The sequence below is a fragment of the Pseudomonas sp. CM25 genome (assembly GCF_013179705.1).
Lineage (GTDB): Bacteria > Pseudomonadota > Gammaproteobacteria > Pseudomonadales > Pseudomonadaceae > Aquipseudomonas.
Genome location: NZ_JABMCW010000013.1, coordinates 1 through 41,577, shown reverse-complemented (window position 1 = coordinate 41,577; position 41,577 = coordinate 1). Strand labels below are relative to the sequence as shown.

Here is a 41,577-nt window from a genome sequence, read left to right as displayed (position 1 = left end):
GGGCCGCGCTGCGGCCCCTCATACCTGAAGCCCAAGGAGGCTCCATGACCCTGACAGGCAACCTGCTCATCGGCCAGACGCCGGTAACCGGCAGCCGCGAAGCCATCCACGCGGTCAACCCGGCCACAGGCCAGGCACTGCAACCCGCCTACCTCGGCGGCACCGGCGAACACGTGGCCCAGGCCTGTGCCCTGGCTTGGGAGGCGTTCGATGCCTACCGCGAAACTTCGCTGGAACAACGGGCCCGGTTCCTCGAAACCATCGCCGCGCAGGTCGAAGCGCTGGGCGATGTACTGATCGACCGCGCTGTAGCCGAAACCGGCCTGCCCAAGGCGCGTATCCAGGGCGAGCGTGGGCGTACCTGCACCCAGTTGCGCACCTTCGCCCGCGTGGTCCGGGCCGGCGAATGGCTGGACGTGCGGGTCGACAACGCCCTGCCCGAACGCCAGCCGGTGCCACGCGCCGACCTGCGCCAGCGCCAGGTGGCCCTGGGGCCGGTGGCTGTGTTCGGCGCCAGCAATTTCCCGCTGGCGTTCTCGGTGGCCGGTGGCGATACCGCCTCGGCCCTGGCCGCTGGCTGCCCGGTGGTGGTCAAGGCCCACGGCGCTCACCCCGGCACCAGCGAGCTGGTCGGCCAGGCGGTGGCACAAGCGGTCAAGTTGTGTGGCCTGCCGGCCGGGGTGTTCTCGTTGCTGTACGGTGCTGGCCGCGAAGTCGGCATCGCACTGGTCAGCGACCCGCGCATCAAGGCGGTTGGCTTCACCGGCTCGCGCAGCGGTGGGGTGGCCTTGTGCCAGGCGGCACAGGCGCGCCCGGAACCCATCCCGGTGTACGCCGAGATGAGTTCGATCAACCCGGTATTCCTGTTCGATGCCGCGCTGCAGGCGCGCGCCGAGGCACTGGCGCAAGGTTTCGTCGCCTCGCTGACCCAGGGCGCAGGCCAGTTCTGCACCAACCCCGGCCTGGTGATCGCCCGCCAGGGGCCGGCACTGCAGCGTTTCATCAGCGCCGCCAGCGAGCACGTGCACCAAGCCGCAGCGCAGACCATGCTCACAGCAGGCATCTTCAGCGCCTACCAGAACGGCGTCGACGCCCTGGCGCACAACCCCAACGCGCAGGCGGCCGCCAGCGGCCAGGTTGGCCAGGGCCCCAACCAGTGCCAGGCGCAGCTGTTCGTCACCCAGGCCGAAGCGTTCCTGGCGGACCCTGCGTTGCAAGCCGAAGTGTTCGGTGCGGCATCGTTGGTCGTGGCCTGCGCCAGCGATGAGCAGGTACGCCAGGTGGCCGAACACCTGGAAGGCCAGCTGACTGCCACCCTGCAACTGGATGAGGCCGACATCGCCAGCGCCCGCGCGCTGCTGCCAACCCTTGAGCGCAAGGCCGGGCGCATCCTGGTCAATGGCTGGCCTACCGGCGTCGAAGTGTGTGACGCCATGGTGCATGGCGGGCCGTTCCCGGCCACCTCCGATGCCCGTACCACCTCGGTGGGCACGGCGGCGATCCTGCGTTTCCTGCGCCCGGTGTGCTACCAGGACTTCCCTGATGCCCTGCTGCCGCAAGCGCTCAAGCACGGCAACCCGCTGCAGCTACGGCGTCTGCTTGACGGCAAACGGGAAGCCTGAGCATGGTCGAAACGGCTGAAACCGATATCGCCGTGGTCGGCGCCGGTATTGTCGGCGTTGCCTGCGCCCTGCAACTGGCCCGCCAGGGCCGCCGGGTGCTGCTGATAGACCGCCAGGCGCCGGGCCAGGGCGCGTCCTACGGCAATGCCGGGCACCTGGCCACTGAACAAGTATTCCCGATTGCCGACCTGTCGATCCTCAAGCGCCTGCCGCGCATGCTGCTGGACCCGATGGGCCCGCTGCGCCTGGACTGGAAATACCTGCCCAAAGCCATGCCCTGGTTCACCCGCCTGCTGCTCAACCTGCGCCCGGCGCCGTTCCAGCGCAGCGTGGCCGGCATCCGGGCGCTGAACGAGGGCAGCCTGGGCGCCTGGCAGCGACTGCTGGGGTCGATCGGGCGCAGCGAGCTGTTTCACGAGGACGGTTCGCTGCTGGTGTTCGAGCGGCCTGAATCGCGCCGGGCACTGGAGGCCTTGCGCGCACGCCTGCAGCAGCAGGCGGTGCCGGTGGACCTCTGGTCGGCGCAAAGCGTGCGCGAAGCGGCGCCGCAGTTGAGCACGTCGTTGCTGGGCGGGCTGTTCTTCCCGCGTACCGGGCACTTCATCGACCCTTACCGGGTGGTGTGCGAGTTGTTCGAAGCGGCCAAGGCCAGTGGTGTGCGCTTTGTCCAGGCACAGGTCGATGGCGGACAGCTGCACAGCGCCGGCGTCAGCCTGAACAGTGACTGCGGCACGTTCGATGCTCGCCAGGTGTTGGTCAGCTGTGGTGCGCATTCGGCACGGCTGACCCATGCGCTGACGGGCAAGCGGATACCGCTGGACACTGAGCGCGGCTACCACCTGATGTTGCCAGGCGAGCATCAGCGTCTGCCGTTTGCGGTCACTTCGCTGGAGCGCAAGTTCATCATGACGCCCATGGCTGACGGGCTGCGACTAGCCGGTACGGTGGAATTCGCCGGGCTGGAAGCGCCGCCGAGCATGCAGCGGGCGTGGCAGTTGCATCGGTTGAGCAAGGGATTGTTCCGGGAGGATTTGAGTGCTGACGGTGCAACGCCATGGATGGGATTCCGGCCTTCGTTGCCGGACTCGCTGCCGGTGATTGACCGGGTGTGTGATGGGCGGGTGCTGCTGGCGTTTGGGCATCAGCACTTGGGGTTGACGCAGGCGGCGGTGACGGCGGAATGGGTGGGGCGGTTGGCTGAGCGGGCCAGCGGAACAGAGATGGCAGCCTACCGGTTGGACCGGTTTTAGCCTGTGCCGGCCTATTCGCGGGTGAACCCGCTCCCACAGGGTCATTACAGTTTTGAACTGGTGCTGTACCTGTGGGAGCGGGTTTACCCGCGAATGGGCTGCAAAGCAGCCCCTCTGCGCCTCAGCGATACCGCTCAAGCCAGTGCGCATACGGCGCCGGCAAGGTCCAGGAGGCTTTCTCCACCCCCAGCTCCTTGGCCGCAAAGTAGGCCCAGTGCGGGTCAGCAAGGTGTGCACGCCCTACCGAAACCAGGTCCAGCTGGTTGGCCTGCAACGCGGCCTCCGCCAGCTGCGGCGTACCAAAGCCCCACGCCGAAGTCACCGGCAGCTTCGCCTCGCGGCGCACGCGCTCGGCAATCGGCCCCATGAACGCCGGGCCCCACGGGATATTGGTGTCAGGAATGGTGAAGCCGACACTCACGCTCAGCAGGTCGAGGCCGCCGGCTTTGAAACGGCGCGCCAGCTCGATCGATTCTTCCAGGGTCTGCTCGTCGCGGCCGTCGTATTCCAGCACACCGAAACGCGCGGTCAATGGCAGGTTCTCCGGCCACACCTCACGCACCGCCGACAGGGTTTCCAGCAGGAAGCGGCTGCGGTTGTCGAAGTTGCCGCCATAAGCGTCGGTACGTTTGTTGGAGTGTTCGGAGAAGAAGCTCTGGCCCAGGTAGCCGTGGGCAAAGTGCAGCTCGATCCACTCGAAGCCGGCATCGCGCGCACGGCGTGCGGCATCGACGAAGTCCTGCTTGACCCGGGCGATGTCGTCCAGGGTCATTGCACGCGGCACTTTCGGCAGGTGCGCGCCAAAGGCGATGGCGGACGGGGCGATGGTGTCCCAGCCGCGGGCATCATCGGCAGCAATGTGGTCGTCACCTTCCCACGGCCGGTTGGCGCTGGCCTTGCGCCCGGCGTGGGCGATCTGGATGCCCGGCACGGAACCGGCGGCCTTGATCGCCTGCACCACCGGCACGAACGCCTGGGCATGGGCATCGCTCCAGATACCCGCGCAGCCGGGGGTAATACGGCCTTCCGGCGCCACGGCGGTAGCTTCGACCACCAGCAGGCCGGCGCCGCCACGGGCCAGGCCAGCCAGGTGCACGTGGTGCCAGTCATTGATCATGCCGTCCTCGGCCATGTACTGGCACATGGGCGGAATGGCGATGCGGTTGCGCAGGGTGACGTCCTTGAGGGTGTAGGGTTCGAACAAAGCGGACATGGGCAGAACTCCCGGGCTATTTGATTACGATAGTTCGATCATAATCGAACTATGGCAATTAATGATAGCCCCGTTATGATGACGACCATGCGAGCCTACCCACACCCCAATTCTGAAGACCTGACCCTGGAACGCCTGCTCTATGCCTTGAGCGACCCGGTGCGCCTGGGTATCGTGCGCCACCTGGCGGGCGTTGCCGAAGCCAGCTGCGGCGAGCTGGACGGCGGGCGGCCGAAATCGAGCATGTCCCACCACTTCCGCGTATTGCGCGATGCGGGGCTGGTGCATACCCGCAATGTGGGGACTACGCACATGAATTCGCTGCGTAGCGAGATGCTGGGTGAGCGGTTTCCCGGGTTGCTGGAGTGCATCCTGCGCCAACAGTAACTTGGCAGCCTAACTCGGCCCATGTAGGAGCGGCCTTGTGTCGCGAAAGGGCCGCAAGGCGGCCCCGGCCATATGTGCGGCGAAGCTGAATTCCGGGGGCCGCTACGCGCCCCTTTCGCGACACAAGGCCGCTCCTACAAGGGCCGCATTAGCTTGCAGGTTTTGCATGGATCAGGGCAAACCGGCACACCTGCCCTCCCCTGAGCATGCATTCCTCATGGCTGACCTCGGCACCTCCCAAGGTGCCGATCAACGCCAGGTCCAGCTCGCACACCACCGGATGCACCTTGGCCAGGTGATGGAACACGCAGTTGTGCGCGACGATCTGCGGCTCCCCCGTCGAACGGAAGAACACCTGCGCCTCATACCCCGCGTTGTTCATATGCTCGACGATGCGCGCCTCATCCACCACCTGGTGCTCCAGGTCCGCCGCCAGCTTGCGCCCCAACTGACGCATCAGCGCCAGCAACGCCTCCTGCCCCATCAGGCCAGCCACTTCGGCAATCAGCAGGTTGGCCAATAGCGGGTACTGGCGGGGAAACTGCTCGCGGGCATGCTCGGTCAGTTCGTGCAACTGCTCCGGGCGCCGCCCGGTTGGTCGAGTGGCGCCGCGCTTGACCAGTCCGTCACGCTCCAGCGCGGCCAGGTGTTGTCGCACTGCTGTGCGGGTGATGGCCAGGGCCTGCGCCAGGTCGTCGATGCTCATGCCGGCCGGCTGATGCAGCAACGTGTAGAGCAGGTCCTTTTGGGTACGGCCCAGGCCTTCGAGCATCAGAACTTGTCCGGGAACTGTTTGACCAACGCCGCAGCCAGGGCGTCGGACAGGGTCAGGATGTGTTCGCGCATCATCGCCCAGGTGCGTGCCTCACCGGCATAGTCGCCGGCCGCCAACTGGTCAATCTGCACCACATGGTGGCCGCCGTGGGCACTGAGCAGCGTCAGCAAGGTCGCCTCGGGCAAGTTCGGGTTCGCCTTGGCCAGGAATGCAGCGATGGCCTTGGCATTGGTCGTCAGCTCATCAACCGCCGCTTGCTGGCCCTTTTTGTCCTTGCCCACGGTGGCATCGCTGTAATGCTTGATTGCGCCCCAGTGGCCCGCCAGCAGTTTCAGTAACTGGTCGGCAGCGGGTTGGCCATAAAGCGGGGCAATGCTATTGGCGATTCTTGTCGCATCGCTAACCACTTCGTTGGCGGCCACTGCAGCCTGCCTGGCGTTGCCGGCCTGGTTGGCCACGGCGTAGTTGCGAACCCAGAAGATGTGCTCGACCCACAGGTCGCGCAGGGCCATGCGCGTGGTCACTGCAGCGGATTCGGCGGGTTTGGCGGCAGCGGTGCTGGCGTAACTCTGGCTCCATGCCGGCTGGGCGCACAGGGCGAGCAGCACAAGTGCAGCAATCTTGGTGTTCATGACGGCACCCTCCTTGAGGGGATCGACTGACAAGATTAATTTAAGCATCAATATATGTTTTTATTGCGCGCCTGCCAGGTTTCCGATCAGTGGTTTTTTGTACAAACAAAAAGCCCCGGAATCGCTGCCGGGGCTTTCGGTCACAACAAGGCGGTCGCTTACAGCGCCATGTCGTTCTCTGGCTTGCTTTCAACCGGCTTGCTCGCCGCGCCGCCAAAATCGACGCTGGCGTCGATCACTGGTGGCTTCTCCAGTTGCAGCATTTCAGCGGTGTAGTTCCACTCTTTCTGGGTGGCTGCCGCCGACTCGTTCAGCTTGGTGCCGTAGCTTGGCACGATCTCTTTGATCTTGGCCTGCCACTCTGGGGTAGCGACCTTCTCCTTGAACACGGTTTCCAGCACGTTCAGCATGATCGGCGCAGCCGTCGAGGCACCAGGCGAGGCGCCCAGCAGACCGGCGATGGTGCGGTCCTGGGAAGCCACCACTTCAGTGCCCAGCTTCAGCACGCCGCCCTTCTCGGCATCACGCTTGATGATCTGCACGCGCTGACCAGCCTGCCACAGTTTCCAGTCTTCCTTCTTCGCGTTCGGGAAGTAGGTGCGCAGCGCTTCGAAGCGGTCATCGTCAGACAGCATCAGCTGGCCAGCGAGGTACTCGACCAGCGGGTACTGATCGATACCGACCTTGGTCATCGGCCATACGTTGTGGGTGGTGGTGCTGCTCAGCAGGTCCAGGTACGAACCGTTCTTCAGGAACTTGGTCGAGAAGGTGGCGAACGGGCCAAACAGGATCACGCGCTTGCCGTCCAGCACGCGGGTGTCCAGGTGCGGTACCGACATGGGCGGCGCACCGGTCGAGGCAATGCCGTAGGCCTTGGCCATGTGCTGCATGGCCACGGTCGGGTTCTCGGTCACCAGGAACGAGCCGCCCACCGGGAAGCCTGCGTATTCCTTGGCTTCAGGAATGCCCGACTTCTGCAGCAGCTTCAGCGCGCCACCACCGGCACCGATGAACAGGAACTTGGCATCGGTGGCCGACTCGGTACCGTCCTTCAGGTTCTTGTACTCGACGTGCCAGGAGCCGTCCTTGTTGCGCGAGATGTCCTGCACTTCGCTGGACAGCTTCAGGTCGAAGCCTTGCTGGGTTTGCAGATGGCCAACGAACTGGCGGGTGATCTCGCCGAAGTTGACGTCGGTGCCGATCGGCGTCCAGGTCACGGCCAGCTTCTGGTTCGGGTCGCGGCCTTCCATCATCAACGGGGCCCACTTGGCGATCTGCGCGTGGTCCTCGGAGTACTGCATCGGGCGGAACAGCGGGCTGGTCTGCAGCGCGTCGTAACGCTTCTTCAGGAACTTGATGTTGTCATCGCCCCAGACGAAGCTCATGTGCGGGGTGGTGTTGATGAACGAGTGCGGGTTCTTCAGCACGCCCTGGCGTACTTGCCACGACCAGAACTGGCGGGAAATCTGGAAGGCTTCGTTGATTTCGATGGCCTTGGCGATGTTGACGTTGCCGTCTTTGTCTTCCGGGGTGTAGTTCAGCTCGGCCAGCGCAGAGTGACCGGTACCGGCGTTATTCCAGCCGTTGGAGCTTTCTTCGGCCACGCCATCCAGGCGCTCGACCATTTCCATCGACCAGCTTGGCTCCAGCTCGTGCAGCCACACGGCCAGGGTGGAGCTCATGATGCCGCCGCCGACCAGCAGCACGTCTACTTTCTTGGTTTCTGCGGCGTGCGCTTGCATGAAGCTTGCTGCAACAGCCAGACCCAGCAAGGTCTTGCCAGCTTTCTTGAACATTGATCAATTCCAGTCAGGAGAACGGAGTGAGGGCCTGTGGCTGGCCCAGGTATTCCTTGTTCTTCAGCGCAGGCTTGTTGTTGATCATTGTTCAGCAGCCAGAGAACAGAAAACGACTCGGCCTTTTGTCGAATTGACCGACGAGGGCTGAATCGTTTTTCCGATTGTATCCCAATTGCCAGCACAAACAAATTGCGTGCCGTCGCGTCAACGCGGCAGGTTGTCCCAGGCATCCCGACGGCGGCAACGACAATGATTGCAGTATTTTTCAGCGGCCTCTACTATCGCGATCATTTCTCATTCGCACCATTACGCGCTCGCGCCGGATGCCGCCGTGGTTTCGATACCCCAGTTGAATACCTCGCTCCATACCCTTTACCACAGCCATTCGCGCTGGTTGCTCGGCTTCCTGTACCGCCGGCTAGGCAGTCGCTGCGATGCTGCCGACCTGGTGCAGGACACGTTCGTGCGCATCCTCAACCGCCCAAGGCAGTTTGACGGCGTACGCGGCGAACGCTCGTACCTGGCGACCATCGCCCGCGGCCTGTGCGTGGACCACTGGCGCCGGCAGAAACTGGAGCAGGCCTGGTTGCAGCAGCTGGCCTTGCAACCCGAGACCGTACAGCCCTCACCCGAACAGCGCGCGATCATCGTCGAGACCCTGCACGAGGTGGACGCAATGCTGCTGCGCTTGCCCGGCAAGGTACGCCAGGCGTTCCTGCTGGCGCAGATCGACGGGCTTGCCTACCGCGATATCGCCGCGCATATCGGGGTAAGCGAACGCATGATCAAGAAGTACCTGGCCCAGGCATTTTTGCACTGCGCCATTCTTGAAGCCGAACTCGACGGGATGCTGGTGGAGTGATGCGATGAATTCGCCGGCGCAAAAGCTGAGCCACGCCAGCCTGCAACAAGCGGCGCACTGGTACGTGCAGTTGCAGGACGAAAACGTTCCCCCGCAGTTGCGTAAACAGTGGCAACGCTGGTTTGACCAGCATGGTGACCATCAGGCGGCCTGGCACTATGTGCAACGGGTCGGCCAGCGCTTTGCGCCCTTGCAGGCCGAAAGCACGGCTGCAGGCCGGGTATTGCGCGAGCATGATGCCCGCCGCTTCAGCCGACGCACGGGGCTCAAGTCCTTGCTGGTGCTTGGCGCCAGCAGCCTGCTTGGCTGGAGGGTCTGGCAAGGCGCGCCGGTGTCGGGCTGGGGGGCCGACATGGCCACCGGCATCGGCGAAATCCGCGAAACCCGCCTGGCCGATGGCAGCCAGTTGTGGCTGGGGGCGCAGAGCGCCGTGGACATGCAGTACTCGCCGCTCAGCAGGGTGCTGAGACTGCGATTTGGCGAACTGCTGGTGGAAACCGCCCACGACCCGCGTCGCCCGTTCTTCGTCGACACTGCGCAAGGGCGCATGCAGGCGCTGGGGACGCGCTTCGCGGTTTGCCAGCAGGGCGAAAATACCCGGCTTGATGTGTACGCGGGCGCCGTGGAGGTGTGCACCGCTGGCAGCGGCGAAAAGTGCATCGTGCAGGCGGGCCGGCAGGTGGACTTCAGTGCCCTGGGCATCAGCAGCACTCGGCCGGCACAAAGTGCTGGCGAGTCGTGGGTTCATCACCGCCTCAATGCCGAGGACATGCCGCTGGCGCATCTGCTGCAGACCTTGGGCCGGTATCGCCACGGGCACCTGGGCTGGCATCCACAGGTGGCGAAGCTCTCAGTCATGGGTGCCTTCCCGCTTGATGATACCGACCGGGCGCTGGCGTTGTTGCAGGCGGCGTTGCCGGTGCGGGTGCAGCGGCTGACGCCGTGGTGGGTGACTGTAGAGCCGGTTTGATACCTGGAAGCCAGCGCTGGCCTGATTGTTGTGCAAGGCAAAAAAAATCTGTCGAGCCGGTTCCCTTTTCCCAATCTCATCCGGTTAACCCGGCATAGCCCTCCCAACTCACCCTACCGATTCCCGAGACCCGCATGCCGACGCCCTTCCACCCCGCGCTTCGCCTGGCGCTTGCCGCGCCCCTTTCGTTCTGCGCCGCCGCGCCGCTGATGTTGCCAGCAACCCTGGCCCAGGCCGGACAGGCCGCCAGCGCCGAAAGCACCTTCAACATCGCCCCCGGCTCGCTCGCCAGCGCCCTCAACCAGTTCAGCAGCCAGGCCGGCATCTACCTGGCCGGCAGCAATGAACTGGCCGCCGGCAAGACCAGCCAGGGGCTGCAAGGCCGCTACAGCGTCGCCGTGGGCCTGGCCCGCCTGCTGCAGGGCAGCGGCTTGCAAGCCGTGCCTCAGGGCAGCGCAGGTTATGTGCTGCAACCACTGGCCGATGGCACGGCGCTGCAACTGGACGCCACCTCGATCAACGCCGCCACCCTGCTCGCCAGCAACGGCCAGAGCGATACCGGCTACCGCGCCGTGGCCAGCAGCACGGCCAGCAAGACCAGCAGCGCGCTGGCCGACACCCCGCGCTCGGTCTCGGTGGTTACCCGCCAGCGCATGGATGACCAGCAATCGCAAACGCTGACCGAAGTGCTGGGTTATGTACCTGGCATTTTCTCGCCGCCGTTTGCCGGCGGTGACGGCCAGGCGGGCGACCTGTTCTTCATCCGTGGCTTCAACGCCACCGACTACGGCTATGGCCTGCTGCGCGACGGCCTGCGCGTGCAAGGCAACCGCTACGACACCAGCAGCGAACCCTACGGCCTGGAGCGGGTGGAAGTGTTTCGCGGCCCGACCTCGATCCTGTATGGCGAAAACGCCCCCGGTGGCGTAGTCAATCTGGTCAGCAAACGGCCCACCGCCGAGGCCCGTCATGAAGTGCAACTGAGCTATGGCTCGCACAACCGCCGCCAGTTGGGCGTCGACGTTTCAGGCCCGCTGACCGATGAAGGCAATGTGCTCGGCCGCCTGGTGATGATGGGCCGCAAGTCCGATACCCAGGTCGATCACCAGCCTGATGATCGTATGTACATCGCCCCCTCGCTGACGCTGAACTTCGACGAGTTCAACAGCCTGACCGTGCTGGCGACCTATCAGCGTGACCGCACCTTGATGGAGCTGGGTTTCCCCGCCGCCGGCACCCTGCTGCACAACCCGAACGGCAAGATCGACAAGGACCAGCTGTCCGGCAACCCGGACTGGGACAACTTCGAACGGGAAACCTGGAGCCTGGGCTACGAGTTCAGCCACCGCTTCAACGACACCTGGCAGTTCCGCCAGAACTCGCGCTACATGCAGTCGCGCATCGACCGCCAGGAAATGTGGCCGGGTAGCCTGAACAATGGAGGCTTCGGCACCACCCTGAGCAATCAGGCCTACGACCGCTACAACAAGTCCATCGCCTACTCGCTGGACAACCAGTTCGAAGGCCATTTCACCAGCGGCGCGTTCGACCACACCTTCCTTGTCGGGGCAAGCCTGGACCGTACCTCGTTCAACCAGGACTGGGACGCTGGCAACGGCGGCACCATCAACGTGTTCGACCCGGTCTGGAACGGCAAGCCGACTACGCCCTTGCATGTTCAGAATGCTCTGCTCGACCAGACCATGTACGGGCTCTACAGCCAGCTGCAAACCAAGGTCGATAACTGGGTATTGTTGCTGGGCGGGCGCCTGGACCGGGTCAACAGCCAGTACCGCAACAAGGCCGGCACCCTCAATGCACAAGCCGACATGGACAGCTGGGACAGCAAGTTCACCTGGCAGACCGGAGTGATGTACCAGTTCGAAAACGGCCTGTCGCCGTACTTCAGCTACTCCACAGCCTTCGCCCCTACTCAGCAGACCGAAAGCCGCAGCGGCCCGCTGGACCCCACCACCAGCGAACAGTACGAAGTGGGCGTCAAGTATGAGCCCAAAGGCTGGAACACCGCCTTTACCGCGTCGGTCTACGACTTGCGCAAGAAGGACGACGTGTTGTTCGACTCCGCCGTGGGTGACTACCGCCAGATCGGTGCCAGCCGAGCCAAGGGTGTCGAGCTTGAGTTGAACAGCGACCTGAGCGAAAACCTGAACCTCACCGCTGCCTATACCTACACCGATTCGCGCATTACCAAGGACGTCGCCGGGTCGCTGTACGAAGACCACCAAATGACCGGCGTGCCGCGTAATCAGGCATCGGTGTGGAGCACTTACCGCTTCCGTGACGGGCTGCTCAAAGGGTTGCAGATCGGGGGCGGCGTGCGCCACTTCGACAGTACTTTCGCCTACACCCCGGCAAGCCTATACGGCAAGCTGGACAGCGGCGACGTGACGTTGGTGGATGCCAAGGTCGGCTATGAAATCGACGACAACTGGTCGGTCGAGGTCAATGCCCGCAACCTGTTCGACAAAGAGTACGTGGCAGGCTGTAACAACGCCGGGCGCTGCTACTGGGGCGAAGAGCGCACTTTGCTGGGAACAGTTTCGCTGCGCTGGTAAGAGACCCACAAACAAAAGCCCCCGGCCATCTGCATGACCGGGGGCCTTGGATTACGTCGCAAGCGTCGCGATCAGGGTACCGCCAAGATTACTGCTGCTGAGGCAGTTTATCGATCGGGCCGCAGCCACCGATGATCTTGGAGATGGAAACCGAAGGGTGGAACAGGTAGTCGTAAGTGCAGTTCTTCGGTTGGTTGTAGACCTGGCCAGTGCAACCCGACAGCAGGGCAACACCCGAAACGAGAGCAACGGCGACGGTGGCCTTGAACAGCTTTTTCATACTAAGTCCTTTAAATGAATCATCTTCGGCCATCGTCTGATGGCGGCCGGATGATACAGAAGCCAGGCATTGGATCCAAGTCGCGCGTAGCAGAGATTCATTGCAATCGTGCAACAACAGGTTGTAAAGCGCGTCTTTGCCGACGATAGTTCAGGGCACTGACTTCGTATTGCCCACAGGAACTCACCATGCTCGGCGTCACCGACTACGGCGCATTCGTCATCGCCTTCATCATTCTTCTGGCCATCCCCGGCCCGGGCAACTTCGCCCTGATCACCGCCACCGGCAAGGGCGGTATCAAGGCTGGCCTGGCAGCGACCTGTGGGGTAATCGTGGGTGACCAGGTGCTGTTGTGGCTGGCGGTAGCGGGCGTCGCCACCCTACTGGCCACCTACCCCACAGCCTTCCATATGGTGCAGTGGACGGGTGCCGCGTACCTGGCCTACCTGGGCCTGCGCATGCTGCTGAGCAAACCCGGTGGTGCAGCCCACCCTTGCCGCATGGACAATGGCCAGTACCTGCGCCAGACCATGATGATCACCTTGCTCAACCCCAAGGCGATCATGTTCTACATGGCGTTTTTCCCGCTGTTCGTCGACCCGGTGAAGCACCAGGGGCTGGTAACATTCGGCTTCATGGCTGCGACGGTAGCGGTGGTAACTTTCGTGTATGGGCTGATTGCCGTGGTGCTGACGCACAAGCTTGCCGAACGCATGCGCGCCAACCCGCGCATCACCAATATGTTCGAGCGGCTGGCGGGGGCTTGCCTGGTGGGGTTTGGGATCAAGCTGGCGGCGATGCGCTGAGCAAGGCCGCAGGGGTTATAGCAATAGATAGCGGAGTCTAGCGATTTTCGCTATCTATTAGTAGATTTCGGTAGCGTTTGCCCTTCGACGCCGCAAACCAGCGCCCGTCCTACAGCCTGCACTCAGAATTATCCCCTTCCTTGTAGGGCGTTTCCCAAACATACTGCCAACCTGTTCAAACTGTTGCGACGGATTCGGACGCGCTCTAGTCTCGGCTTGTCGTTGTGGAATCAGCGACCGGCTTTGACAGGCCGATTACTCAAGTTTCCATTGCAGCGCTTAATGGCAGCTGTGCGTGGGGCATATTCGTGTGCGCCGGGTCCTTGGGTACCGGTCTGTCAACCCATGTATAGCTGCCTCCATTCGTTTGACAGCGTTGCCAGGCGGCTCCACTACCCAAGGAGCTCACATGCGCAAGATAGTCCCCGATCCACCCTACTCCCTCGATTCCACCCAGGTCCTGCAAGACACTCTGGTCCAGTCCTCAGAGTACGTACTCTGCGCCCTGTCCGTCGCACGCCAATCCGTGCAACTCAAACCGACCGCCCGCAGCTCTATCGTGATGCAGGCTGTGATCCATGAAATGGAGGCGGTACAGAGCCTGGTCGAGTCGTAAGCGTCCGGCGAACTCACCTTCCGAACTCCAGCTTTAAGGGCGATGGTGTCCGCGTATTTTCAAGCGGACGCGATCGCCCTTATCGCCAGGATTTCCATGCGCCAACGAAGTTCTTATCCGAAACCGTTCAAAGCCCAAGTCGTTCAGGAATGCCTGCAACCTGGCGCATCCATTTCCAGTGTCGCCATCAGCCACGGCATCAATGCCAACGTCATCCGCAAATGGATGCCGCTCTATCGAGATCTGCCCGCAGCGACTTCACTACCGGCATTTGTCCCACTAAAAGCCGCACCTAAACGGCCAGTCGAAGCGTCAGTGATCATCGATTTCGCCATGAACCCGAAAACACTCAGTGCGCCTGTGGTTGCCAGCTCCAACGCATCGGCGAAGACGTCAGCGAGAAGCTGGATTACACGCCGGGCGTGTTTACCGTCGAGCAACATGTGCGGGGCAAATGGGCCTGCCGTCAGTGGCGGCGATCATGAGTTTGATCCAGTCGGCACGCATGAATGGGCATGATCCGTATGCGTATCTCAAGGACGTGCTGATGCGGCTGCCAACGCAGCGGGCGAGTGAAATCGGCCAACTGCTGCCGCATCAGTGGTGCCTTCCTGAGTTACACAAGACCTCATGTCCGTAGACCTACACTACGCCGCCTGTCAAAAGCACTCACTTTAGGATCCTGGCTTGTCAGCTCGCTACGATATTGCTAGTTTCGATCTATGACTAGCTATTGCCTTACCTCGACTATCACCACCACGACCGCTGAAAGCGGAGCGTTCGAGGTGTCGTGAGCCAATAGCAGACGAACTTCAAAGGCCCGCCAGCGATGGACAGGGCCTTTTTTTATGCCCTTGTGTCGCTGGAACAAACGCAAGGAGATGCACTCATGTATGCCCTGTTGATACTCGATATCCAAGTCGGGCTTGTTCACGGCCCGGAAAAGCCATGGCGCTGTGAAGAGTTGTTGGAAACAGTGAACACCCTGATGGACAAGGCACGCAGCGCTGGCGCTCCGATTTTTCTCGCGCGCCACGTCGGGCCCGCTGGATCTCCAATCGCACCAGACAGTCCCTTGACGATGGTTGCGCAGGAACTGAAGCTTCTGGGTGGCGAGGTGGTATTCGAAAAGCGGCGGCCCAACGCATTCGAATTAACCGATCTTGCGGACAATTTGCGGTCTCGCGGGGCTACCGGTGTGGTAATCACCGGCATGAAAACTCAATACTGCGTCGATAGCACCTGCCGTGCTGCTCGTGATTTTGGCTTCAATGCGGTACTTGTCACCGAAGGTCATACCTGTTCAGACACGCCAGTGATGAAAGCTAAGGACATCGTTGCTCATCACAATGCAACTCTGGATGGGCCGTTTTGCCAGCTAGTTCCGGCTGAAGAGTGGAGTTTCTAGCAGAGTTCAAAACTACGGGAATGCGCATGACTTGCCGTAAGCACTGGCACCGTGTGACATTCCCGCACTCCAACTTGGGTCGTGAAGGGTCTGATGTATATCAATGGCCCAAACACGCTCGTATCTGAAAATAGACCGCAAGATGTATTGCCGGAACGCTTACAAGCCAGCTCCCACCCAGACCGCATCGAACTCAAGCCATGCGCCGTATTTGTGGGAGCCTGGCTTGCCGGCGATGGGCCGCAAAGCGGCCCCAATTGCTTAACTGACTGGCATTGACCCAAAGCCCGTTTGTGCGCCGATTATCGGACACACTTCGTACGAACGGGCTCGACCCGCTACCTGATGCTGGCAAAAGCCAAGGGTGTGAATCAATTTGCGCAAGACGCAGGCGTCAATCGGGAATCTCTCTATAAAACCCTGAAGGGCGGCGATAAAACCCGTTTCACTACTATTCAGAAACTCATGCTTGCCTTGGGTGTAGAGCTCACCGTCAGACCGCTCAAGAAGCTCCCCGCTTCCTCTTAGGCTCGGACCGCGCAAAATTGGGGCTGATGACCGCCAGCTATTTGGCGACACGCACAACGAAAAAGCCCCTGAAAGCTTTCGCTCCCAGGGGCTTGATCTTGTATGGCGGAGAGATAGGGATTTGAACCCTAGGTACTGTTGCCAGTACAACGGATTTCGAATCCGTCCCGTTCGACCACTCCGGCATCTCTCCAATGCCGCGCATCATACCAGCGTTCTTTTGAAACGCAAACCTTTTTTTAAAAAAAGTCGCGTGGTATCAGGCGCTTGCGTGAACGCGTCGCTTACAGCGGCACGCCCAGGCGCTTGGCAACTTCTTCGTAGGCTTCGATCACGTCGCCCAGGCCCTGGCGGAAGCGGTCCTTGTCCATCTTCTTGCGGGTTTCCTTGTCCCACAGGCGGCAGCCGTCGGGGCTGAACTCGTCGCCCAGCACGATCTGGCCGTGGAACACACCGAACTCCAGCTTGAAGTCGACCAGCAGCAGGCCGGCGTCATCGAACAGCTTGGTCAGCACTTCGTTGACCTTCAGCGACAGCTTTTTCATTTCCACCAGCTGCTCGGCGGTGCCCCAGCCGAACGCGACAACGTGGGATTCGTTGATGAAGGGGTCGCCCTTCTCGTCGTTCTTCAGGAACAGCTCGAAGGTGGACGGCTCCAGCTTGATGCCCTCCTCCACGCCCAGACGCTTGACCAGGCTGCCGGCGGCGTAGTTGCGCACCACGCACTCGACCGGGATCATGTCCAGCTTCTTCACCAGGCACTCGTTGTCGCCCAGCAGCTTGTCGAACTGGGTCGGCACGCCGGCTTCTTCGAGCTTTTGCATGATGAAGGCGTTGAACTTGTTGTTCACCGTGCCTTTGCGGTCGAGCTGTTCGATGCGCTTGCCGTCGAACGCCGAAGTGTCGTTACGGAACAGCAGGATCAAGCGGTCGGCGTCATCGGTCTTGTAAACCGATTTGGCCTTGCCGCGGTAGAGTTCGTCGCGTTTTTCCATGATTGGGCTCCGCTTGCTTGAGGTGTTGGGCTAGGCGATTTCGCGCCAGTCGAGCCCGTGTTCCTGATTCGCCACCTGGAGCCAGTCCGGGTCGCACCCAAGGGTGTCGACGAAGCACTGGCGGGCCAAGTGTGGCAGGTTGTTCTTGCTGCTGAGGTGGGCCAGCACCAGGTGTTGCAGGTTGCTCCAGCCCAACTCGTGCACCAGGCGCGCGGCCTGGTGATTGTTCAAATGCCCTTGCATGCCACCTACCCGCCGCTTCAGGAAGGCCGGGTAGTGACCGCGTGCCAGCAGGTCGCGACAGTGGTTGGCCTCGATCAGCAACGCATCCAGGCCCTGGTAACGCTCCAGCAACAGCGTGTCGTACGAGCCCAGGTCGGTGAGCATGCCGAAGCGCCGCTGGCCGTCGCCGATTACGTACTGCAACGGTTCAAAGGCGTCGTGCTCGACCCGCGCGGCGGTGACTTCCAGGCTGCCGATGCGCAGGGTTTCGCCACAAGCGAGAAAACCGGCCACCTCCACCGGCTTGCGCATGCCGCGCAAGGTCCCTTGGCTGAGGTAGACCGGTACATTGTAGCGCCGTGACAGCAAACCCACGCCATGCACGTGGTCGGCATGCTCGTGAGTGACCACGACTGCGCTGAGCTGCGCCGGCGACACCCCGAGCAGCGCCAGGCGCCGCTCGGTCTCGCGCAGGGAAAAGCCGCAATCCACCAGGATGAACGTGTCACCACTGGCGATCAGGGTGCCGTTCCCTTGGCTGCCGCTTCCGAGTACCGCGAAGCGCACTTAGCCCAGGTGGTCCTGGATGGCGCTCAGCACGCGGCGGGCGACATCGGCCGGAGCCACGGTGTTGATGTTTTTCTCGACCGTGACCTGCACGCTCTCACCCACCTTGCTCAGGCGCACCTGGTAGCGCTCGGCGCGGGCTTCACGCTCTTCCTTGGTCGCCTCGCTGCCGAACAGGCGGCTGAAGAAGCCCGGCTGGTTCTGCTTGTCGTCAGGCTTTTCGGACAGGTTGATGTAGTACAGGCCCAGGCTGCGGTTGATGTCCTCGACACGCCACTCGCCCCCCTGCTCCAGGGCACGGCCCACGCCGGACCAGGCGCGGTCCAGGTCGGCACCAAGGTAAAGCACCGGGTTGCCACTGCCGTCTTCGCTGAGGCTGACGCGGCTTGGCGCGTCGAAATCGCGCGCGGCCAGCAGCGACACCGAACCGCCCTTCTCGGCGCTGCGGTTCATGCTGGCAAGCATTTCGTCGACCAGCAGCGCATCGGCGCCGGTGTTGGCGGAAGTGGACGGGAACGCAGGCTCGGCAGTGCTGCCGGCCGGGCGCTCGACGCTGACCACATACACCTCGGAGGTGTTGCGCTGCACGCCAGGCTCCATGCGCACACGTACGCGCACTTCGCTGTCAGCGCTGCTGGCGGTGCTGGCCAGGCGCTGGCCGAGCGATGCCGACAGCTCATCGAAGCGCTGCCAGGTGGTGTTGAATTCACCGGTCTGCGGGCGCTCTTCAGCAATGCGGAAGCCGTTGTCCTCGAAGAACTGGCGGGCCACCGGCCAGACTTCGGCCGGCGAATGCTGGGCCAGCACCCAACGGCTGCTGCCGCTGCGCTGCAGGCTGTAGTCGGTCACCGGGGCGCCGCCGGTCAGCGGCTGCGGGCGCGGCACTTCGAACTCGCCGGTTGCGCTGTCGTCGGCGACGTTGCGCGGAATAGGCAGCAGCGGGTCAAGCCGCTTGACGCTGCTGGCGTCCGGCGGCAACTGCATCGGCGCGGTGGGGTGCGCCTGCAGGTAATCGCTGCCGCGGTCGCGGAAATAGCCATCCTCGCCCCACAGCCAGCCACACCCACTGGTGCTGGAGATAATCAGGGCAAGGGCGGAAAGACCAGCCAGTCGCTTCATGCGGTGTACTTCCTCTTAAACCAGTACGCCGGACTGGCGCAAGGCAGTACGGACTTTTTCGTGGCAGCCTTCGCTCAGCCAGGTCAGTGGCAGGCGAATGCCTTTTTGCATCAGGCCCATCTCGACGAGCGCCCATTTCACCGGAATCGGGTTGGCTTCGCAGAACAGGTCTTTGTGCAGCGGCATGAGTTTTTCGTTGATTGCGCGGGCCTTCTCGGCATTGCCCGCAAGGGCGGCCTCGCACAGATCGGCCATTTCGCGTGGGGCGACGTTGGCGGTAACGGAGATGTTGCCCTTGCCGCCCATCAGAATCAGCTCGACGGCGGTCGGGTCGTCGCCGGACATGACGATGAAGTCCTTGCTGACGCCGTCAAGGATGGCCTTGGCACGGACCAGGTCGCCGGTGGCTTCCTTGATACCGATGATGTTGGGCACGGTCGACAGGCGGATCACGGTCTCGGCCTGCATGTCGCAGGAGGTGCGGCCGGGTACGTTGTAGAGGATCTGCGGGATGTCGACAGCTTCGGCGATGTGCTTGAAGTGCAGGTACAGGCCTTCTTGCGTCGGCTTGTTGTAGTACGGCACTACCAGCAGGCAGGCGTCGGCGCCGGCATTCTTGGCGTTCTGGGTCAGGTGCACGGCTTCGGCAGTGGAGTTGGCACCCGTGCCGGCGATGACCGGGATCGGTTTTTTGCTGCGCTTGACGCGCTCGACCACGTGCTTGATGACCAGGATGTGTTCTTCGACATCCAGCGTGGCGGACTCACCGGTGGTGCCGACCGCAACGATTGCGTGGGTGCCGTTTTCCAGGTGGAAGTCTACAAGTTTGTCGAGGCTGCCCCAGTCAACACGCCCTTGTGCATCCATGGGTGTGACCAGTGCCACCATACTGCCCGCAATCATGTAACTGCTCCTGCCGGAAAAAGAGAGCGGTAATGGTACTGGGGGCATCGGCCTTGCACAAGCGAAGCAGGCGGGCGGAGCATTCCCCTCGGCGGCTTATTTCGCTACCCTTGCCCCTTTGATCGGTGCAGCGCGGCCCGCCGGGCCGTCGACCTTGCTCCCCGCCAGCGTCCACGACCTCGCATGCGAGCCCCGGGCCCTGCCGACAGGAGGCTTTCGCCCGTCCTGTGCCGACCGCTCATCGCTTTAGGAATGCTGCATGTCCACCCCCACCGTCCGCGAACAATTTCTTGTCATCAGTGCCCTGGGCCCCAACCCCATGGAGCTGGCCAACGTCCTCAGCCGCGCTGCCTTCGAAAACCGCTGCGCGGTGGTCACCTCGCGCCTGAGCCGCCACGGCGAGACCAGCGCCCTGGTGCTGCAGGTTGGCGGCAGCTGGGACGCCCTGGCCCGCCTTGAGGCGTCGCTGCCGAGCCTGGGCAAAAAACATGGCCTGACCCTTGACGTGGTGCGCAGCGCCGACCAGGAGGTGCGCCCCCAGGCCCTGCCTTACGTGGCCTACGTCAGCGCTGCCTATCGCCCGGACATCATCAACGAGCTGTGCCAGTTCTTCCTCGACCACCGCGTCGAGCTCGAAGCCATGACCTGCGACACCTACCTGGCGCCGCAAACCGGCAGCAGCATGCTCAATGCCCAGTTCACCGTGATCCTGCCGGCCGGCACCCAGATCAGCTGGCTGCGTGACCAGTTCCTGGACTTTGCCGATGCCTTGAACCTCGATGCGCTGATCGAGCCATGGCGCCCACAGAACCCGATGTAAGGAAACCGACCATGGCTGTAGCACTCGACCAACCCGTTGCCGACTTCCAGGCCCAGGCCACCAGCGGGCAGGCCGTCAGCCTGGCCGAACTCAAGGGCCAGCAAGTCGTGCTGTACTTCTACCCGAAGGACAGCACCCCGGGCTGCACCACCGAAGGCCAGGGTTTCCGCGACCAGCATGATGCCTTTGCCGCAGCCAACACCGTGGTGTTCGGCGTTTCGCGCGACGGCATCAAGTCGCACGAGAACTTCAAGGCCAAGCAAGGCTTCCCGTTCGAGCTGATCAGCGACAAGGACGAGGCGCTGTGCCAGCTGTTCGACGTGATCAAGCTGAAGAAGCTGTATGGCAAGGAATACATGGGCGTTGACCGCAGCACCTTCCTGATCGACAAGGACGGTGTGCTGCGCCAGGAGTGGCGTGGGGTGAAAGTACCCGGGCATGTGGATGCCGTTCTGGCTGCTGCCCAAGCCCTGAACAAGGCTTGAGATTGATGGGGCTGCCTTGCAGCCCATCGCCGGCAAGCCAGCTCCCACAGGCAATGCACAGGGCTTGAATGCGATGAGGTCGGTGTAGGAGCTGGCTTGCCGGCGAAGGGCCGCAAAGCGGCCCCAACAATCACAGCATTGGCGAAACGCTAGGCTCCTGCCGCGGCCAGGCATCCAGCACCGCCTTGATGAGCGTCGCCAGCGGGATGGCAAAGAAAATCCCCCAGAACCCCCATAGCCCGCCAAACAGCAGCACCGCGCAGATGATCGCCACCGGGTGCAGGCTCACCGCCTCGGAGAACAGCAGCGGTACCAGCACGTTGCCATCCAGCGCCTGGATGATCGCGTACACCGTCATCAGGTAGATGAACTGGTCACCCCAGCCCCACTGGAACAACGCGATCAAGGTCACCGGCACGGTCACCACCACCGCCCCCACGTAAGGCACCACCACCGACAACCCCACCAGCAACGCCAGCAGCGCGGCGTAGTTGAGCCCCAGGCTGATGAAGGCGATGTAGGTGGCAATGCCGCAAATCAGGATTTCGATGCCCTTGCCACGGATGTAGTTGGCAATCTGCCGGTTCATCTCGCTGCCCACCCGGTTCAGTAGGGCGCGCTGGCGCGGCAGGTAGCCGCTGACCCAACGCCCGATCAGCTCGCGGTCCTTGAGGAAGAAGAACACCAGGATCGGCACCAGCACCAGGTAGATCATGGCGTTGACCAGCAGCGGCAAGCTGGACAGCGAGAAGGTCAGCGCCCACTGGCCGAACTTGCCGATTTCACCGCGCACCGACTCGATGGCATGCAGCACCTGCTCGTCCGACACCAGGTGCGGGTAGCGCTCGGGCAACAGCAACAGCAGCGACTGCCACTTGCCGAGCATGCCCGGTAGCTCGTTGAACAGGGTGATCAGCTGGTGCCACAGCAGCGGCACCAGCACCAGCATGAATACCGCCAGTGCGCCCATGAACAGGGCGAACACCAGCATCACCGCCAACCGCGTGGGTACGCGCAGGCGCTCCAGGGCGTTGACCAGCCCCTGCATCAGAAACGCCAGCACCATGCCCGCCAGCACCGGCGCAAGCATGCCGCCCAGGGTAAGCACGGCGGTAAAGGCCAGGAACAGCAGGACCGCCAGCACCACTGCCTCCTCATCGGAGAAGTAGCGCTGCATCCAGTCGCGAAGCACTTTGAACATTGACGATCCTTGGTAAGACTCAGGCCTTGCGCAGCCAGTAGGTGTAGGTGCCGGCCTCGGCCGTTTCCCGCAGCAGCGTATGACCGGCCAGCCGGGCGAAAGTGCGGAAGTCACGCTGGGACCCGGCGTCGGTGGCGATCACCTTCAGCACTGCGCCGCTGGGCAGGCGGTTGAGCTCCATCTTGGCCTTCAGCAACGGCAAGGGGCAATTCAGCCCGCTGGCGTCCAGTTCGGCGTCGCAGGTCGGGGTGTCACTCATCGCAGGGCTCTCCAATGGCATTGCCGGGCTGCCGTTTGTTCGGGCCGGCTAGAATAGCGCCACTGGTCGCCAACGTGTGAGCCCGCTACAGTAGGTATCTTTGACCGACGCGAGCTTCATGCATGAATCTACTGCGCCCTACCCTGCTGACGCTGGCCTGCCTGTTGGCCCTTCCCGGCCATGCTGACGACCTGCCATCGCTGGGGGACGCCAGTTCCGCGATCGTCTCGCCGCAGCAGGAGCACCAGCTGGGCCGCGCCTGGCTGAGCCTGCTGCGCGGCCAGGTCAACCAGCTGAACGATCCGCAACTCAAGGACTACGTCGAAACCAGCGTGTACAAGCTGGCCGAGACCAGCCAGCTGCAGGACCGGCGCCTGGAGTTCATCCTCATCGACAGCCGCGAGCTCAACGCCTTCGCCGCCCCGGGTGGCATTGTCGGGGTCAACGGCGGTTTGTTCCTCAACGCGCAGACCGAAGGCGAGTACGCCTCGGTGCTGGCCCACGAACTGGCGCACTTGTCGCAACGCCACTTCGCCCGCGGCGTCGAGGCCCAGCAACGCATGCAATTGCCGATGATGGCGGCGCTGCTGGCAGGCATCGTGCTGGCGGCGGGCGGCGCTGGCGATGCAGGTATCGGCATGATTGCCGGTACCCAGGCGGCGGCCATTCAGGAACAACGGCGCTTCTCGCGGCAGAATGAACAGGAAGCCGACCGCATAGGCATCCAGAACCTGGAAAAGGCCGGCTATGACCCGCGCAACATGCCGACCATGTTCGAACGCCTGGCACGCCAGTATCGCTATGACGCCAAGCCGCCGGAATTTCTGCTGACCCACCCCGTTACCGAATCGCGTATCGCCGACACCCGCAACCGCGCCGACCAGGCGCCCAAAGGCGGCGTCGAGGACACCGCACGCTACCAGCTCATTCGCGCCCGGGTGGCGCTGACCTACGAGGGCACACCGGGGCTGGCCGCCAAGCGCTTCCGCGCCCAGCTGGACGAGGACCCCAAGCTCGACGCCGCGCGTTATGGCCTGGCCCTGGCGCAGATCAAGGGCGGCCAGTTGAACGAAGCACGCGAGCTGCTGAAGCCGCTGCTCGCCAAGGCACCCAACGACATCACCTACAACCTGGCGCAGATCGACCTGGATATCACCAACAACCGCCTGGCCGACGCGCAGCAGCGGGCCGAGCGGATGCAGGGGCTGTACCCAGGCAATTACCCGCTGAAACAGGTGCGTGCCGATTTGCTGGTGAAGCAGAACAAGCCGGCCGAAGCGGAGAAGGTGCTGAACGACCTGGTCAAGAGCCGGCCGGATGACCCGGACGTGTGGTACGACATGGCCGAAGTACGGGGCTTGTCGGGCAACACCATCGGTTTGCACCGGGCGCGGGCCGAGTATTTCACTCTGGTCGGGGACTTTGACCAGGCGATCCAGCAGCTCGATTATGCCAAGCGCCGGGCGGGCGGGAACTTCCCGCTGGCCTCGCAGATTGACCAGCGTCAGCGCGAGATCATGGAGCAGCAGCGCATGGTTCGGGAAATGATGGGGCGCTGAGGATTTTGGGGGCGCTTTGCGCCCCTTTCGCGACACAAGGCCGCTCCTGCACGGGATCGCATTCGCCTGTAGGAGCGGCCTTGTGTCGCGAAAGGGCCGCAAAGCGGCCCCAGCAATCTCAGGCGTTACCGGACAGTTTCAGCCGCGCCGCCTGGGTAAAGTCCAGCATCCGGTTCAGCGGCTTGATGGCCTTGGGCACCAGCGCCGGGTCGACGAAGATTTCATCGCCACCATTGCGCAGGCAATGCAGCACCCGCTCCAGGGTGTTCATCGCCATCCACGGGCAGTGCGCGCAGCTGCGACATGCCGCGCCGTTACCGGCGGTAGGCGCTTCGACGAACTCCTTGTCCGGGCACAGCTGCTGCATCTTGTAGAAGATGCCACGGTCGGTGGCGACGATGAAGGTCTTGTTCGGCAGGGTTTGCGCCGCCTTGATCAGCTGGCTGGTAGAGCCCACCGCGTCGGCCAGGTCGATCACCGACTCTGGCGACTCCGGGTGCACCAGAATGGCCGCGTCCGGGTACAGCGCCTTCATGTCGGCCAGTTGGCGCGACTTGAACTCTTCGTGAACGATGCAGGCACCGTCCCACAGCAGCATGTCGGCGCCGGTCTGCTTCTGGATATAGCGGCCCAGGTGCTGGTCCGGCCCCCAGATGATGGTCTCGCCGTTGTCCATCAGGCTTTCGACGATTTCCAGCGCGCAGCTTGAAGTCACTACCCAGTCAGCACGGGCTTTGACCGCAGCGGACGTGTTGGCGTAGACCACCACGGTACGTTCCGGGTGCTGGTCGCAGAAGGCCGAAAACTCTTCCACCGGGCAGCCGAGGTCGAGCGAGCAGGTGGCCTCCAGGGTCGGCATCAGCACGCGTTTTTCCGGGGTGAGGATCTTGGCTGTCTCGCCCATGAAGCGCACACCGGCAACAATCACCGTGTCGGCAGCGTGGTTCTTTCCGAAGCGGGCCATTTCCAGCGAGTCGGACACGCAGCCGCCGGTTTCTTCGGCAAGCGCCTGGATGACCGGGTCGCAGTAGTAATGGGCAACCAGCACGGCGTTCTGGGCCTTGAGCTCGGCAGCGATGGCCGCACGGTATTCGGCCTCCTGCTCGGCTGTCAGCGGGTTGGGCTGCTTGGCGTCGAGGTGGGCCTGAACCAACAGGCGTTCTGAAATCTGGGTCATGATCGCTGGACCTGCAGGCGCGCGTGCGCGTCAAATCGAGTGTATCACCCGGCCCTGGCAGATCGGCTAAGGGTGCCGGACGGCATACAAGCCGCCACGGCCCTCTGCGGGCGCGGATTATTATCGGAGGCCGAAGGCTACAGATAATCCAGCGATTACTAAAGGGGTTTTTGTGTTGCCTGTGCGGGCCTCTTCGCGGCCCCACCCGCTCCCACAGGAGTTGTGCAGACCCTGTGGGAGCGGGCGCGCCCGCGAAGGGGCCGGGACAGGAGAATCGATCAACCCTGCGGCGACAGCGCCGCCAGGTGCGCGGCCATGAGCATGGCAAACTCTTCCACGGTCATCTTGCGGCCATTGAAATCGACCATGCCGTCGGCATAGTGCAGGCTGCTGACCACATCGTTGCCCTGCACGGTGGCCATGCCGCTCTGCAGCGCCATCATGCCGACCATCTCCCCAGCCTGGCTGGATTGCGCAGCGATCGCCTGGGCATCGGTCTGGCCATCCAGCAGCGCCTGCAAGGTCGCCAGGTCGCCCATCATCGGCTTGGACAGCGACAGCTTGCCTTTCACCTCGGTGATCAACTGCTTGCTCAACTGGTCGGGCGGCAAGTCGAAGCTGGTCGGGGCAGCGAAGTTCATCGACAGGTCGAAGCGGCTTTCGCCATTGGCGGTCCTGAACGACAGGTTCTCTACGGCCACCTTGGGCTTGGCAGCCAGCAACGTGTGCAAGTCACCCTGGAACCTGGCCTTCTCGGCCTCGTCCATCCGGATTTGCGGCACCGACTGGCCGGCGGCAGCGGCGGCCTCGAATTCCGGCAGGTGCGCCTGGTACCACTTCGACAACGCTTGCAGCGCCGGGGCGTTGACCGAGGCGATGCTCACCGCCATCTGGGCCTTGCCCACCGCACGACCATCCCAGGTGATATCGCCCACCTTGTATTCGACATGTCCACCTACGGTATCCGGGCCGTCCAGGGCCTGCAGGGCGTTCTGCTCAAAGCCCTTGATCAGCAGCACCTGCTGCCTGGGCCCTAAGGTGACCTTGGCTTCAGCCAGCAGCAGATCGACGTTGCCCACGTAGATGGCGTCGTGCTGCGTGGCGGCCAGGTTACCCCCGACCTTCAGGCCATTGAGCTCGAAGGTGGCAGGCGGCTGGTCATCGCGCACCAGCTTCATCACGAAGCGGTCCGCATGGCCATGAAACTTCGAGGCTTTGCCCTCCCGGTCACCACTGACTTCCATCTGCATGCCCGAGAAGTCGATACTGTTGCCATCCGCTTCGTCGAGCTTGACCGGTGCCAGCTGGACCTGGCTTACCACATCGCCACCGTAGCCCAGGCTGGTCTGGGCACTGACCGGCGCCTTGTCACCCGCAGCGGCGAACCACGGCGCGGTCGTGTCGTCCTTCTCCAGCGTGCTGTTGCTGACCGCCAGTACCGGCATCAGCTTCAGCGACTTGACCCGCGACCAGGGGAACGGGCCGTGCTCGATCTGGTCAGTAACGCCCACGTCGAAGTTGACAACCTCGCCTTCACCCACGTTGATGTCGCGGGCCTTGAGCCGGTAGCGGGCAGTACTGCTGAAGAAATGCTGCTCCAGCGACACCCGCTCGATGCTCATGCTGCCGCCGGTACTTACCAGCGCCTTCTTGAGTTCGGCGTTGCTGCGAGCCACGGCGTTGTCCAGCTCTGCCGGCAGCTGCTTGCCGGTATACCAGGCGCCAGCGGTGGTTGCGACGGCAATGGCAACAGCCAGGCCGGAGAGGATGCGAACTGATTTCTTCATGAATAGAACCGATTGCTGTCCGTAGGGGCTTCGAGGGCGGCCAAGGCCACGCAGAGAGCGAAGAGTATCACCCCCGCCGGGGCCGGGCGCGGGCCCGGGGCGAAAAACCGACAATTCGGATGCGTCTGACAGATGAGTAAAAGCTCAGCTGACTTCGTTAATTTTTACGAACACACCAATTGATCAAAACCGCAAAAAAACGCGCAAAAACCGAACAAATACCGGTTTAAAACGATAAATATTTCAATTCAGTAACATCTTGTCATGTTTAACTTGACACCAACCTACCCATCGTTTTTTATTTTCACCACTTAGCGCGCTCCCCCCCGCGCCTCCCGCCGCTCCAACATAAAAGGTGAACAACATGGAGCCCACCCGCTCGCCCTTGCCGCATGCGCAATCCCCCGTGCCCGCCGTTCACGCCCCGCAGCAGGAGCCATGCCAGCATGCAGCCTGACCACAGCGCTTCCGGCAACGGCCAATTGCGTAAAACGCTGCGCCTCTGGCACGTCATCATCATCGGTCTGGCCTACCTGACCCCGATGACCGTGTTCGACACCTTCGGCATCGTCAGCGGGATTACCGCCGGCCACGTGCCCAGCGCCTACATCCTGGCGCTGGCCGGGATCCTGTTCACTGCGGTGAGCTACGGCACGCTGGTAAAACGCTTCCCGCAATCGGGCTCGGCGTACACCTACACCCAACGCGCAATCAACCCCCACGTGGGCTTCCTGGTCGGCTGGTCGTCGCTGCTGGACTACCTGCTGCTGCCAATGGTCAATGCGCTGCTGGCCAAGCTGTACCTCTCGGCGATGTTCCCGGAAGTGCCGGAGTGGATATGGGTCGTGGGTTTCGTCACCCTGATCAGCCTGATCAACATGCGCAGCGTAAACCTGGTAGCCCACTTCAACCTGCTGTTCGTCGGCGTACAGGTAGCGATCATCGCCGTATTCATCTACCTGTGCGTGCGCGGCCTGGGCCACGGTGAAGGGCTGGGCACCACCTGGAGCCTGCTGCCATTTGCAGACAACCAGACCCACCTGAGCGCCCTGGCTGCCGGAGCGACCATCCTGTGCTTCTCGTTCCTGGGCTTCGACGCGGTCACCTGCCTGTCCGAAGAAACCCGCGACCCGGCCAAGACCATCCCGCGGGCGATCTTCCTCACCGCCCTGATCGGCGGCGTGGTGTTCATCACCGTGTCGTACTTCATCCAGGCCTACTTCCCGACCATGGCACGCTTCCACGACCAGGAAGCAGCACTGCCGGAAATTGCCTTGTACGTTGGCGGCAAGCTGTTCCAGTCGATTTTCATTGCCTGCACCGTGATCAACACCATTGCCTCGGGCCTGGCCTCGCAAACCAGCGTGTCGCGCCTGCTGTACGTGATGGGCCGTGACAACGTGATCCCGGCCAGCCTGTTCGCCCGCCTGCACTCGCGCTACAAGACGCCGGTGCTCAACATTGCCGTGGTGGGCCTGATTTCGCTGTCGGCGATCTTCTTCGATCTGGTCACCGCCACGTCGATCATCAACTTCGGCGCGCTGGTGGCATTCAGCTTCGTCAACCTGTCGGTGATCAACCACTGCTACCTGCGCGAAGGCAAGCGCCGCGGCCTGGCCAACCAGTTGAAGTACCTGGTACTGCCCACCATCGGCTTCTGCATCATTGTGTCGCTATGGCTGGACCTGAACGCGAACTCGCTGATGTTTGGCGGCATCTGGGCACTGGTCGGGCTGGCTTACCTGGCCTGGCTGACCAAGGCCTTCCGCGCGGCGCCACCCAACTACGTCGCCGAATGACCCACGCCGCCAACAACGCCCGCGCCTGATCGCGGGCGTTGCCGTTGATCGAAAAGGAAAGCCCTCATGTCGCTGCGCCGCCTCTCCATCCAGTGGAAGATCACCCTGCTCGCCGGCCTGTGCCTGCTGGCCATTGTCGCCCTGCTGGTGGCCACGTCCCTGACCCAGGCGCGACGCAGCGCTGCTCTGGTCAACCAGGCCAACACCGCCATGCTCGACAGCAGCGCGCGCCAGCGCCTGCAGGCTCATGCCGAAACCCAGGCGCTGCGTATCCAGCGCTACTTCATGGACGCCTACCAGTACGGCAATGGCTTTGCCCGCCTGGTGCAGGTACTCAAGGCGCGTGGCGGCAGCGATCTGCGCGCCGAGCTGACGCGCCAGGCCCGCGCCAGCCTGGCCGGCAACCCGGATGTAATCGGCCTGTACCTGGTGTTCCAGCCCGATGCGCTGGACCAGCAGGACCGTCAGCACCTCGGCCAGGAGGCCCTGGGCAGCAATGAAAGCGGGCGCTTTTCGCTGTACTGGTCACAGCCCAAGCCCGGCACCCTGGAGCTTGAAGCCATGCCGGAAGCGATGCTCGGCGACGCCAGCATTGGTACCAATGGCGCGGCGAGAAACCGCTGGCTGACTTGCCCGCAAGATACCGCCAGAACCTGCATGCTCGAACCCTACCTCGACGAGGTCAACGGCCGCCAGGTACTGATGACCAGCATCGCCCTGCCCCTGCTGGAGCACGGCAAGGTGGTCGGCGTGGTCGGCCTGGACATCGGCCTGGCCAACCTGCAGCAGCTGAGCCTTGATGGCCGCCGCGAGCTGTTCGACGGCCAGGGGCAGGTGAGTATTGCCAGCGCAGCCGGTCTGCTGGCTGGCAACAGCCGTGACGACAGCACGCTCGGCAAGCGCATGGACCCGGCAGTAGCCGACGGGATGCTGCGTGTAGCGCACCCGTTCACGCCGATCCCTGACGCCACCCCGTGGCAGGTGTTGCTCGAGCTGCCCGAAAGCGTGCTGCAGGCACCGGCTGTGGCCCTTAACCAGCGCCTGGATGCGCACAACCACAGTGCCAACCTCACCGGCCTGCTGACCGGCCTGGGCGCTGCCGTGGTCGGTTTGCTGCTGGTATGGCTGACGGCACGTGGCGTTACCCGGCCGATCCTGGCCGTGGCCGCGCGCCTGGAGGACATCGCCAGCGGCGAAGGCGACCTCACCCGCCGCCTGGACTACGCCCGCCAGGACGAACTGGGCCAGCTCACGGGCTGGTTCAACCGCTTTCTCGACAAACTGCAGCCGGTCATCGCGCAGGTCAAAGGCTCGCTGCAGGAAGCCCGCAACACCGCTGACCAGTCGGCCGCCATCGCCAGCCAGACCAGCAATGGCATGCAGCAGCAGCATCGTGAAATCGAGCAGGTAGCCACGGCGGCCAACGAAATGAGCGCCACCGCCCTGGACGTCGCCCACAACGCCTCGCAGGCAGCCCAGGCTGCACGCGCCGCCGACCAGGCCAGCCAGGAAGGCCTGCAACTGATCGACAGCACTCGCCAGGGCATCGACCGCCTGGCCGCCGGCATGAACACCGCCATGGACGAAGCGCGTGCGCTGGAAGGCCGCAGCGGGCAGATCGGCACAGTACTGGAGGTGATCCGCACCATCGCCGAGCAAACCAACCTGCTGGCGCTGAATGCCGCCATCGAAGCGGCCCGCGCAGGCGAAGCCGGGCGTGGCTTTGCCGTGGTCGCCGATGAGGTGCGTGGACTGGCCCAGCGCACCCAGGTCTCGGTGGAAGAGATCCGCCAGGTCATCGAAGGCTTGCAGCAAGGTACCCAGGATGTGGTGGGGGCCATGCATGAAGGCCAGCGCCAGGCCCAGGACAGTGTCGCGCGCATGGAGCAGGCGTTGCCGGCGCTGCAACGCATTGGCGAGGCGGTGGCGGTGATCAGCGACATGAACCTGCAGATTGCCTCGGCAGCTGAAGAGCAGAGCGCGGTGGCCGAGGAAGTGAACCGCAACGTGGCCGGCATTCGCGATGTCACCGAAGCGCTGGCTGGCCAGGCCGACGAATCGGCACAAATCAGCCAGGACCTGAACCGCCTGGCCAACCAGCAGCAGGCGCTGATGGAGCAATTCCGCGTCTAGTCTGTGGGGGCCTCTTCGCGGGTAAACCCGCTCCCACAGGGTCTTGCACGGACCTGTAGGAGCGGGTTTACCCGCGAAGGGGCCCTGACCGGCAATACCGCACCATGGATTCAACCGAGCACAATTTATGCAAACCCAAAACAGATCCACCTTCTTCGACATCACCAGCGAACAGGGCCTGCTACGCACCTCGATCGCCGTCACGCTGTTCATCGCCACCATCGGCATCGGCTTCGGCATCGCCTCCGGCTCTTTCTCGATTGTGTTCGACGGTGTCTACTCACTGGTCGACGCGAGCATGAGCGGGTTGTCACTGGTGGTCGTCAAACTGATCACCTCGCACACCACCAGCGTGCAGATGTCGCGCAAGCTGCGCGAGCGCTTCACCATGGGCTTCTGGCACCTGGAGCCGATGGTGCTGGCACTCAACGGCATACTGCTCAGTGGGGTGGCCATCTACGCGCTGATCAACGCCGTCGGCAGCCTGTTGCAAGGCGGCCGTCATCTTGAATTCGGCATTGCCATGGTCTACGCGGTGCTGACCGTGATCGCCTGCGTGACCATCGCCGTTGTGGAGGCCCGCGCCAACCGCAAGCTGCAGTCGGACTTCGTGCGCATGGACGTCAAGGGCTGGGTGATGTCGGCCAGCATCACCGCAGCGCTGTTGATCGCCTTCTGCTTTGGCTACGCGGTGCAGGGGACGTCGCTGGAATGGGTGTCACCGTACATCGACCCGGCAGTGCTGGCGCTGGTGTGCCTGGTGATCGTGCCGTTGCCGATGTCGGTGGTGCGCCAGGCGCTGTCGGAAATATTCCTGGTCACCCCAGGCGACTTGAGACTGCACGTGGATGAGGTCGCCAAGGACTTCGTGGCCCGCCACGGACTGCAGTCCTACCGTGCCTACGTGGCCAAGGTCGGGCGGTCGCGGGAAATCGAGCTGTATTTCATCGTGCCAAAGGCCATGGGCGCGAAAACCATCGATGAGTGGGATGCCTGGCGGAACGAGATTGGTGATGCGGTGGGCGGTGAAGGGCCGGACCGTTGGCTGACAGTGGTGTTTACTGGCGACCCGGAGTGGGCTGAATAAGCGGGGGCGCTTTGCGCCCCATTCGCCGGCAAGCCAGCTCCCACAGGTACAGCGTGGGGCTTGGCCTGGATGCATCCTGTGGGAGCTGGCTTGCCGGCGATGAGGGCATTACAGAAAAAGGAAAAGGAAAAAGCCCGCGACCATTTCTGGTAGCGGGCTTTGACGTACTGCGTATGGTGGGTCGTGTAGGATTCGAACCTACGACCAATTGGTTAAAAGCCAACTGCTCTACCAACTGAGCTAACGACCCATTTGATGGCGCGTATAATACTGATTTCTAACGAAAAATCAATACACCATCAGAATTTTTTTCAAAAATAGCGCGTCGGGTCCTCTACCCCGGCGGCCTTGAAGCCGTCAGCGCGCAGGCGGCAGCTGTCGCACTTGCCACAGGCGCGGCCATCATCATCGGCCTGGTAGCAGGAGACAGTCAGGCTGTAGTCCACGCCACGCGCCATGCCGGCCTGCACAATCTGCGCCTTGCTCAGGTTCTGCAGCGGCGCCTGGATACGGAAGCCCTGCCCCTCTACACCCGCCTTGGTTGCCAGGTTGGCCATGCGCTCGAACGCTTCGACAAACTCGGGCCGGCAATCGGGGTAACCGGAGTAATCCACGGCATTTACCCCGATAAAGATGTCGCGCGCTTCCAGCACTTCTGCCCAGCCCAGGGCCAGCGACAGGAACACGGTGTTACGCGCCGGCACGTAGGTGACCGGGATGCCTTCGCCCAGGGTTTCCGGCACGTCGATGCTGCTGTCGGTCAACGCTGAGCCGCCAATGCCGTCCAGGTTCAGGCCAATGACCTTGTGCTCGACCACACCCTGGTCGCGAGCAACGCGGGCAGCAGCATTCAGCTCGGCGCGGTGGCGCTGGCCGTAGTCGAAACTCATGGTGTAGCAGCTGTAGCCTTCGGCCTTGGCCATGGCGACCACCGTGGCCGAATCCAGGCCACCGGACAACAGGATTACTGCGCGCTTCTCAGTCATGTTCTTGCTCCTCAATCAACGTCCGGGTTCGTCGTTCCACAGCAGCTTGTGCAACTGCAGCTGGAAGCGTACGGGCAGGTTGTCGGCAACGATCCAGTCTGCCAGGTGACTGGCGTTGACCTGGTGGTGGCTAGGCGAGAACAGCACCTCGCCGGCACGCTCGGCCAGGTTGTACTGGATCAGCTTGGATACCGCCCAGTCGTAGTCCTCACGGGAACAGATGACGAACTTGACCTGATCGTTACGGGTCAGGTGTTCGATGTTCTGGTAAAGGTTACGGTGCGACTCTTCGGAGCCCGGGGTTTTCAGGTCGACTACGCGGCTGACGCGGGTATCGGTACCGGATATATCCAGGGCACCGCTGGTTTCCAGCGACACCTCATAGCCGGCGTCACACAGGCGCTGCAGCAACGGCAAGGCGTTGGGCTGTGCCAAGGGCTCGCCACCGGTGACGCATACGTAGCGCGGCTTGAAGCCGGCAACCTGCTCAAGGATCGAATCGAGGGTACGAATGGTGCCGCCGCTGAACGCGTAGGCACTGTCGCAGTACTGGCAGCGCAGGGGGCAACCGGTGAGGCGCACGAATACCGTGGGCAGCCCGGCCGTTCGCGTTTCACCCTGCAACGAGTAAAAGACTTCGGTGATGCGTAATGTGTCTTGCATGATCGCCTCGGGCGTGACAGCTAAACAGGCTGCCCGCCTCCTCAGGCACTGCCGCGGACTCGACAAAGCGTTATCCGCAACAGCGTGTTTACGAAAAAAGGGCACTGATTCTAACGAAAAAACCCGCGACAAGCGCGGGTTTCTTACCAACAGTACAACTTAGAGCTTTTGCAGGTCGCGTTGCGCCAGTTGCGCGGCAGAGGTGCCGGGGTACTGGGTGATGACCTGCTGGAGGATGCCCTTGACCTTGTCGGTGTGGCCCATGCGGCGCTCGACGTCGGCCAGCTTGTACAGCGAATCTGGCACCTTGCTGTGCTTCGGGTACTTCTGGCTGACCTGGGCAAACGCCTGGCTGGCCCCTGGCAGATCACCCTTGGCCAGGTTCACCTCACCCAACCAGTACTGGGCATTGCCGGCGTACTGGCTGTTGGGGTACTTGCGCAGGAAGGCGTTGAACGCCTGGCTGGCCTTGTCGAAGTCCTTCTGCTTGATCAGGTCGAAAGCAGCATCGTAGTAGAGCTTTTCTTTCGCCGGATCACCGGGCTCGCTACTGGCGGCCGGTTGTTGCGCAGCAGCACCGGCTGCTGCACCCGGGGCGGCATTGGAAGCACCACCACCGGAGGAATTGTCAGGGGTCGCGGCAGGTGCGGCGCCACTGTTGATGCGACGGTCCAGGTCCTGGTATCGCTCCAGGTTTTCCTGCTTCATGCGCGACACATCGTTTTGCAGCTCTTCGATGATGCCTTGCTGGCGGGAAAGCTGGTCCTGCATCTGTTGCAGCTGCATGAACAGCTGGCCCTGTGCAGAGGCAGGGGCCGAAGCCCCTGCCCCGGCATAGGCGCCGCTCGTGCCATAACCCGCAGGCGGATAACTGCCAGCGTTGTCATCTACTACAGGGATCTCAGCCCAGGCCGCAAGCGGCAGGCTGAGTGCGAGGACGGTTACTACACGGCGGCACATACGCATAAGAACTTACTTACGCAGTTCTACGCGGCGGTTCTGAGCCCAGGATTGCTCGTCGTTGCCAGTGGCAACAGGACGCTCTTCACCGTAGGAGACCAGTTCCAGCTGAGCAGGGGAAACGCCCTGCAGAACCAGGTAGCGCTGAACGGCCTTGGCACGACGCTCACCCAGAGCCATGTTGTACTCGCGGGTGCCGCGCTCGTCGGTGTTGCCTTCCAGAACAACACGGTTGCCGTTGGACTTCAGGTCCTTGGCGTGAACGTCCAGAGCGCGCATGGCTTCTGGCTTCAGGTCCGAGCTGTCGTATTCGAAGTAGAAGGTGGTGATTGCGCGCAGGGCGGCTTCTTCGCTCAGGGAACCGTCAACGGCGCCGGTGTTTGCACCGTAGCCAGCGTTCGGATCGACAGCAGCGCCTTCACCAGCGTTGTCGCCGCCCTTCGAGGAGCAACCTACAGCTACAGCCATGGCCAGAGCCAGCGCAGCGAATTTACCAAACTTCAGCATTTCCATCGTGAAACTCCTAATGAAACCCCAGTGTGTTAAGCAAAACGTATTACGCCGCAATCAGTTCAGGTAAGGGGACCAGGACGGTTCTCTGACTTCGCCTTGAGCGGTAGGAAGTGGGAGCCTCACGCGGCCATTAAGCGACACGAGCATCAAGACTCCCCGGCCCTGCTGGCGGGTGGCGTAGATTAGCATGGTGCCGTTTGGCGCAACAGTGGGAGACTCGTCAAGACTTGTTTCCGAGAGAATCTTTACACTTCCACGTTGCAAGTCTTGTGCCGCGACTTTGAAGTTGGTGAAACCCTGTTGGCGATGGATCATCACCAAGGTCTTCTCATCTGCGGAAAGTTTCGGGTTGGCGTTGTAGTTACCAACGAAGGTGACACGTTCTGCACCGCCACCGCTAACCGACTGCTTGTAGATTTGCGGCTTGCCGCCACGGTCGGAGGTGAAGTACAGGGTGTTGCCATCCTTGCCCCAGAACGGCTCGGTATTGATACCCGGGCCTGCAGTAACACGGCTGATCTGGCGCGACGCCACGTTCATCACGTAGATGTCCGGGTTGCCGTCCTTGGACAGCACGAACGCCAGGCGCGAACCGTCTGGCGACCAGGCTGGCGCGCCGTTCAGGCCTTCGAAGTTGGTCACCTGCTCGCGGCGGCCGGTATCGATGTTCTGCACGAAGATGCGCGGGCGCTTCTGCTCGAACGAAACATAGGCGATACGCTTGCCATCCGGCGCAAAGCGCGGCGACAGGATCGGCTCACGCGACTGCAGCAGGGTCACCGCACGCGCACCGTCGTAGTCCGAACGCTGCAGGGTGTAGCGGGTGTTGTTGGTGGAAAAACGCTCGGCCGTCACGTACAGCATACGGGTGGAGAACGCACCCTTGATGCCGGTGAGCTTCTCGAACGACTGATCGGCAATGTAGTGCGCCATGTCGCGCAACTGGTCGGTGCTGCCGGCCACGCTGCCGGTCAGCACTTGCTGCTCGGTGGCGACGTTGAACAGCGCGTACTGCACCTGCAGGCGACCGCCCGACGGCACGATGCTGCCGACCATCACGTACTGGGCACCCAGCGCTTTCCAGTCACGGAAGATGACTTCGCTGGCCTGCGACGGCTGGCTGATCATGTTCTGCTTCGGGATCGGCGAGTAATAGCCGGAATTGCGCAGGTCGTTGCTGATGATGTCAGCCATGTCCTCGGGCAGCACGCTGCCGCCCTGCAGGCCGAACGGCACTACCGCAATGGGTGTGGCCCGGTCGCTGCCGCTGGTGACCAGGATGTTCTTTTCCTCTGCCACCGCCATGCCTGCCACGCAGCAGAGCATGACCAGCAGTCCTCTCAGACGTTTAATCACAACGCTAGATCCTCAGGTGTAAATGTCATCTTGAACGAGCGATAACGGTTGAAATCGCTCGGCTTCATACCCTGCATCTCGGTCAGACGACCAATGTTCTTCACCGCAGCCACCGCCGAACTGTCATACGGGCCGTCCCCACTGGAACGGGACACGCTGACACTGGTGATGGTGCCGTCCGGCAACATGCTGACCTGCAGGGTCACCGTCATGCCCTTGCGCGCGGAAGGCGGACGCGCCCAACCCTCGGCCGCGCGCATACGGATCAAGTCGTCGAAGTCGCCGGCCACCTGGTCACCCTGCTCGTCGGCCAGGGCCTGCTGGCGCTCGGTGGTGTCGGACAACAGCTCGGCCAGGGCCTGGGCTTTCTTGTCTTCTGCCGCCTTGCGAGCCGCTTCCTGTGCCTTCTTCTTCTGGGCATCTGCAGCGGCCTTCTTCTTGGCCTCTTCAGCTGCCTTCTTCTTCGCATCCTCGGCCGCCGCTTTTTTCTTGGCGTCCTCGGCTGCTTTTTTCTTGGCCTCTTCGGCTGCCTTTTTCTTGGCATCCTCGGCAGCTTGCTTCTTCGCCTCTTCAGCGGCCGATTTCTTGGCCTCTTCTTCGGCTTGCTTCTTGGCTTCGTCCTCGGCCTTCTTCTTGGCGATGTCGGCCTGCTGTTTCTCGGCGGCTTTCTTCGCTTCGTCGGCCTTCTTGGCTTCGGCGGTTTTCTTGGCCTCTGCAGCCTTGGCGGCGTCGGCGGCCTTGGCGGCGTCCTCGGCTTTTTTCGCTTCGGCGGCTTCTCGAGCCTCTTCGGCCTTTTGAGCTGCGTCGGCCTTCTTTTGTTCCGCGGCCTTCACGGCCTCCTGCTCAACCTTTTTCTGTTCCAGCTGCTCGACTTCGGTCTGGCGCGAAGCGGTTTTCTTCGCTTCCCCGGCAATCTTCTGATTGGTCTGGGTAGTCGCCTGGCTCTTGGACTTGAGCTGGTACAGGGTAGCTTGAACAATCGGCTTGGACGGCGGCAGTTCAGGGGTCATGGCAAAACTGACGAACAGCATGGCGAACACCAGCACATGCAGGCCGATGGCCCAGACACTGGGCCAGAAGTAGCTTTCCGAGGCGGATGGCTCTCGCTGTTGCATCAGGGCGCCTCGGTAATCAGGCCAACGTTACCGACACCGGCCTTCTGCAACCCGCCCATGGCGCCCATCACGGCGCCGTAGTCGACAGCCTTGTCGCCACGAATGAAGACCTGGGTCTGCTTGCCCTGGTCACGGCCGGCAGCAATGATCTTGGTCACTGCGTTGGTCATGTCGGGCAAGGTCATGGCCTTGTCCATCTGCTTGTCGGTGTCGACTTCGCTGCCGAGGTTCCAGTAGTAGGTCTTGTCGGCCTTGATCGAGATGGTGAGGATCTGGACGTTGTTGTCCTGCGGCAAGGCTTCACTGGAAACCTTGGGCAGGTCGACCTTCACGCCCTGGTTGAGCATGGGCGCAGTCACCATGAAGATGACCAGCAGCACCAGCATCACGTCGATGTAGGGCACCACGTTCATCTCGGCGACGGGCTTGCGTTTGTGGCGAACTCGGGCCATGGGCTTCTACCTGATTACTCTTCGCTGGTGTGCACTTTACGGTGCAGGATCGCCTGGAACTCGTCGGCGAAGGTGTAGTAACGACCGATCAGCACTTCGCTGCGCGCGGCAAACCGGTTGTAGGCGATGACGGCCGGGATTGCCGCGAACAGGCCGATGGCGGTGGCAATCAGCGCTTCGGCGATACCCGGGGCAACAGTGGCCAGGGTGGCCTGCTGGGCGCTGGCCAGGCCGCGGAAGGAGTTCATGATGCCCCACACGGTACCGAACAGGCCGATGTACGGGCTGGTGGAACCGACAGTGGCCAGGAACGGCAGGCTCTGCTCGAGTTTTTCTTCCTCGCGCGAGATGGCTACGCGCATGGCACGGCCAACGCCTTCCATGACCGCGTCAGGGTCGACGCCCGGCTGCTGACGCAGGCGCGAAAACTCCTTGAAACCGGCACGGAAGACCTGCTCCACGCCGGAATCCGGGTCTGGGTTGCTGCCTGCCTGGCGGTACAGCTTGGACAGGTCGATACCCGACCAGAAGCGCTCCTCGAAGGCATCCAGCGCACGACGACCGGCGCGCAGCATGGTGCTGCGCTGGAAGATCATGATCCATGAAGTGACCGAGGCGGCCACCAGAATCAGCATTACCAGCTGTACCACCACGCTGGCATTGCTGACCAGACTCCACATGGAGGTATGGTCGACGACGTTAGCTTCCACGCTTATTCTCCTGCATTCGATTGATTACCCGAGCCGTCCGCCGCAAAGGCGTGGCGCAGCTGGGGGGGTATGGCTCGGGGTTTGAAAGTGTCGGCGCGCACCGCGGCCACCAGGAACTGCCCTTCGCAGAGCAGCGTTTCATCCTTTTCCCGCCAGACCTGCTGCACGAAACGCAGGCTGGCGCGATTGAGTTCAAGTACTTGCGCCGTCACCCGCAATTCGTCGTCCAGCCGCGCCGGCGCGTGGTAGCGCGCCTCGCTGGAGTGGACCACGAACAACAGGTTGTCGTCGGCCAGTTGCGACTGGGAAAACCCCAGCTGCCGCAGGCGTTCGGTGCGCGCGCGCTCCATGAATTTCAGGTAGTTGACGTAATACACCACGCCACCGGCATCGGTATCTTCGTAATAGACGCGACAACGGTGTGCGAACGGTTCCAGGCCATTTTGCGCGCGCATACTCTAGTGCTTACTCCTCGGCTTGCCAATCCGCTGTGGCAACTGTTTTTTCTTCATTAATGTCTTATTGCCAGCGCACCCTCGGCATGCCAGCGGTAGGACCACGAAAAGTCGGTTTTGATCTGTCATTCATCGCCTGGCTGGGAAAAATCACCACCCTCCCCCAGGCGCCCGGGAATATTCAGGCCAAAGTGCAGGTAGGCGTGCCGGGTGACCACTCGGCCCCGGGGCGTGCGCATGATATAGCCTTGCTGGATGAGGTAGGGCTCGAGCACGTCCTCGATGGTGTGGCGCTCTTCGCTGATGGCCGCAGCCAGGTTGTCCACGCCTACCGGGCCGCCGTCGAACTTCTCGATCATGGTCAGCAGCAGGCGCCGGTCGGAATGGTCGAAGCCGCGCTCGTCGACGTCCAGCAGGTTGAGCGCCATGTCGGCCACCGCCTTGGTGATCTCGCCCTTGCCACGCACCTCGGCGTAGTCACGCACACGTCGCAGCAGGCGGTTGGCGATACGCGGGGTGCCACGGGCACGTCGGGCGATTTCATAGGCGCCAAGGTCTTCGATGACCAGGCCAAGAATGCTGGCCGAACGGCTGACGATGGTGGCCAGGTCCTTGTCGCTGTAGAACTCCAGGCGCTGGACGATCCCGAAACGGTCGCGCAGCGGGTTGGTCAGCATGCCGGCCCGGGTGGTGGCCCCGACCAAAGTGAATGGTGGCAGGTCAAGCTTGATCGACCGGGCCGCCGGCCCTTCGCCGATCATGATGTCGAGCTGGAAGTCTTCCATGGCCGGGTACAACACCTCTTCGACGACCGGCGACAACCGGTGGATTTCGTCGATGAACAGCACATCGTGCGGTTCGAGGTTGGTCAGCATGGCCGCCAGGTCGCCCGGGCGCTCGAGGATCGGCCCGGAGGTGCTTTTGACCGACACGCCCATTTCGTGGGCGATGATGTTGGCCAGGGTGGTCTTGCCCAGACCGGGCGGGCCGAAGATCAGCGTGTGATCGAGCGACTCGCTGCGACCGCGGGCGGCCTGGATGAACAGCGCCATCTGCTCGCGCACCACTGGCTGGCCGATGTATTCGTCCAGCCGCAGCGGGCGTATCGCACGGTCCTGGACTTCTTCACGGTCGCGGCCACTGGCGGCGATCAGGCGGTCGGCTTCGATCACTTGGTAATCATCCCTTTCAGGCTGCGGCGGATCAGCTCTTCACTGCCCAGGCCGGCCTTGTCCTTGATCGCGGCGATTGCCTTGCTGGCTTCCTGGGGCTTGTAGCCCAGCGAGACCAGGGCACTGACGGCATCCGCCTCGGCGCTGGACTCGCTGGCGACCGGCAACGGCCCGTCGGACACCAGGGTGAACATGGCCGGGGAGGTTTCCCAGGCCTTGAAGCGATCCTTGAGCTCGACCAGCAGGCGTTCGGCGGTTTTCTTGCCGACGCCGGGTACGCGCACCAGCACCGAGGTGTCCTGGGCCTGCACGCAGCGCACCAGCTCGTCCACTTCCAGCCCGGACATCAGCGCCAGGGCCAGCTTCGGCCCCACGCCGTTGAGGCGGATGAGCTCGCGGAACAGCTCACGCTCGCGCTTCTCGGCAAAGCCATAAAGCAGGTGGGCATCCTCGCGCACCACTTGGTGGGTATGCACGGTTACCGGCTCGCCAACCTTGGGCAAGCGGTACAGGGTGGTCATCGGCACTTCCAGCTCATAGCCGACGCCGTTTACGTCGATAATCAGGTGCGGTGGCTGTTTTTCCGCCAGGGTGCCGCGCAAACGTCCAATCACGTTCCAGTCCTTCCTCACGGGGAGCCGGTCAAAGACCGCTCAACCCTATCAGCAAAAGCAGCGGGCAAACGCATCACCCGGATAAATTGTGTATCTGCGCATGAAGCGTTTACAGACGCAAGCGCCCGCCACGCCGGCGCGCCGTGGCCAGCCCGTGCGGCACCAGGCTGGAGCGCGTATGGGCATGGCACAATGCGATGGCCAGGGCGTCGGAGGCGTCGATCTGAGGCTTTTGCGTCAGCTTCAGCAGGTGCATGACCATCATCATTACCTGATCCTTGTTGGCCCCGCCGGTGCCGGCCACGGCCTGCTTGACCTGGGTGGCGCTGTATTCGGCGATTTCCAGGCCCGCCTCGGCGGCGGCAACAATGGCTGCGCCACGGGCCTGGCCAAGCTTGAGCGCCGAGTCGGCATTGCGAGCCATGAACACCCGCTCGATGCCCATGGTCACCGGGCCGTGCTGGGCAATGACTTCACTGACGCCACGAAAAACGATCTGCAGCCGCTCGTGCAGCTCGCCGCTGCCGGTGCGGATACAGCCCGACGCCACGTACTCGCAACCACGGGCAGTCTGGCGTACCACGCCATAACCGGTGATGCGTGAGCCGGGGTCGATACCAAGAATCAGAGTCATAGCGCCTGTCGTACTAAACACATGTTTTAACATTATTGGGGCCGCTGCGCGGCCCATCACCGGCAAGCCAGCTCCCACAGGTACAGTGCAGGGGTTAAGAAATGCACTGT

At 62.7% G+C, this 41,577-nt stretch carries 40 protein-coding genes, 2 tRNA genes and 5 pseudogenes; 20 read left to right on the top strand and 27 right to left on the bottom strand.

Going from position 1 to position 41,577, the window contains the following annotated elements:
- The first annotated feature begins 44 nt into the window (after positions 1-44).
- Together HP546_RS02980 and HP546_RS02975 are read left to right on the top strand one after the other, a co-directional pair.
- Positions 45-1,622 carry an aldehyde dehydrogenase (NADP(+)) gene (locus tag HP546_RS02980; protein ID WP_172219436.1) on the top strand — a complete coding sequence of 526 codons (1,578 nt, stop codon included), beginning with the start codon at positions 45-47 and terminating at the stop codon, positions 1,620-1,622.
- Between the two features lie 2 nt (positions 1,623-1,624).
- The gene (locus HP546_RS02975; RefSeq protein WP_172219434.1) at positions 1,625-2,872 is read left to right on the top strand and encodes an FAD-binding oxidoreductase; all 1,248 of its coding nucleotides are present in this window, start codon (positions 1,625-1,627) and stop codon (positions 2,870-2,872) included.
- 121 nt (positions 2,873-2,993) lie between these two features.
- Here the strand turns inward: HP546_RS02975 and xenA are convergent, their stop codons facing one another.
- Positions 2,994-4,085, bottom strand: a complete 1,092-nt coding sequence (gene xenA / locus HP546_RS02970) for a xenobiotic reductase XenA (protein WP_172219432.1) — start codon at positions 4,083-4,085, stop codon at positions 2,994-2,996.
- Between the two features lie 51 nt (positions 4,086-4,136).
- On the opposite strand from xenA, the gene HP546_RS02965 reads away from it, so the two are divergent.
- Positions 4,137-4,472: a helix-turn-helix transcriptional regulator gene (locus HP546_RS02965; protein WP_172219430.1), complete on the top strand. Its 336-nt coding sequence runs from the start codon at positions 4,137-4,139 to the stop codon at positions 4,470-4,472.
- 148 nt (positions 4,473-4,620) lie between these two features.
- On the opposite strand, the gene HP546_RS02960 is transcribed toward HP546_RS02965, so the two are convergent.
- The 3 genes from HP546_RS02960 to mqo form a co-directional block, all read right to left on the bottom strand.
- Positions 4,621-5,244: a metalloregulator ArsR/SmtB family transcription factor gene (locus tag HP546_RS02960; protein WP_172219428.1), complete on the bottom strand. Its 624-nt coding sequence runs from the start codon at positions 5,242-5,244 to the stop codon at positions 4,621-4,623.
- Positions 5,244-5,879 (bottom strand): hypothetical protein, encoded by a 636-nt coding sequence (locus HP546_RS02955; protein ID WP_172219426.1) that lies wholly within the window; start codon positions 5,877-5,879, stop codon positions 5,244-5,246. The genes HP546_RS02960 and HP546_RS02955 overlap by 1 nt, the downstream gene beginning before the upstream one ends.
- Before the next feature lie 158 nt (positions 5,880-6,037).
- Entirely contained in the window at positions 6,038-7,675 is a 1,638-nt protein-coding gene (mqo, locus tag HP546_RS02950) for a malate dehydrogenase (quinone) (protein WP_172219424.1), read from the bottom strand.
- A 334-nt stretch (positions 7,676-8,009) separates the two neighbouring features.
- Between mqo and HP546_RS02945 the strand changes: the two genes are divergently transcribed.
- The 3 genes from HP546_RS02945 to HP546_RS02935 all read left to right on the top strand — a co-directional run bounded on the left by HP546_RS02945 (position 8,010) and on the right by HP546_RS02935 (position 12,086).
- Complete coding sequence (locus HP546_RS02945; RefSeq protein ID WP_172219422.1) at positions 8,010-8,540, top strand: sigma-70 family RNA polymerase sigma factor; 531 nt, start codon at positions 8,010-8,012, stop codon at positions 8,538-8,540.
- A gap of 4 nt (positions 8,541-8,544) precedes the next feature.
- Entirely contained in the window at positions 8,545-9,510 is a 966-nt protein-coding gene (locus tag HP546_RS02940; protein ID WP_172219420.1) for a FecR domain-containing protein, read from the top strand.
- Positions 9,511-9,644: 134 nt separating this feature from the next.
- The gene (locus HP546_RS02935) at positions 9,645-12,086 is read left to right on the top strand and encodes a TonB-dependent siderophore receptor (RefSeq protein ID WP_172219418.1); all 2,442 of its coding nucleotides are present in this window, start codon (positions 9,645-9,647) and stop codon (positions 12,084-12,086) included.
- A gap of 88 nt (positions 12,087-12,174) precedes the next feature.
- Here the strand turns inward: HP546_RS02935 and HP546_RS02930 are convergent, their stop codons facing one another.
- Positions 12,175-12,366 carry a YhfL family protein gene (locus HP546_RS02930; RefSeq protein ID WP_172219416.1) on the bottom strand — a complete coding sequence of 64 codons (192 nt, stop codon included), beginning with the start codon at positions 12,364-12,366 and terminating at the stop codon, positions 12,175-12,177.
- A gap of 188 nt (positions 12,367-12,554) precedes the next feature.
- On the opposite strand from HP546_RS02930, the gene HP546_RS02925 reads away from it, so the two are divergent.
- From HP546_RS02925 to HP546_RS02895, 7 genes and pseudogenes are all read left to right on the top strand, one after another.
- Entirely contained in the window at positions 12,555-13,172 is a 618-nt protein-coding gene (locus tag HP546_RS02925) for a LysE family transporter (RefSeq protein WP_172219414.1), read from the top strand.
- Positions 13,173-13,581: 409 nt separating this feature from the next.
- Entirely contained in the window at positions 13,582-13,788 is a 207-nt protein-coding gene (locus HP546_RS02920) for a hypothetical protein (protein WP_172219412.1), read from the top strand.
- 42 nt (positions 13,789-13,830) lie between these two features.
- Positions 13,831-14,046, top strand: a pseudogene (locus HP546_RS02915) (transposase); the annotation flags it as partial.
- A 71-nt stretch (positions 14,047-14,117) separates the two neighbouring features.
- A pseudogene (locus HP546_RS02910) lies at positions 14,118-14,258 on the top strand (IS66 family transposase zinc-finger binding domain-containing protein); the annotation flags it as partial.
- Between the two features lie 2 nt (positions 14,259-14,260).
- Positions 14,261-14,428 (top strand): annotated as a pseudogene (locus HP546_RS02905) (transposase domain-containing protein); the annotation flags it as partial.
- Positions 14,429-14,677: 249 nt separating this feature from the next.
- On the top strand, positions 14,678-15,196 hold the full coding sequence (locus HP546_RS02900) for an isochorismatase family protein (protein ID WP_172219410.1): 519 nt from the start codon (positions 14,678-14,680) through the stop codon (positions 15,194-15,196).
- Positions 15,197-15,544: 348 nt separating this feature from the next.
- Positions 15,545-15,724: pseudogene (locus HP546_RS02895) on the top strand (addiction module antidote protein); the annotation flags it as partial.
- A gap of 103 nt (positions 15,725-15,827) precedes the next feature.
- Here the strand turns inward: HP546_RS02895 and HP546_RS02890 are convergent.
- From HP546_RS02890 to dapA, 5 genes are all read right to left on the bottom strand, one after another.
- A tRNA-Ser gene (locus HP546_RS02890) sits at positions 15,828-15,917 on the bottom strand.
- 91 nt (positions 15,918-16,008) lie between these two features.
- On the bottom strand, positions 16,009-16,719 hold the full coding sequence (purC, locus tag HP546_RS02885; RefSeq protein ID WP_016498342.1) for a phosphoribosylaminoimidazolesuccinocarboxamide synthase: 711 nt from the start codon (positions 16,717-16,719) through the stop codon (positions 16,009-16,011).
- 30 nt (positions 16,720-16,749) lie between these two features.
- Positions 16,750-17,508 (bottom strand): MBL fold metallo-hydrolase, encoded by a 759-nt coding sequence (locus HP546_RS02880; RefSeq protein ID WP_172219408.1) that lies wholly within the window; start codon positions 17,506-17,508, stop codon positions 16,750-16,752.
- Positions 17,509-18,627, bottom strand: a complete 1,119-nt coding sequence (gene bamC / locus HP546_RS02875; RefSeq protein ID WP_172219407.1) for an outer membrane protein assembly factor BamC — start codon at positions 18,625-18,627, stop codon at positions 17,509-17,511.
- Positions 18,628-18,642: 15 nt separating this feature from the next.
- Positions 18,643-19,530 carry a 4-hydroxy-tetrahydrodipicolinate synthase gene (gene dapA, locus HP546_RS02870; protein ID WP_172219405.1) on the bottom strand — a complete coding sequence of 296 codons (888 nt, stop codon included), beginning with the start codon at positions 19,528-19,530 and terminating at the stop codon, positions 18,643-18,645.
- A gap of 259 nt (positions 19,531-19,789) precedes the next feature.
- On the opposite strand from dapA, the gene HP546_RS02865 reads away from it, so the two are divergent.
- Both HP546_RS02865 and HP546_RS02860 read left to right on the top strand, forming a co-directional pair.
- A complete protein-coding gene (locus HP546_RS02865; protein ID WP_172219404.1) occupies positions 19,790-20,350 on the top strand; it encodes a glycine cleavage system protein R in 561 nt (186 codons plus the stop codon).
- Positions 20,351-20,361: 11 nt separating this feature from the next.
- Positions 20,362-20,835, top strand: a complete 474-nt coding sequence (locus HP546_RS02860; RefSeq protein ID WP_172219402.1) for a peroxiredoxin — start codon at positions 20,362-20,364, stop codon at positions 20,833-20,835.
- 130 nt (positions 20,836-20,965) lie between these two features.
- Here the strand turns inward: HP546_RS02860 and HP546_RS02855 are convergent, their stop codons facing one another.
- Positions 20,966-22,036 carry an AI-2E family transporter gene (locus HP546_RS02855; RefSeq protein WP_016488640.1) on the bottom strand — a complete coding sequence of 357 codons (1,071 nt, stop codon included), beginning with the start codon at positions 22,034-22,036 and terminating at the stop codon, positions 20,966-20,968.
- A gap of 19 nt (positions 22,037-22,055) precedes the next feature.
- Entirely contained in the window at positions 22,056-22,295 is a 240-nt protein-coding gene (locus tag HP546_RS02850; RefSeq protein WP_172219401.1) for a sulfurtransferase TusA family protein, read from the bottom strand.
- Between the two features lie 122 nt (positions 22,296-22,417).
- On the opposite strand from HP546_RS02850, the gene HP546_RS02845 reads away from it, so the two are divergent.
- Positions 22,418-23,854, top strand: a complete 1,437-nt coding sequence (locus HP546_RS02845) for a M48 family metalloprotease (protein WP_172219399.1) — start codon at positions 22,418-22,420, stop codon at positions 23,852-23,854.
- Positions 23,855-23,972: 118 nt separating this feature from the next.
- Here the strand turns inward: HP546_RS02845 and nadA are convergent, their stop codons facing one another.
- Complete coding sequence (nadA, locus tag HP546_RS02840; RefSeq protein WP_172219397.1) at positions 23,973-25,031, bottom strand: quinolinate synthase NadA; 1,059 nt, start codon at positions 25,029-25,031, stop codon at positions 23,973-23,975.
- Between the two features lie 278 nt (positions 25,032-25,309).
- Positions 25,310-26,818: a YdgA family protein gene (locus HP546_RS02835; protein WP_172219395.1), complete on the bottom strand. Its 1,509-nt coding sequence runs from the start codon at positions 26,816-26,818 to the stop codon at positions 25,310-25,312.
- A 446-nt stretch (positions 26,819-27,264) separates the two neighbouring features.
- Here HP546_RS02835 and HP546_RS02830 point away from each other — a divergent pair, with 446 nt between their 5' ends.
- The 4 genes and pseudogenes from HP546_RS02830 to HP546_RS02820 all read left to right on the top strand — a co-directional run bounded on the left by HP546_RS02830 (position 27,265) and on the right by HP546_RS02820 (position 31,837).
- Positions 27,265-28,617 (top strand): APC family permease, encoded by a 1,353-nt coding sequence (locus tag HP546_RS02830; protein ID WP_172219393.1) that lies wholly within the window; start codon positions 27,265-27,267, stop codon positions 28,615-28,617.
- A 66-nt stretch (positions 28,618-28,683) separates the two neighbouring features.
- A pseudogene (locus HP546_RS31720) lies at positions 28,684-29,892 on the top strand (HAMP domain-containing protein); the annotation flags it as partial.
- A 102-nt stretch (positions 29,893-29,994) separates the two neighbouring features.
- Positions 29,995-30,750 carry a methyl-accepting chemotaxis protein gene (locus HP546_RS31715; RefSeq protein ID WP_372242406.1) on the top strand — a complete coding sequence of 252 codons (756 nt, stop codon included), beginning with the start codon at positions 29,995-29,997 and terminating at the stop codon, positions 30,748-30,750.
- A 127-nt stretch (positions 30,751-30,877) separates the two neighbouring features.
- Complete coding sequence (locus HP546_RS02820; protein ID WP_172219389.1) at positions 30,878-31,837, top strand: cation diffusion facilitator family transporter; 960 nt, start codon at positions 30,878-30,880, stop codon at positions 31,835-31,837.
- 174 nt (positions 31,838-32,011) lie between these two features.
- Here the strand turns inward: HP546_RS02820 and HP546_RS02815 are convergent.
- The 13 genes from HP546_RS02815 to ruvC all read right to left on the bottom strand — a co-directional run bounded on the left by HP546_RS02815 (position 32,012) and on the right by ruvC (position 41,467).
- Positions 32,012-32,087: transfer RNA gene (locus HP546_RS02815), tRNA-Lys, on the bottom strand.
- Positions 32,088-32,148: 61 nt separating this feature from the next.
- The gene (gene queC / locus HP546_RS02810) at positions 32,149-32,823 is read right to left on the bottom strand and encodes a 7-cyano-7-deazaguanine synthase QueC (RefSeq protein WP_172219387.1); all 675 of its coding nucleotides are present in this window, start codon (positions 32,821-32,823) and stop codon (positions 32,149-32,151) included.
- 15 nt (positions 32,824-32,838) lie between these two features.
- On the bottom strand, positions 32,839-33,486 hold the full coding sequence (gene queE / locus HP546_RS02805; protein WP_172219377.1) for a 7-carboxy-7-deazaguanine synthase QueE: 648 nt from the start codon (positions 33,484-33,486) through the stop codon (positions 32,839-32,841).
- Between the two features lie 159 nt (positions 33,487-33,645).
- Positions 33,646-34,452, bottom strand: coding sequence for a tol-pal system protein YbgF (ybgF, locus tag HP546_RS02800; RefSeq protein WP_172219375.1), 807 nt, complete (start codon positions 34,450-34,452; stop codon positions 33,646-33,648).
- A gap of 6 nt (positions 34,453-34,458) precedes the next feature.
- Entirely contained in the window at positions 34,459-34,959 is a 501-nt protein-coding gene (pal, locus tag HP546_RS02795) for a peptidoglycan-associated lipoprotein Pal (protein ID WP_012273762.1), read from the bottom strand.
- Positions 34,960-35,013: 54 nt separating this feature from the next.
- Positions 35,014-36,285, bottom strand: coding sequence for a Tol-Pal system beta propeller repeat protein TolB (gene tolB / locus HP546_RS02790; RefSeq protein ID WP_218583460.1), 1,272 nt, complete (start codon positions 36,283-36,285; stop codon positions 35,014-35,016).
- A 26-nt stretch (positions 36,286-36,311) separates the two neighbouring features.
- Positions 36,312-37,430: a cell envelope integrity protein TolA gene (tolA, locus tag HP546_RS02785; RefSeq protein WP_172219371.1), complete on the bottom strand. Its 1,119-nt coding sequence runs from the start codon at positions 37,428-37,430 to the stop codon at positions 36,312-36,314.
- Complete coding sequence (gene tolR / locus HP546_RS02780) at positions 37,430-37,882, bottom strand: protein TolR (protein ID WP_012273765.1); 453 nt, start codon at positions 37,880-37,882, stop codon at positions 37,430-37,432. The genes tolA and tolR overlap by 1 nt, the downstream gene beginning before the upstream one ends.
- A 14-nt stretch (positions 37,883-37,896) precedes the next feature.
- On the bottom strand, positions 37,897-38,592 hold the full coding sequence (tolQ, locus tag HP546_RS02775) for a protein TolQ (protein ID WP_008090219.1): 696 nt from the start codon (positions 38,590-38,592) through the stop codon (positions 37,897-37,899).
- A gap of 2 nt (positions 38,593-38,594) precedes the next feature.
- Entirely contained in the window at positions 38,595-39,047 is a 453-nt protein-coding gene (gene ybgC / locus HP546_RS02770; RefSeq protein WP_172219369.1) for a tol-pal system-associated acyl-CoA thioesterase, read from the bottom strand.
- Between the two features lie 125 nt (positions 39,048-39,172).
- Entirely contained in the window at positions 39,173-40,219 is a 1,047-nt protein-coding gene (gene ruvB, locus HP546_RS02765; RefSeq protein ID WP_172219367.1) for a Holliday junction branch migration DNA helicase RuvB, read from the bottom strand.
- Positions 40,216-40,833: a Holliday junction branch migration protein RuvA gene (ruvA, locus tag HP546_RS02760; protein ID WP_172219365.1), complete on the bottom strand. Its 618-nt coding sequence runs from the start codon at positions 40,831-40,833 to the stop codon at positions 40,216-40,218. Before ruvA ends, ruvB begins: the two co-directional genes overlap by 4 nt.
- A gap of 109 nt (positions 40,834-40,942) precedes the next feature.
- Positions 40,943-41,467 carry a crossover junction endodeoxyribonuclease RuvC gene (gene ruvC, locus HP546_RS02755; RefSeq protein WP_172219363.1) on the bottom strand — a complete coding sequence of 175 codons (525 nt, stop codon included), beginning with the start codon at positions 41,465-41,467 and terminating at the stop codon, positions 40,943-40,945.
- Positions 41,468-41,577: the final 110 nt, after the last annotated feature.

Bases quoted from the DNA above. Each gene is read 5' to 3' on its own strand.
- HP546_RS02830 (WP_172219393.1), top strand. From the start codon at position 27,265: ATGCAGCCTGACCACAGCGCTTCCGGCAACGGCCAATTGCGTAAAACG.
- nadA (WP_172219397.1), bottom strand. From the start codon at position 25,031: ATGACCCAGATTTCAGAACGCCTGTTGGTTCAGGCCCACCTCGACGCC.
- ybgC (WP_172219369.1), bottom strand. From the start codon at position 39,047: ATGCGCGCGCAAAATGGCCTGGAACCGTTCGCACACCGTTGTCGCGTC.
- tolA (WP_172219371.1), bottom strand. From the start codon at position 37,430: ATGCAACAGCGAGAGCCATCCGCCTCGGAAAGCTACTTCTGGCCCAGT.
- queC (WP_172219387.1), bottom strand. From the start codon at position 32,823: ATGACTGAGAAGCGCGCAGTAATCCTGTTGTCCGGTGGCCTGGATTCG.
- HP546_RS02900 (WP_172219410.1), top strand. From the start codon at position 14,678: ATGTATGCCCTGTTGATACTCGATATCCAAGTCGGGCTTGTTCACGGC.
- ybgF (WP_172219375.1), bottom strand. From the start codon at position 34,452: ATGCGTATGTGCCGCCGTGTAGTAACCGTCCTCGCACTCAGCCTGCCG.
- pal (WP_012273762.1), bottom strand. From the start codon at position 34,959: ATGGAAATGCTGAAGTTTGGTAAATTCGCTGCGCTGGCTCTGGCCATG.
- dapA (WP_172219405.1), bottom strand. From the start codon at position 19,530: ATGATTGCGGGCAGTATGGTGGCACTGGTCACACCCATGGATGCACAA.
- HP546_RS31715 (WP_372242406.1), top strand. From the start codon at position 29,995: ATGCAGCAGCAGCATCGTGAAATCGAGCAGGTAGCCACGGCGGCCAAC.
- HP546_RS02850 (WP_172219401.1), bottom strand. From the start codon at position 22,295: ATGAGTGACACCCCGACCTGCGACGCCGAACTGGACGCCAGCGGGCTG.
- queE (WP_172219377.1), bottom strand. From the start codon at position 33,486: ATGCAAGACACATTACGCATCACCGAAGTCTTTTACTCGTTGCAGGGT.
- ruvC (WP_172219363.1), bottom strand. From the start codon at position 41,467: ATGACTCTGATTCTTGGTATCGACCCCGGCTCACGCATCACCGGTTAT.
- HP546_RS02960 (WP_172219428.1), bottom strand. From the start codon at position 5,244: ATGCTCGAAGGCCTGGGCCGTACCCAAAAGGACCTGCTCTACACGTTG.
- HP546_RS02845 (WP_172219399.1), top strand. From the start codon at position 22,418: ATGAATCTACTGCGCCCTACCCTGCTGACGCTGGCCTGCCTGTTGGCC.
- HP546_RS02920 (WP_172219412.1), top strand. From the start codon at position 13,582: ATGCGCAAGATAGTCCCCGATCCACCCTACTCCCTCGATTCCACCCAG.
- tolB (WP_218583460.1), bottom strand. From the start codon at position 36,285: ATGCTCTGCTGCGTGGCAGGCATGGCGGTGGCAGAGGAAAAGAACATC.
- HP546_RS02935 (WP_172219418.1), top strand. From the start codon at position 9,645: ATGCCGACGCCCTTCCACCCCGCGCTTCGCCTGGCGCTTGCCGCGCCC.
- HP546_RS02855 (WP_016488640.1), bottom strand. From the start codon at position 22,036: ATGTTCAAAGTGCTTCGCGACTGGATGCAGCGCTACTTCTCCGATGAG.
- HP546_RS02835 (WP_172219395.1), bottom strand. From the start codon at position 26,818: ATGAAGAAATCAGTTCGCATCCTCTCCGGCCTGGCTGTTGCCATTGCC.
- HP546_RS02975 (WP_172219434.1), top strand. From the start codon at position 1,625: ATGGTCGAAACGGCTGAAACCGATATCGCCGTGGTCGGCGCCGGTATT.
- HP546_RS02860 (WP_172219402.1), top strand. From the start codon at position 20,362: ATGGCTGTAGCACTCGACCAACCCGTTGCCGACTTCCAGGCCCAGGCC.
- HP546_RS02925 (WP_172219414.1), top strand. From the start codon at position 12,555: ATGCTCGGCGTCACCGACTACGGCGCATTCGTCATCGCCTTCATCATT.
- mqo (WP_172219424.1), bottom strand. From the start codon at position 7,675: ATGTTCAAGAAAGCTGGCAAGACCTTGCTGGGTCTGGCTGTTGCAGCA.
- HP546_RS02955 (WP_172219426.1), bottom strand. From the start codon at position 5,879: ATGAACACCAAGATTGCTGCACTTGTGCTGCTCGCCCTGTGCGCCCAG.
- HP546_RS02865 (WP_172219404.1), top strand. From the start codon at position 19,790: ATGTCCACCCCCACCGTCCGCGAACAATTTCTTGTCATCAGTGCCCTG.
- bamC (WP_172219407.1), bottom strand. From the start codon at position 18,627: ATGAAGCGACTGGCTGGTCTTTCCGCCCTTGCCCTGATTATCTCCAGC.
- purC (WP_016498342.1), bottom strand. From the start codon at position 16,719: ATGGAAAAACGCGACGAACTCTACCGCGGCAAGGCCAAATCGGTTTAC.
- HP546_RS02940 (WP_172219420.1), top strand. From the start codon at position 8,545: ATGAATTCGCCGGCGCAAAAGCTGAGCCACGCCAGCCTGCAACAAGCG.
- HP546_RS02820 (WP_172219389.1), top strand. From the start codon at position 30,878: ATGCAAACCCAAAACAGATCCACCTTCTTCGACATCACCAGCGAACAG.
- xenA (WP_172219432.1), bottom strand. From the start codon at position 4,085: ATGTCCGCTTTGTTCGAACCCTACACCCTCAAGGACGTCACCCTGCGC.
- HP546_RS02980 (WP_172219436.1), top strand. From the start codon at position 45: ATGACCCTGACAGGCAACCTGCTCATCGGCCAGACGCCGGTAACCGGC.
- HP546_RS02965 (WP_172219430.1), top strand. From the start codon at position 4,137: ATGGCAATTAATGATAGCCCCGTTATGATGACGACCATGCGAGCCTAC.
- HP546_RS02930 (WP_172219416.1), bottom strand. From the start codon at position 12,366: ATGAAAAAGCTGTTCAAGGCCACCGTCGCCGTTGCTCTCGTTTCGGGT.
- tolR (WP_012273765.1), bottom strand. From the start codon at position 37,882: ATGGCCCGAGTTCGCCACAAACGCAAGCCCGTCGCCGAGATGAACGTG.